This is a genomic window from Enterobacter cloacae complex sp. IR5459, from assembly GCF_049238005.1.
Lineage (GTDB): Bacteria > Pseudomonadota > Gammaproteobacteria > Enterobacterales > Enterobacteriaceae > Enterobacter > Enterobacter hormaechei_C.
Genome location: NZ_JBMKIG010000009.1, coordinates 1 through 56,575, shown reverse-complemented (window position 1 = coordinate 56,575; position 56,575 = coordinate 1). Strand labels below are relative to the sequence as shown.

Genomic DNA, 56,575 nt, shown 5'->3' with positions numbered 1-56,575 from the left:
CTACCGGCATGGTGGATATGGTAGAGATGTTCAACACCAGCCTGAGCGAAGAGGTCGAGAGCTATACCCGCCTGTTCACCACCTTTTTGCCACAGCCATTGAACAGCGACAGCAGCCAGAGCCGCACCATTAACGGCCTTACCGTTCCTCTGCTGAAGGGCGGTGAAACGGAGTTGCATGAAAACAATACGCTTTCTGATGACTTCCTGAGCCGAACGGGGGCCATCTCGACGCTGTTTGTCCGCAGTGGTAACGATTTTATCCGCGTGGCCACGTCGCTGCGCAAAGAGAATGGCGACCGCGCCATCGGAACCGTTCTTGATACCACCAGCCCGGCATTTGCGGCTGTCACCAAAGGGGAGGTCTATCGCGGCCTCGCGCTGCTGTTCGGCAAGCGCTATATCACGCAGTACCAGCCTGTTAAAAATGCGGAAGGCCAGGTTATCGGGATTATCTTTGTTGGCGTCGACATCACCCATTCCTGGAACGTCATGCGCGAGAAAATCCTTAACCGTCGTCTGGGCGAGAGCGGTCACTTCTTTGTACTGGATCGCAGCAGCGGTAAAACGCGCGGACAGTATCTGTTCCATGCCAGCGAAGAGGGCAAACTGCCCAACTGGGACACGGCGACACAGCAGCAGCTTCTGAGTGATAAAGCCGGCACGCTGGAACGCGTGAGCGCGGATGGCCGTACGCTCAAAGTCGCCTACACGCCGCTGCCGGGCTGGAACTGGACCATCGTGGGTGAAGTGGATAAAGCCGTACTGCTTTCAAGCGTCACCACGCTGCGCGATCGCTTCCTGATGGCGGGCGTGGTGCTATCCGCGCTCTTCGCGGGCCTGTTCGTTATCCTCATTCGCCGGATGCTAACCCGCCCACTGCGCGCAGTGATCGCGCTTGCCCGGCAGTATGCCGCAGGCGATCTTCGCGCCAGCCTGCCGGTAACCCGCCAGGATGAAGTCGGCCAGCTGATTGATGCCATCAACGGGATCGGGGGCGGCCTGCAAAAAATTGTGTTGCAGGTCCGCGAGGCCGCAAGCGAAATCCATCTGGGGACTAACGCGCTGGCTTCAGATACCGGCGAGATCTCTGAACAGATCAACAAACAGGCCAGCAGCGTTGAGGAGACCTCCGCCAGTATGGAGCAATTAGCCGCCACCGTGCAGCAAAATGCCGCCAACATGGAGCAAACTCAGCAGCTGGTGGGGGAAACCTCGCGCGCGGTGCATCAGGGTGGAGAGACGGTGACCCACGCAGTTTCCACCATGGATGATATTCGTGATGCATCGAAACGCATTGAAGACATCACCCGCGTGATTGAGTCCATCGCTTTCCAGACCAATATTCTGGCGCTCAATGCGGCGGTTGAAGCGGCGCGGGCGGGCGAGCACGGGAAAGGTTTCGCAGTGGTGGCGCAAGAGGTGCGCGCCCTGGCCGCACGCAGCGCCAACGCGGTAAAAGAGATTGAGCAGCTGATTGGCGACACGCTGAACAAGGTGAGCGAAGGCCATGCGCTTTCTGAGCAGACGCGTCTGGCGATGGATGCCATCATTGTTCATATCGATAACATCAGCCAGCTTGTTACCGAGATCAACCACGCCTCCCGCGAGCAGTCTGCGGGGATTGGTCAGGTGAATCTGGCGATGACGCACATCGGTGAGGCATCGCACATCAATGCCGATCGTATCTCACGCAGCGAGCAGACGGCGCAGACGCTGCGCGAGAAGGGTTCACATCTCACCCGGCTGGTGAGCCTGTTCCAGCTTAAAGCTTAACCGACCCGGCCCGTGGCGCGCAGCAGCAGGTCGTTTTGCACCTGTTCGCTCATCAGCGTGCCGCCCCGGGTATCCAGCATCATGCGGCACCACGCCTGCGCCAAGGGCGGCGTTGCGTGCCGCAGCATCTGGCTTCCGGCCCCGAGTAAAAAGAGCTGCCGCGCGATCTCCCTGCCCTGCGCTTCCTGCGGTTTACGCAGCTTCTGCTGTAGCTGCCGCCAGCTGCGATCGAAGTGCCTGTCCTGGCCTTTTACCTGCGCGAAATCATCGGCGAGCAGGTCGAGAATGCCCGACTGCTTCGCCAGTACGCGCAGTACATCCAGGCACATAATATTGCCAGAGCCTTCCCAGATGCTGTTGACGGGCATTTCACGGTACAACCGCGGAAGCTCACTCTCTTCGCAATAGCCTGCACCGCCCAGCACCTCCATTGCCTCTGCCACAAACGGTATGCCCGCTTTGCAGACGCTGTATTTTGCCGCCGGCGTGAAAAGCCGCGCCCATGCGGCTTCCTGCGGGTCGGTGCGGTTATCCCACGCCCGGGCGAGTCGGAACAGCAGTGCCGTGTGTCCCTCCAGCACCAGCGCCATACGGCTTAGCACGTCGCGCATTAACGGCTGGTCGATCAGATTTTTGCCGAAGGTCTGCCGCTGATGGGCATGATAAAGCACCACCGAGAGCGCACGGCGCATCAGTCCGTGGCTGCCAAGCGCGCAGTCAAAGCGCGTCAGCCCACCCATCTTAAGAATTTGCCGGACACCTTCACCCTCTTCGCCCAGCAGCCAGCCGTAAGCATCAAGGAACTCAGCCTCACTGCTGGCATTTGAACGGTTACCGAGCTTGTCCTTCAGACGCTCAAGGCGCACGGCATTGCGTTGCCCGTCGGGTAAGAAACGCGGGACAAAAAAGCAGGACAACCCGCCCTTCGCCTGCGCCAGCACCAGATGCGCATCGCTCTGCGGCACGGAGAAAAACCATTTGTGCCCCACCAGCCGGTAACTGCCATCACTGCATTTCTCTGCTTTGGTGGTATTACTGAGTACGTCCGAACCGCCCTGCTTTTCCGTCATCCCCATGCCGATCAGCAGGCCGCGCTTTTGCGCCCCCGGTGCGAGATGGGGATCGTAACGATCGCTCATCAGCGGCGTTAACCAGTCGTGAAACGGTTTGGGTAGCGACTGTAGCAACAGCGGCGTGGCCGCAAAGGTCATGGTCACCGGGCATAGCGTTCCCGCCTCCACCTGAGCATGCAGCACAAAACGCGCGGCCCTGGCGACGAACGATCCTTTCCGCGCCTCCTCCTCCCACGCCAGGTTGTGCACCCGGTTGGCGCAAAGCCCCTGCATCAGAAGATGCCATGCCGGATGAAAGCGGACGTCGTCCAGCCGCACTCCCGTGGCGTCATAACGCAGCAGCTCCGGCGGATTAACGTTCGCCAGCCTGCCCAGCTCCAGCGACTCCGCCGTACCCAACTGCTGTCCGATGCTGGCAAGAAGATCCACATCCCACTCAGCCCCTTCGCGCGCTACCGCATCGCGCAGGGCGCAATCAGAGAGAAAAAGGTTGCTGTTCGATAGCGGTGCAGGTTGATTAAAAACGGTATGTGTCTGCCAGTGCATGCTGTCTCCCTCCTTTCATTGGCAATAAAGGTAAGTATGGACAGAGGGCATGCACGCTGCATGGGAGGGGGGTCACACGATGACGATCGTGTTGATATCATTCGTGAAATAGCTCACAGAACATAAGAATAAACTATTTCATTACTTCACTAATGCTGAATAATTTATTCTTACCCCGTTTTTGTGAGGATCGTTATGCAACAGGATGCGCACAAGCGTGCATTAATTGCAGGCTCCATCGGTAATTTCATCGAGTGGTATGAATTTGCGGTCTACGGTTTTCTGGCAACGGTGATTGCCAGAAACTTCTTCCAGCTTGAGGGGGAAGCGGAGCTCACCAGCCTGATCCTTACCTGGGCCTCGTTCGCCATCGCTTTCTTCTTCCGTCCGCTGGGTGCGGTGGTCTTTGGCCGCATTGGCGACAGGATTGGCCGCAAACCGACGCTGATTATCGTGCTGGTATTGATGACGCTCGCCACCGCTGCCATCGGTATTGTGCCGGTCTACGCCAGTATCGGGATTGCCGCGCCGCTGATCGTTACACTCCTGCGTATTCTGCAAGGACTGTTCGCGGGCGGTGAGTATGGCGGTGCGGTCTCATTGATGACGGAGTTCGCCCCGCGCGGCAAGCGCGGTCTTTACGGGGCATGGCAGTCCTTCACCGTGGCGCTCGGGCTGTTAGCGGGCGCAGGCATTGTCGCGTTGCTCTCTGCCCTGCTCTCCCCTGAAGCCTTGCACGACTGGGGCTGGCGCATTCCGTTCTTCCTGGCGTTGCCGATGGGTGCGGTCGCGCTATGGCTGCGGGTGAGCATGGAAGAGACGCCGAGCTTTGTGCAGCAACGGGAAAAACCGGTTGTTACTCAGGCCACCACCGCCGCCACGTTCAAAACCATCCTGATGGGCATTGGCCGCGTGATGGTCTGGTCTGCGGCGGGCTATACCTATCTGGTGATTATGCCGACCTATCTGCAATCTGCGCTACACACCGGTTTTAACCAGGCGCTGCTGATTGCGGTGATTTCTAACATTGGGTTTGCGCTCACGATCATTCCGTCGGGCATGCTGAGCGACAGGATCGGGCGGCGGACGGTGATGATTATCGCCACCGTGCTCCTGCTGATCCTCGCCCTGCCGCTGCTGAAAATTTTGCAGGCGGAAACCAGTACGCTGGCGGTCAAAGCGATTGTGGTGCTGATTGCGGGAGGTCTGGTTGGGATGCTGGCAGGGCCGGGGCCGGCAATGCTGTCTGAGATGTTCCCGACGCGCGTGCGTTATACCGGGCTGGGGCTGGCCTATTCTCTGTCGAATGCGATCTTCTCGGGCTGCGCGGGGCTGATCATTACCGGGCTGATTAAAGAGACGGGCAATCTGGATATTCCGGCGTACTACGTGATGGCAACGGCGGTGGTGAGTATTTTCGCGCTGATGACGCTGAGGAAGGATGACCATTTACGGTCGTTAGAGGAGTGAGATTGTTGCCCGGTGGCGCTGCGCTTAGCGGGCCTACGTTACCATGCTTTTGTAGGCCGGGTGAGGCGAAGCCGCCACCCGGCACAACAGGCTACCCGCGCTGACGCACCGCTTCGAACAGGCAGATACCCGTCGCAACAGAAACGTTCAGGGACGACACGCTGCCTGCCATCGGGATGCTGATCAGCTCGTCGCAGTGCTCGCGCGTCAGACGACGCATGCCTTCACCTTCTGCCCCCATCACCAGCGCCATGCGGCCGGTCATTTTGCTCTGATACAGGGTGTGATCCGCTTCACCGGCTGTGCCGACGATCCAGATATTCTCTTCCTGCAACAGACGCATGGTGCGCGCCAGGTTAGTCACGCGGATCAGCGGAACGTTTTCCGCCGCGCCGCAGGCAACTTTTTTAGCGGTAGCGTTAAGCTGCGCGGAACGATCTCTTGGCACAATCACCGCATGCACGCCTGCTGCATCGGCGCTACGCAGGCACGCGCCCAGGTTATGCGGGTCGGTTACGCCATCAAGGATCAGGAAGAACGGGTTATCCAGCTCAGCGATCAGATCCGGCAGATCGTTCTCCTGATACTGACGGCCTGGCTTCACGCGCGCGATAATGCCCTGGTGTACAGCTCCTTCGCTTTTCTCATCCAGATACTGGCGGTTCGCCAGTTGGATCACTACGCCCTGCGCTTCCAGCGCGTGGATCAGCGGCATCAGACGTTTATCTTCTCGCCCTTTCAGAATAAAAACTTCCTGAAAACGCTCCGGCGCGCGCTCCAGCAGGGCCTGCACCGCGTGGATGCCGTAAATCATTTCACTCATTGATGGTTCTCGTAATAAATATTTTCCCTCTCCCGTTGGGGAGAGGGTCAGGGTGAGGGGAAATTACTCCGCCTGCTGTTTCTTCGCCGCGCGCTTCGCTTTGGTCGCGGCCGCTATTTTTTGGGTCTTGGTCGACGGTTTTTTCGCTTTACGAGCGTCTTTTTTTGCCGCCTTGGGCTTCTGTTTCTTCTCGCCACGGAAAGCGCTGTCTGGCTCAAAGTTTACTCTTTTACCTGCCTGACGTCGCTTGCCGCCCGCTTTACCGTTGCCACCTTTTTTCGCTTTCTCACGCTCGGTTTTCCCGACGTTACGCGGAGCACGCTCGCTGGAGATGAGGCTGAAGTCGATTTTACGGTCGTCCATATTCACGGCTTCAACCTTCACTTCCACCCGATCTCCCAGACGGTAGGTCTGGCCGCCGGATTCGCCGATCAGACGTTGTCCGACCTGGTCGAAGCGGTAGTAATCGTTATCGAGGCTGGAAACGTGCACCAGACCGTCGATAAACAGCTCATCCAGACGCACGAAGAAGCCAAAGCCGGTGACGCTGGCAATCACGCCTTTAAAGATATTACCCACCTGATCCAGCATAAAGTCACACTTCAGCCAGTCCGCCACGTCGCGCGTTGCTTCATCCGCACGACGCTCGGTCATGGAACAGTGCTGGCCCAGTTGCAGCATCTCCTCCATGGAGTAGTGATACCCTCCGGTTTCGGTCGTATTGCCTTTATGACCCTGCTCGTGCGCCAGCAGATACTTGATCGCACGGTGCAGGGACAGATCCGGATAACGGCGGATCGGCGAAGTGAAGTGCGCGTACGACTGTAAAGCCAGACCAAAGTGGCCCCGGTTTTCCGGATCGTAAATCGCCTGCTTCATGGAGCGCAGCAGCATGGTTTGCAGCATTTCCGCGTCAGGACGATCGCTGATGGATTCCAGCAGCTCGGCGTAATCGCGTGGCTCAGGCTTATTACCGCCAGGCAGCTCCAGGCCGAGTTCAGCCAGCACGGAGCGGAACGAGGTTACGGCTTCCGTGGTTGGCTTGTCGTGAATACGGAACAGCGCAGGCTCTTTGGCTTTCTCAACGAAACGTGCCGCCGAGATGTTTGCCAGGATCATACACTCTTCAATCAGCTTGTGCGCATCGTTACGCTGGGTCTGCTCGATACGCTCGATACGACGCTCAGCGTTAAAGATAAACTTCGCCTCTTCACTCTCAAACGAGATCCCGCCGCGCTCTTCGCGCGCCTGATCCAGCGTTTTGTAGAGGTTGTGCAGCTCTTCGATGTGTTTGACCAGCGGCGCGTACTGTTCGCGCAGATCCTGATCGCCCTGCAACATATGCCAGACCTTGGTATAGGTCAGGCGCGCATGGGAACTCATCACTGCTTCGTAGAACTTATAGCCCGTCAGACGTCCCTTGCTGGAGATGGTCATTTCGCAGACCATACACAGGCGGTCCACCTGCGGGTTGAGGGAACACAGGCCGTTGGAGAGCACTTCTGGCAGCATCGGTACAACCTGAGACGGGAAGTAGACCGACGTACCGCGGCTGCGCGCTTCGTTATCCAGCGGCGTGTGTGGACGCACGTAGTAGCTCACATCCGCGATAGCCACCCACAGACGCCAGCCACCACCACGTTTTTTCTCACAGTACACGGCATCATCGAAGTCACGGGCGTCTTCACCATCAATGGTGACCAGCGGCAGATCGCGCAGATCCACGCGGCCTGCTTTGGACTCTTCCGGCACTTCTTCACGCAGGTTTTCGATCTGGTCTTCAACCGCTTTCGGCCAGACGTACGGAATTTCATGGGTGCGCAGCGCCATATCAACGGCCATGCCGGTGCCCATGTTATCGCCCAGCACTTCAACGATTTTACCCACCGCTTTGGTACGGCGGGTCGGGCGCTGGGTGAGTTCAACCACCACCACAAAGCCCATGCGTGCGCCCATCACCTCTTCAGGCGGGATGAGAATGTCGAAGCTCAGACGGCTGTCGTCCGGCACCACAAAGCCTACGCCCGCATCGGTAAAGTAACGGCCAACGATCTGGCTGGTTTTCGGCACCAGCACGCGGACCACGCGCGCTTCGCGGCGGCCTTTACGGTCTGCACCCAGCGGCTGCGCCAGGATCTGGTCGCCGTGAATACACATCTTCATCTGTTCGGATGAGAGGTACAGATCGTCTTTACGGCCTTCCACGCGCAGGAAGCCGAAGCCATCGCGGTGACCAATAACGGTGCCTTTCAGCAGGTCGAGGCGTTCTGGCAGCGCGTAGCACTGGCGACGAGTAAAGACCAGCTGCCCGTCACGCTCCATGGCGCGCAGGCGGCGGCGAAGGGCTTCAATTTGCTCTTCACCTTCAATGTTTAATTCAACGGCAAGTTCTTCACGATTGGCGGGTTTTTCGCGTTTTGTTAAGTGTTCAATGATGAACTCGCGGCTGGGGATAGGATTCGCGTATTTTTCGGCTTCGCGTTCCTGGAAAGGATCTTGTGACATGTCGGTTCCTCCGTTGTCAGCTCCGGTGGAAATTTTCTTCATTCCACCAGCAATAATTTATAAAGCGGTTGATTCTCTTCAACCAAATCGGCCAGCGTGTAGTTATCCAGTTCCTTGAGAAAACTTTGCACGGCCTTTGAAAGCGCCTGTTTCAGGCGGCAAGCGGGCGTAATGTGGCAGAACGCGCTGCTACAGTTCACCAGAGAGAGCGGCTCCAGTTCACGTACCACATCGCCAATACGGATACTCTGTGCCGGTTTACCGAGACGGATCCCTCCATTCTTCCCGCGGACGGCAGCAACGTATCCGGCACGACTAAGTTGATTGATTATTTTGACCATATGATTACGGGACACACCGTACACCTCTGTGACTTCAGAGATGCTGGTCATCTTCCCATCGGGTAACGACGCCATGTAAATCAGCGCGCGTAAGCCGTAATCGGTGAAACTTGTTAACTGCACATCAACCTCAGGAAAAAGGGAAAACGCGGTTAAACCGCAGAGATATTCATTAATGATGATAAACCAGCCAGATAGTTAGCGGCTAATTTATTTGACAGACGGGGCGAAAAAGCGGAGATCCAGGAGCGGTCGCCGGATGGCGCTGCGCTTATCCGGCCTACGGGTTTCCCCGCAGGCCAGCAGTCACGAAGATTATGCGTCGAACGGGTCGCGCAGGATCATCGTTTCAGTACGATCCGGGCCGGTAGAAATAATATCGATCGGCACTTCGGTCAGTTCTTCAATGCGCTTGATGTAGTCCAGCGCGGCTTTTGGCAGGCCACTACGCTCTTTCACACCGAAGGTGGTCTCAGACCAGCCCGGCATGGTTTCGTAGATTGGCTCAATGCCTTCCCAGTCGTCAGCAGCCAGCGGAGTGGTGGTCACTTCGCGGCCATCTGGCATGCGGTAGCCAACGCAGATTTTCACTTCTTTCAGGCCGTCCAGTACGTCCAGCTTGGTCAGGCAGAAGCCAGACAGGGAGTTGATCTGCACTGCGCGACGTACGGCAACGGCGTCCAGCCAGCCGGTACGACGACGACGACCGGTGGTCGCGCCAAACTCGTTACCCTGCTTGCACAGGAACTCGCCGGTTTCATCAAACAGTTCGGTCGGGAATGGACCCGCACCCACGCGAGTGGAGTACGCTTTGATGATGCCCAGAACGTAATCCACATAACGTGGACCCAGGCCAGAGCCGGTCGCCACGCCACCCGCGGTGGTGTTAGAGGACGTAACGTACGGATAGGTACCGTGGTCGATGTCCAGCAGCGTACCCTGCGCACCTTCGAACATGACGAAATCGCCACGCTTGCGCGCCTGGTCCAGCAGATCGGACACATCAACAACCATACCGGTCAGAATGTCTGCAATCGCCATGACGTCATCCAGCACTTTCTGGTAGTCAACAGCGTCAGCTTTGTAGAAGTTCACCAGCTGGAAGTTGTGATATTCCATCACTTCTTTCAGTTTTTCAGCGAAGGTCGCTTTGTCGAAGAGGTCACCGACGCGCAGACCGCGACGAGCCACTTTATCTTCGTATGCCGGGCCGATGCCACGACCGGTAGTGCCGATCGCTTTCGCGCCACGCGCTTTTTCACGCGCCACGTCCAGCGCCACGTGATAGTCCAGGATCAGCGGGCAGGCTTCGGAGAGCAGCAGACGCTCACGAACAGGGATACCACGGTCTTCCAGACCTTTCATCTCTTTCATCAGCGCAGCAGGAGACAGCACAACGCCGTTACCGATGATGCTGGTGACGTTTTCGCGAAGAATGCCTGATGGAATAAGATGGAGGACGGTTTTTTCACCGTTGATTACGAGAGTATGGCCTGCGTTGTGACCGCCCTGGTAGCGTACAACATATTTAGCCCGTTCAGTCAGAAGATCAACAATCTTCCCTTTACCTTCGTCACCCCATTGGGTGCCCAGTACGACGACGTTGTTACCCATTTTTTTCAAAATCACCGTTTGCTTAAAAATGGATTCTACCATCGCTTTTTCAGATATACAGCACTTTTTGACCCTAAAATATGCCAATTGCGGTTAGTTTTTGATCAGCCAATCGTTTTCCTCAACATGTAGTAGATAACGATACCAGCAACCACAAGACCACCGCCAAAACGACGCAAAATATTATCCGGCAGTTGGCTCATGGTGGCGATCATCCGGCGCCATGCGCGCGGATAAAGCATCGGGCCGAGGCCTTCCAGCACCAAAACCAGGGCCAGCGCGAGCCAGATCGTTGAATTCATTTTTGTTCCTTATAAAAGAAAACCACCGCTCCGTGAAGAGCGGTGGTTTGAATACTCAAACGAGCCTGAGTTTATCGCGTTGCGTTGGTCGGCGTCTTCATATAACGGAAGAAATCGCTGTCCGGGCTGAGCACCATCACATCCTGGTTGCTCTTGAAGCTATTCTCGTAAGCGCGCAGGCTACGAATGAAGGCATAGAAGTCCGGATCCTGGCTGAATGCATCAGCAAACAGTTTCGCGGCTTCCGCATCACCTTCACCGCGCAGGATACGACCCTGGCGCTCAGATTCCGCCAGCGTCTTGGTGACTTCATAGTCCGCTGCCGCGCGCAGTTTTTCCGCTTCTTCCTGACCCTGTGAACGGTGACGACGGGCTACCGCTTCACGCTCGGCGCGCATACGGTTGTAGATCGCCTCGGACACTTCCGCTGGCAGGTTGATCTGCTTGATGCGCACATCAACCACTTCGATGCCCAGCGCCGCCATACTGTTCGGGTTGATCACCGGCACTTTACCGTTGGTTTCAGCCTGAACACGTTCAGCCGCTTTGGCAATCGCATCGTCTGCCGCCGGGGTTTCAACTTCATCCTCGGTGCCCGCAGAGCCGGAGTTCAGCGCATCACGCACTTCCAGCGTCAGACGACCACGGGAGTCGGTCACAATGTCTTTCACATCCAGACGACCAATTTCAGAACGCAGACGGTCAGAGAACTTACGTTTCAGCAGCACTTCTGCCTGAGAAACGTCGCCACCCCCGGTTGCCAGGAAGTAGCGGCTGAAATCGCTGATGCGCCATTTGATATAGGAATCAACGATCAGGTCTTTCTTCTCTTTGGTCACGAAACGATCGGCCTGGTTATCCATGGTCTGGATACGCGCATCGAGCGTTTTCACTGACTGAATGAACGGGATCTTAAAGTGCAGACCCGGCTCATAAATCACCGGACGCTTGTCGCCGTCACGCACGACGCTGCTGAACTGGAACTTGATCCCACGCTCGCCCTCTTTCACCACAAAGATGGAGGTGTAGAGCACGACCAGTACAATGATGATGATCGCAATAACTGACTTACGCATCCTTATTCCCCCTGACGCTGGTAGTCGTTACGCTGCGCGTTGGCACGGCGTTGGTCCATAATGTCACCATCGTTCGAAGAAGGCGTTGTGTTCGCGCTGGCGCTGCCAGACGAGGCCGGTGGCAGACGCAGCAGGTTGTTCGCACCGCTGTTGTCTTTTGCTGCCGGTGCAGAACCGCCTTTCAGCATCTGATCCAGCGGCAGGACCATCAGGTTTCCGCCTTTGTTGTCGTTAACCAGCACTTTACGCGTATGGCTCAGCACTTTTTCCATGGTCTCGATATAGAGACGCTCACGGGTAATTTCCGGCGCGGCTTTATATTCCGGCAGGATCTTCGCGAAGCGAGCCACTTCACCCTGTGCTTCCAGGATGGTCTGGGTCTTATACGCACGCGCTTCTTCCAGAATACGCTGCGCCTGACCGTTTGCACGCGGCTGAACTTCGTTGGTGTACGCTTCCGCTTCACGGATGTACTGCTGTTCGTTTTCACGCGCGGCAATCGCATCGTCAAAGGCGGCTTTCACCTCTTCCGGCGGACGTGCAGCCTGGAAGTTGACGTCCAGCAGGGTGATACCCATGTTGTACGGACGGATGGTCTCTTCCAGCTCACGCTGGGTATCGCTACGAATAACGGTACGACCTTCGGTCAGGATACGGTCCATGGTGTATTTACCGATCACGCCACGCAGGGCGCTGTCGGTCGCCTGACGCAGGCTGTCATCGGCGCTGGTCACACTAAACAGATAACGTTCCGGATCGGTCACGCGGTACTGTACGTTCATCTCAACGCGCACCACGTTCTCGTCAGAGGTCAACATCACGCCAGAGGCGGCCAGTTCACGGACGGACTCCACGTTAACCGCGGTCACGTCATCAATGAAGGTCGGCTTCCAGTTCAGGCCCGGTTCAACCAGATGGCTGAACTTACCGAAACGGGTAACCACGCCGCGTTCTGCTTCTTTAATGGTGTAGAACCCGCTGGCTGCCCAGATGATTACTACCGCAGCGGCGACAATGCCCACCACGCGGCCACCCATTGGCGGGCGCGGACTCTGAGTGGAATTGCCACCCGAGCCAGAACCTTTTCCTCCGCCAAGGCCACCAAGCTTTTTGCTCAGTTTGCGGAAGATATCATCCAGATCCGGCGGCCCCTGCTCGCGACCACCTTTGTTGCCATTTCCCCCAGAGTTGCCGCCTTGATTATTGCTGCTTCCCCACGGGTCGCGGTCTTGTCCGTTATTACCGGGCTGATTCCACGCCATGTATATGCTCCATATTTGTTATGCAAGGGCGAATTTTTCAGGCTTCCCCTTTCTGATCAGACGATATAGTCCGCCAGCGCAGGTTCTTGTTTACAGAGGCGACGCCAGTCAACGATCGGCATACGCACCTGCATCCCCACGCTGCCGTCATCCTCCATCCACTCTTTTTCTATCGCCTGAAGCTGATAAAACCGGCTGCGCAGCCTGCCTTCCTGTGGCGGCAGTCGCAGCGTGTGCTGAGCTACCTCACCGGAAAGACGTTCTGTCAAAGCCTGGAAAAGCAGTGGCACACCAATCCCGGCCTGAGCAGACAGCCAGACCCGAATCGGTTTGTTCTCTTCGTCTCGGTCAATACGCGGTTCAAAATCGTCCAGCATATCGATCTTGTTCATCACCAACAGGGTGGGAATTTCGTGGGCGTCGATCTCTTCGAGCACCACGTTCACCGCGTCGATGTTCTCCTGCACGCGTACGTCAGCCGCATCAATCACATGCAGTAGCAGGGTCGCCTGACGCGTCTCCTGCAACGTCGCTTTAAACGCCGCGACCAGATCGTGCGGCAGATGGCGAATAAACCCTACGGTATCCGCCAGCACAGTTTCACCCACGTCTGCGACGTCAATACGGCGCAGGGTTGGGTCCAGGGTCGCAAACAGCTGGTCTGCGGCATATACCTGGGCCTCGGTTATCTGGTTAAACAGAGTGGATTTACCGGCGTTGGTATAGCCCACCAGCGACACCGTTGGGATGTCAGCTTTCGTTCGCGCCCGACGCCCCTGTTCGCGCTGTTTCTCTACACGTTCCAGACGTGAAAGGATCTGGGTAATACGCCCACGCAGTAAACGGCGGTCGGTTTCGAGCTGGGTTTCACCCGGGCCGCGCAAACCAATCCCGCCTTTTTGTCTTTCAAGGTGTGTCCAGCCACGCACCAGACGCGTCGCCAGATGGCGCAACTGCGCCAGCTCAACCTGCAACTTACCCTCGTGGGTACGCGCACGCTGAGCAAAAATATCTAAGATCAACCCCGTGCGATCGATAACACGGCATTCGCAGAGAGCTTCCAGGTTACGTTCCTGAGCCGGAGACAGCGCATGATCAAACAGCACAACAGATGCGCCGGTTGCTTTTACGGCATCCGCAATTTCTACTGCTTTACCTTCACCTACAAAATACTTCGGGTGCGGCGCTTTACGGCTACCGGTAATCACCTGCATTGCTTCGACACCGGCGGAAGAGACCAGAGATTCAAACTCCTGGAGGTCTTCCATATCTTTGTCTTGCGAAAAATAGATGTGTACCAGCACCGCCTGCTCACCGGCGTCATAACGGTCAAACAAGCGTAAACCTCTCTAAAAAGATCAGCGGGGAACGCAGGATCCCTGGCTCCCCGTGTGGATAACAGCCCAAAACCTTATTCGGTTTCTTCGCTGTCCTGCGCTGGTGTTGAAGAACCCTGCGCGTTGCTGCCGTGATGGTAGTTACTGCCAGTGCCGCCGCCAGCGTTATTGCTGTGATGAGATACCGGACGGGACGGAACAACAGTAGAAATCGCGTGCTTATAGACCATCTGGCTGACCGTGTTTTTCAACAGGATCACGAACTGATCGAAAGACTCAATCTGACCTTGCAGCTTAATACCATTCACCAAATAAATAGAAACTGGAACACGCTCCCGACGCAATGCGTTCAGGAACGGATCTTGTAAAGATTGCCCCTTAGCCATTCTATCTTTTCCTTATATGCTTGTTTTGTACTTAGAACCTTGCGATTCTGAAAAATTGCGCACGATACGGCTTAATTGTACACATTCAGTCAGCGATATCACCAATAACCTCAATCACTTCGTTTAACGCCTGTTGTGGTTTTTCACTGTCTAACCAGTGAACCCCCTTCCAACCGCGTAACCAGGTGATCTGGCGCTTCGCTAACTGTCTCGTGGCGCAAACACCTCGATAAACCATTTCATCGTATGAAATCTCGCCTTCAAGATACGACCACATCTGGCGGTACCCCACACAACGAATGGAAGGCATGTCCGTATGCAAATCTCCACGGGCAAAAAGCGCCCGCACTTCTGCTTCAAAATCTGAAGCCAACATCTGATAAAAACGCTGCTCAATTCGTTGATGGAGCAGTTCACGGCTCGCCGGGGCGATGGCGAACTGATGCACCTGATACGGCAGAGCGTCTCCTGACGTTTGCGTCAGTTCCGTTAAAGTTTTACCCGAAATGAAAAAAACTTCCAGTGCCCGGGAAAGCCTTTGCGGATCGTTTCGGTGGATCCGCGCTGCGGCAACCGGGTCAATCTCTTCCAGTTGCCTGTGCAAAACGTCCCACCCCTGCTCTGCCGCCTGCCGCTCAATCTTCGCTCTCACTTCCGGATCGGCCGATGGCAGAGGCGATAACCCCTCCAGCAGCGCCTTAAAGTAGAGCATCGTGCCGCCAACTAACAGCGGTATGCGTCCCGCGGCGGTAATCTCGGCCATCTCGGCTAAGGCGTCGCGGCGAAAATCTGCCGCGGAGTAAGCCTGTGCCGGGTCGAGAATATCCAGTAAACGGTGCGGTGCCGCACGCAGTTCGTCTGCGTTGGGCTTCGCCGTGCCGATGTCCATCCCTCGGTAGATGAGGGCTGAATCAACGCTAATCAACTCTACTGGCAAAACTTTACGTAACTCAATGGCTAACGCCGTTTTGCCGGAGGCCGTTGGCCCCATTAGAAAAATCGCCTTTGGCAGGCTCGCCTTACTTACATCAGTCATGTTTCAGGGCGGTCATCGCCGTTTGTAAATCAACAGGTTGTAACAAACCACCTGGAGGCGCTTTCACCAGCTGTGGACAGAGGCGCTCCACCTCCGCCAGAACGGTAATCGCCTGCGCCATACTCCACGGTGCATGCTCGCTGGCCAGATGGCGGGCGATCCACTGCGCGGTATCGGCGGCATCAAACGTCGTTTGCTGCGCCAGGTAGCCTATCAGTTCAGGAATCAAGTTTTGTAAATTTTGTTGGCGTAAGGGTAAAGGCACTGCGCGAATTGTCACATGCTGCGCGTCCAGTACGATTTCAATCCCCATTTCGGCCAGTTGCGTCTGCACGCGCCGCAAAACCCCTGTTTCTTCAGGGGATATTTTCAGGCGAACGGGGATCAACAGCGGCTGCGCGCAGGCGGCATTCACCCCCGGGGTTAACTGCGCCTGTTTGAGCCAGCGCTCCGCCACGGAAAGCGCCAGCAACAGCAGTTTACCTTCGCGTTCAAGCAACGCCATGTCGGGAGCAATAATGGTCAATACCCGACCAAAACTCTGGCTATGCCCATCCAGAGAGGGGGTTGAAACCGTGATGTGCTCTTTATGCTCCACCGCCGGCGTATCCAGCAGTTTGCGGTACAGCGCCCCCTGCTGTTTGTGGTAGCCCGGCTGAGCGTTGGGATAGTTGGCACCGGTTGGTCGCGGCGCGTTGCCCGCCGGGGATAAACGTGGAGCAGCCGGCTCGCGCGCGACCGCCGGTTCGGCAAAATGGTTACGCCCGGCCGCCACGCGGTTTTCCGGCAGTGGGCGCGGCGCGGGCTCTTCTTTTGCCAGCGGCAACTCTGGCTCTGCCTGCTGCTGCAATACAGCGGCAACGCCCTGGTAGATGAAATCATGCACCAGGCGCGACTGGTGGAAACGCACCTCGTGCTTGGCGGGGTGCACGTTAACGTCAACCTGGTGCGGGTCGATCTCCAGATAAAGCACAAAGGCGGGCTGTTGATCGGCGCCGAGCTTATCTTCGCAGGCCTGTCGAATAGCGTGGTTAATCAGGCGGTCGCGCATCATGCGGCCGTTGACGTAGCAATACTGAATTTCTGCGAACGCGGCGCTGCTGGCGTTCGGATCGGCAACCCAGCCACGCAGGGCCAGATCGCCATGCTGCCACTCAATGGCCAGCGCCTTTTCCAGAAACGGTGTGCCGCAGATGGCGCCCAACCGACGCTCTTTTTGCCCGCCTTCCGCCACTGCGCGATACTGGCGCATCACTTTGCCGTTATGGCTAAGGTTGATCGTGACATCAAAGCGCGCCAGCGCGATGCGGCGGATGATCTCGTCGATATGTCCGAATTCGGTCTTCTCGGTTCGCATAAACTTGCGCCGGGCGGGCGTGTTATAGAAGAGATCCAGCACTTCAAGCGTGGTGCCTACCGGGTGCGCCGCAGGTTTAACCGTGACGTCCATATCACGCCCTTCGGCGTAGGCCTGCCAGGCTTCCTGCTGGTCGGCCGTGCGGGAGGTCAACGTTAAGCGGGAAACGGAGCTGATACTGGCCAGCGCTTCGCCGCGAAAACCCAGGCTTATAATCGCTTCCAGATCGTCAAGTGAGGCAATTTTACTGGTGGCATGACGCGCCAGCGCCAGCGCCAGTTCGTCCTTTTTGATGCCACAGCCGTTATCACGAATGCGGATAAGCTTTGCGCCCCCGCGTTCGATATCGATATCAATGCGGGTCGCCCCTGCATCGAGGCTGTTTTCCACCAGTTCCTTCACCACCGACGCAGGGCGTTCCACCACCTCACCGGCGGCGATTTGGTTCGCGAGCTGCGGCGGTAGAACCTGAATCGGCATGAACTCTCCTTAATTAGTCGCGGTCATTTCACCCGGCAGCGCGGCGCTTGCCGTCTGGGCTGCCCCGCCCTGCGGCGCAGACTGAAGCGGATGCGCGTCAAAGTATTTACGCAGACCGTTATAAATCGCTTCGGCAATTTGCTGCTGATAGCTGTCGCTTCCCAGTAAACGCTCTTCACCATGGTTACTGATAAAGCCCGTCTCTACCAGAATCGACGGGATATCCGGCGAACGCAGGACACCAAGGCTTGCATGCTCCGGGCGACGCTTATGCAGCGATCCAATGCTTTGCAGCTGGCTCAGTACGTTAGTGGCGACATCATACCCGACGCGCTGAGAATGACCGAACTGTAAATCCAGTACCGCCTGGCTGAGATACGGATCGGCCTGGCTGTTTGCCAGCACATCGCCTGCCCCGCCTAACAGTTCAGATTGCTTCTCGTGCTCTTCAAGCCAGTTCGCCATTTCACTGTTGGCTCGACGGTTCGACAGCACCCATACCGACGCGCCGGTGGCGTTACGGTTCGGCGCAGCATCCGCGTGAATCGACACCAGGAAGTTGGCGTTTTGCTTACGCGCCACATCCGAGCGTCCCATCACTGAAATAAAGTAATCTCCGTCGCGGGTCATGACCCCTTTAAACATCGGATCGTCATTCAGAAGCGCACGCAGCTTACGGGCAATGGCGATAGTGACGTTTTTCTCCCGCGTGCCGCCCGGGCCAATCGCGCCAGGATCTTGCCCGCCGTGTCCGGCGTCGATGGCGATAATCACTTTGTCGCCACTGACCGGTGTTCGCCGCGCGCTGACCGCCGGACGCGTCACCGTGTTGCTGCTGGTCACGGCGGTAAGTCGGTCATTTTGTGATTTAAACGGATTACGGGCTGGCTCAGACGGCCTTGGGGTATAAACCGGCGCTTCCACGCGTTTTGCTACAACAGGTGCAGGCGGTGGAGGCGGCGGAACATCAGCATTAATGGTAAAGACCACCGTATAATTGGCGCCGTTTTGCTGCTTAACCGCCTTCGTTTTGCCCTTTTCGGTGAGATCGACCACCAGACGCAGAGACTGCGTATCCTTCGGCGTTCCCGAACGGATGCTTTTCACCAGATTGTTGCCGCTGAACTGGAGCGGCAGCCCCTGGATCACCCCGGTCTGTTTAATATCGAGCGCCACGCTGCGGCTGTCGATTTGTGAGAAAGCATATTCAGGATCGCCCATAAAGCTGAACGTAATGCGGGCCTGGCTATCGCCATTCGACACCTGAATATCCGAGAGGCTGGCCGCCCCGACCTGCGCGCACAGCAGGACCGTGGCAGCCAGCACCCAACCTTTAACGCGATTAATCATCCCGTTATCCCTACGCTCAACCGGCTAAACGCGCCAGTAAGGAACAGCCTGATGAGGAAACCGCACTGATGCGTGCCTCACGCCCTTGTGCCTGGTAATCTAAGTGAATTTCGACATCCGGGTCAGGCAGCACACCCGCACCTTGTTGCGGCCACTCCACCAGGCAGATGGCGTCGTTGGCAAAGTAATCGCGGATCCCCATAAATTCCAGCTCCTCCGGGTCCGCAAGACGATATAAATCAAAGTGGTACACCATGATATTTTCAAGCGTGTACGGTTCCACCAGCGTGTAGGTCGGGCTTTTTACGTTCCCGTTATGGCCTAACGCCTGCAAAAAGCCACGGCTGAAGGTTGTTTTACCCGCGCCTAAATCACCATACAGATAAATGACGGTCGCCCCCTGACAGGCCTGCGCCACGCGCTTGCCGAGATCTAAAGTGGCTTGTTCATCAGGTAAAGGAATCGCTCGATTAGTCATTTTCTACGTCAATCACATCCGGGTTAACAACACGCCGCAGCGTGCAAAAAAGATCGGTGGCCAGCATACCGCGCGTTCCGTAACGAGCAGCCAGCCTGTCAGCCGCCGCACCGTGGGCCACGCAGCCCGCACAGGCTGCATCATAAAGGGGAAGTTTCTGTCCGAGCAATGCGCCAATGATGCCGGAGAGCACATCGCCCATGCCGCCGCTCGCCATGCCTGCATTACCGGCATCAACGATGCCCATCGCATCATCGCTGGCGATAACGGTTCCCGCCCCTTTCAAAACGGCAACACCTCCGTAACGTTTTACCAGACGTTGGGCTGAAAGTAAGCGATCGCTTTCAATTTCTGCCACGCTACAGTTAAGCAGCCGTGCGGCTTCGCCGGGGTGCGGCGTCAGAATGCGATTGTGACGCTTATCCGGGTTTATTGCCAGAAGGTTAAGCGCGTCGGCATCCCAGAGCATCGGTTTACGAAAATTCTCGGCCTTTTGCAGGGCCTGTTTACCCCACTCCTGCTGACCCAGGCCCGGACCAATGACCACCACGTCCGCCCACTCAAGACCCTCTTCAATCGCCTGCGGGGTAAGCTCGTGGACCATCAGCTCCGGCCGCGCGGTAATAATGGGCGGAATGTTTTCGCTGCGGGTCAGCACGCGTATTAATCCGCCGCCGCTGCGCAACGCGGCCTCTCCGGTCATTCGAATCGCACCTGCCGTGCCATGATCGCCACCAATAATCAGCAGTCGGCCATGGTCACCCTTATGGGAGGTGGGACGACGCGGCGGTAGCCACTGTGCAAGCTGGGAGGCATCAAAGCGGGTGATGTGGGTATCCTGTCCGATCAGCCAGTTTTCCAGCCCCAGGGCGTTGTGGTGTAACGTGCCCACGACATCCCGCGCTTTCCCGGTAAGCAGCCCCGGCTTCAGGGCGATAAAGGTCACGGTGTGCGCCGCCTCAATCGACACGCCCGGCGTCGCGCCGGTTTGTGCCATCAGGCCGGAGGGAATATCCAGCGCTACCACCGGGGCGGGGTGCGCATTAGCGCGCGTAATCAGCGCGGCGACGTCATCGCGAGGCGCGCGCATCAGTCCCGTCCCCAGCAGACCATCAACAATCACGTCGACATCCTCGGGCCAGATAATATCAGGCGCATGAATAATGCCCCCCGCATTCAGCCAGGCCTCTCTCGCCATGCCAGCCTCTTCCGGTAGCGGCTTGTCGCTCTCCAGCGCCATCAGGGTGACGCGCAGCCCCGCCGCCACCGCAAGACGAGCCACCACATAGCCATCGCCACCGTTATTGCCGTGCCCGCACAGGATCAGATAGTGCGAGGCATCAGGATAAGCCGTGCGCGCCACGTTAAACGCCGCCTCGCCCGCGCGCTGCATCAGTTCGTAAAGGGTAATGCCGAGGCTATCTGCGGCCTCTTTCTCGGCCCGAAGGAGGTCATCCGCATGCCAGATGGAATGTGGTATACTTGCGGGGTTTTTCTTCACAGTATGGTCCGTCATGTCACAGCCCCTCGATCTCAATGAATTAGCGCAAAAAATAAAACAGTGGGGTGCTGAACTGGGCTTCCAGAAGGTCGGTATTACTGACACCGACCTCTCTGCCAGTGAGCCTAAGCTCCAGGCATGGCTGGATAAACAATACCACGGCGAGATGGAGTGGATGGCGCGTCACGGTATGATGCGTGCCCGCCCCCACGAGCTGTTGCCGGGTACGCTGCGCGTTATTAGCGTACGCATGAACTATCTGCCCGCTAACGCGGCCTTTGCGCGCACGCTAAAAAATCCCTCTCTGGGTTACGTCAGCCGATACGCGCTGGGGCGTGATTACCACAAACTTCTGCGCAACCGTCTAAAAAAGCTCGGGGAAACCATTCAGCTGCACTGTGTTTCGCTGAATTTTAGACCCTTTGTCGATTCTGCGCCTATTCTTGAGCGCCCGATCGCCGAAAAAGCCGGGCTCGGCTGGACAGGTAAGCACTCACTTATCTTAAGCCGCGACGCGGGCTCATTCTTTTTCCTGGGTGAACTACTGATTGATTTACCTCTTCCGGTAGACAGTCCGGTGGAAGAAGGTTGTGGCCGCTGTGTGGCCTGTATGACCATCTGCCCGACGGGCGCGATTGTCGAACCGTATACCGTTGATGCGCGCCGCTGTATCTCTTATCTCACTATCGAGCTGGAAGGCGCTATTCCAGAGGAGTTTCGTCCGCTTATTGGCAACCGCATCTACGGCTGTGATGACTGTCAGCTGATTTGTCCGTGGAACCGTTATTCACAGTTGACGGACGAAGAAGACTTCAGTCCGCGCAAGGCGTTACATGCCCCGCAGTTGATCGAACTGTTCGCCTGGAGCGAAGCCTGGTTCCTGAAGGTGACGGAGGGTTCCGCCATACGTCGTATCGGCCACCTGCGCTGGCTGCGTAATGTGGCCGTTGCGCTGGGGAATGCCCCGTGGGATGAGGCAAATCTTCAGGCGCTCGAAAGCCGTAGAGGTGAGCACCCACTTCTTGATGAGCACATAGAATGGGCGATTGCGCAGCAAATTGAGAAGCGAAATGCCGGCGTGGTTGAAGTGCAGTTACCGAAGAAACAGCGCCTGGTCAGGGTGATTGAAAAAGGACTGCCGCGGGATGTGTGATATATTCACAGGCTGTGAATAAAAATAAGAATTCAGGCGCCATCAGCTCTGGCAAACAGGTCAAGTGATCTCAATAACATTTTGAAATCAAATTTTCTTCATAAATTACAGGTAATTACGAAGATATTATTCACCCTGCTAACATTTCGTAGAGACTGGTTTTATCACGGTTTCTGTGGATAACTCTGTTCACAAGAGTATTTCAGACATAATAGAAAACGTCCCCAACGAAGCACTTCGCTGTGGATAATCTGGAGATGAAGAAGAATTTGGAGCGGGAAACGAGACTCGAACTCGCGACCCCGACCTTGGCAAGGTCGTGCTCTACCAACTGAGCTATTCCCGCTTGGGTGTTCTGGTGCTATGCGTATCTTGCGATACTTTCAAATTTTGGAGCGGGAAACGAGACTCGAACTCGCGACCCCGACCTTGGCAAGGTCGTGCTCTACCAACTGAGCTATTCCCGCTTGGGTGTTCTGGTGCTGGCGTATCTTGCGATACTTTTCAAATTTTGGAGCGGGAAACGAGACTCGAACTCGCGACCCCGACCTTGGCAAGGTCGTGCTCTACCAACTGAGCTATTCCCGCAAATCTGTACTGCTTTTGTTGCTGTCGTAACGTGTAATTCTCTGTCGTTACGGGAGGCGCATTATACGAGAAATCCGTTTAGCTGCAACCCCCCTCAAAGCGATTTTTTTGAAATTCAGTTCAAGTGCTTATTTAATCGGCAAGCTGAACAATTTAGCGACAAAAACCCGGCCACGCAAGGCGCCGGATCGCAAAATCAGAGCTTAATAAAGTTTTCGCGATAGTACGCCAGCTCCGCAACAGACTCACGGATGTCATCCATCGCCTGGTGCGTCCCCTGCTTTGTGAAGCCGTCGAGAATTTCCGGTTTCCAGCGGCGGGCCAGCTCTTTCAGGGTGCTCACATCCAGATAGCGGTAGTGGAAGTAGGACTCCAGCTCCGGCATGTACTTAAACAGGAAACGACGATCCTGACCAATGCTGTTGCCACAGATAGGCGATTTTCCTGCCGGCACCCACTGCTTCAGAAATTCAAGCGTCGCCAGCTCCGCTTCGCGGTCGCCCAGGGTGCTGGCCTTCACGCGTTCCACCAGCCCGCTGCCGGTATGGGTACGCACGTTCCACTCATCCATCAGCGCAAGCTGGTCATCGGACTGGTGCACGGCAATCGTTGGGCCTTCCGCCAGAATATTGAGGTTGGCATCGGTGACCAGTGTGGCGATCTCAATAATGCGATCGCGCTCGGGATCAAGGCCGGTCATCTCCAGATCGATCCAAATCAGGTTGTTTTCGTCCGCGCTCATGTTATTTTCCACCCTTCTCGCATAACCGGCAGTAGCAGGTTAACTAGTATTAATTAGAGTGTATCATAGAGGTTTTGCCCGCTACGGGCGACCAGGAGCCAGCGCGATTGAGTAAAAATAAACTCTCCAAAGGGCAGCAGCGCCGCGTGAATGCAAATCACCAGCGCCGTCTTAAAACCACTACGGAGAAGCCCGATTACGACGACAACCTGTTTGGCGAAGCGACAGAAGGCGTTGTGATTAGCCGCTTCGGCATGCACGCCGATGTCGAATCTGCCGACGGGGATATCCACCGTTGCAATATCCGTCGCACCATCCGTTCCCTGGTGACCGGTGACCGCGTGGTCTGGCGTCCAGGCAAAGAGGCGGCAGAAGGGGTAACGGTTAAAGGTATCGTTGAAGCCGTGCATGAACGCACGTCGGTTCTGACCCGTCCGGATTTCTACGACGGCGTGAAGCCCATTGCCGCCAACATTAACCAGATCGTGATCGTTTCGGCGATTTTGCCTGAGCTTTCACTCAACATTATTGACCGTTATCTGGTGGCCTGCGAAACGCTACAGGTTGAGCCGCTTATCGTGCTGAATAAAATCGATCTGCTGGATGACGAGGCCATGGCCTTTGTCAATGAGCAGATGGATATTTACCGCAACATTGGCTATCGCGTGTTGATGGTTTCCAGCCGCACCAAAGACGGCCTGAAGCCGCTGGAAGATGCGCTAACCGACCGCATCAGCATCTTTGCAGGGCAGTCCGGCGTGGGTAAATCCAGCCTGCTTAACAATCTGCTCGGCCTTCAGCAGGAGATCCTGACCAACGATGTGTCGGACGTCTCCGGGCTGGGCCAGCACACCACCACCGCCTCACGTCTCTATCACTTCCCGCACGGCGGCGATGTGATTGACTCCCCGGGCGTGCGTGAATTTGGTCTCTGGCATCTCGAGCCGGAACAAATCTTTAACGGATTTGTCGAATTCCATGACTATTTAGGCGCTTGCAAATACCGCGACTGTAAACATGACAACGATCCGGGCTGCGCCATCCGCGAAGCGGTAGAGAACGGAGAAATTGCGGAAACCCGTTTCGAAAATTACCACCGTATTCTCGAAAGCATGGACCAGGTAAAAACGCGTAAAAACTTTTCTGATTCTGATAACTGACAACTAAGCTAAGCGTCGCTAAAATCGTCCCCTTTTTTCAGGTTCCGGCAGCGTAATGCCGGATCAGGAACGACAAAACAATGGCCTGGAGGCTACCTTGTTAAACTCATTTAAACTTTCGCTTCAATACATTCTGCCGAAACTGTGGCTCACTCGCCTGGCGGGCTGGGGCGCGAGCAAACGAGCGGGCTGGCTGACCAAACTGGTCATCGACCTGTTCGTGAAATACTACAAGGTCGACATGAAAGAAGCGCAGAAGCCGGATACGGCAAGCTATCGTACCTTCAACGAATTTTTTGTGCGTCCGCTGCGCGATGAAGTGCGCCCGCTGAATACCGACCCGAACGTGCTGGTGATGCCAGCGGACGGCGTGATCAGCCAGCTGGGTAAAATTGAAGACGACAAAATTTTGCAGGCGAAAGGCCATAACTACAGCCTGGAAGCGCTGCTGGCCGGTAACTACATAATGGCCGATCTGTTCCGTAACGGGACTTTCGCGACCACCTATCTCTCCCCGCGCGATTACCACCGCGTGCATATGCCGTGTAACGGTATTCTGCGCGAGATGATCTACGTGCCGGGGGATCTGTTCTCCGTCAATCACCTGACGGCGCAAAACGTTCCTAACCTGTTTGCCCGTAACGAGCGCGTCATCTGCCTGTTTGATACTGAATTTGGCCCAATGGCGCAGATTCTGGTGGGTGCTACCATTGTAGGCAGCATCGAAACCGTCTGGGCGGGCACCATTACTCCGCCACGCGAAGGCGTGATCAAGCGCTGGACCTGGCCTGCCGGCGAAGAAGAAGGTTCTGTGGCCCTGCTGAAAGGTCAGGAAATGGGCCGCTTCAAGCTGGGCTCAACGGTCATCAACCTGTTCGCTCCGGGCAAAGTTAACCTGGTCGACGAGCTGGAAAGCCTGTCCGTGACCAAACTCGGCCAGCCTCTGGCAGTATCGACGGAGGTCTTTGCAACACCAGACGTTGCGCCAGCCCCGTTGCCGGAAGATGAGATCAAAGCCGAGCACGACGCCAGCCCGCTGGTTGACGACAAAAAAGACGAAGGCTAACAACAGAAGGATCGCTGACGTGCGCCCGATTATCTTATTACTGATGGCCTGGTGCCTCAGCATGGGGGCGTACGCAGCGACGGCCCCCGACGCCAAACAGATAACCCAGGAGCTGGAGCAGGCAAAAGCGGCAAAACCCGCTCAGCCGGAGACCGTTGAGTCACTCCAGTCTGCACTGAACGCGCTTGAGGAACGAAAGGGTTCCCTTGAGCGCGCGCAGCAGTATCAACAGGTTATCGACAATTTCCCCAAACTCTCTCAGACCCTGCGCTCGCAGCTAAACAACCTGCGCGATGAACCACGCCAGGTCCCCGCGGGGATGACGTCCGAGGCGCTGAATCAGGAGATCCTGCAAGTCAGCAGCCAGCTGCTGGAAAAAAGCCGTCTGGCGCAGCAGGAGCAGGAACGGGCGCGTGAAATTGCCGATTCCCTCAGTCAGCTTCCACAGCAGCAAACCGATGCCCGCCGTCAGTTAAATGAGGTGGAACGCCGCATCGGGACGCAGACAGGCAGCACACCGCAGAATCAGGCGCAAAATCTTGGGTTGCAGGCGGAATCCGCCAGACTAAAAGCCCTGGTTGATGAACTGGAGCTGGCGCAGCTTTCCGCTAACAACCGCCAGGAGCTGTCGCGGATGCGTTCCGAGCTGGCGCAGAAGCAGAGCCAGCAGCTGGATGCGTATCTCCAGGCGCTGAGAAATCAACTCAACAGCCAGCGTCAGCGTGAAGCTGAACGTGCTCTGGAAAGCACAGAGTTACTGGCCGAAAACAGCGCTAACCTGCCCGACAGCATCGTCGCCCAGTTTAAGGTTAACCGCGAGCTTTCTGCTGCGCTGAATCAGCAGGCGCAGCGCATGGATTTGGTGGCCTCGCAGCAGCGTCAGGCTACCAATCAAACCCTTCAGGTTCGTCAGGCACTCAACACGCTGCGTGAACAGTCCCAGTGGCTTGGCTCGTCTAACCTGTTGGGCGAAGCGTTACGCGCGCAGGTGGCCCGTCTGCCAGAGATGCCAAAACCACAGCAGCTTGATACGGAGATGGCGCAGCTGCGTGTTCAGCGTCTTCATTATGAAGATCTCCTCAACAAGCAGCCGCAAATCCGCCAGATCCGTCAGGCTGACGGACAGCCGCTCACCGGCGAGCAAAGTCGTATTCTGGAAGCACAGCTGCGCACCCAACGCGAACTGCTCAATTCCCTGTTGCAGGGGGGCGATACGCTGATCCTTGAGCTGACCAAGCTGAAAGTCTCGAATAGCCAGCTGGAGGATGCGCTGAAAGAGGTCAACGAAGCCACGCACCGTTACCTTTTCTGGACGTCCGACGTGCGGCCGATGACCTTCGCCTGGCCGATTGAGATCGTGCAGGATCTGCGCCGCCTCATTTCGCTGGACACCTTTAGCCAGCTGGGCCTCGCCAGCGTAATGATGATAACCAGTAAGGAGACTATCTTCCCGTTGCTGGGGGCGCTGATTCTGGTGGGCTTCAGTATTTATTCCCGTCGTCACTTTACCCGTTTCCTTGAGCGCTCCAGCGCCCGAGTGGGAAAAGTAACCCAGGATCACTTCTGGCTGACGTTGCGTACGGTGTTCTGGTCAATTCTGGTCGCGTCTCCGCTGCCGGTGCTGTGGATGACGCTCGGATATGGACTGCGTGAAGCCTGGCCCTACCCGCTTGCCGTCGCGATTGGCGATGGCGTGACCGCCACCGTCCCGCTGCTGTGGGTGGTGATGATTTGCGCCACGTTTGCGCGGCCAAATGGTCTGTTCATCGCTCACTTTGGCTGGCCGCGTAATCGCGTTGCGCGGGCGATGCGTTACTACCTGATGAGTATCGGGCTGATTGTGCCGCTGATTATGGCGTTGATCATGTTCGATAATCTCAATGACCGGGAGTTCTCCGGCTCGCTGGGACGGCTGTGCTTTATGCTGATCTGCGGGGCGTTAGCGGTAGTGACGCTCAGCCTGAAACGCGCCGGGATCCCGCTCTATCTCGACAAGACCGGCAGCGGCGATAACATGTTAAACCGTCTGCTGTGGAACCTGCTGCTCAGCGCGCCGCTGGCGGCGATGCTGGCGGCAGCGGTCGGTTATCTCGCCACGTCGCAGGCGCTGCTCGCCCGACTGGAAACGTCGGTGGCCATCTGGTTCCTGCTGCTGGTGGTCTACCATGTTATCCGCCGCGGCATGCTGATCCAGCGTCGTCGTCTGGCGTTTGACCGTGCTAAACATCGTCGCGCAGAAATTCTGGCCCAGCGCGCGCGGGGTGAGGAAGAGCCAAACCACGTCAACAGCACCGAAGGGACTACAGACGCTGATGACGTCGAACTGGATCTGGATGCGATAAGTACTCAGTCCCTGCGGCTGGTACGCTCAATTCTGATGCTGGTTGCCCTGCTGTCGGTGATCTACCTGTGGTCAGAAATCCACTCCGCGTTTGGCTTCCTGGAGAACATCTCTTTATGGGATGTGACGTCCACGGTGCAGGGAGTCGAAAGCCTGGAGCCCATCACCTTAGGGGCCGTGCTGATTGCGATTCTGGTGCTGATCATCACCACCCAGCTGATCCGTAACTTCCCTGCCCTGCTGGAGCTGGCGCTGTTGCAGCATCTGGATTTAACCCCAGGCACGGGCTATGCGATCACCACCATCACCAAGTATTTAATCATGCTGTTTGGTGGGCTGGTCGGCTTCTCGATGATTGGTATCGAATGGTCAAAACTGCAATGGCTGGTTGCCGCCCTGACCGTAGGCCTGGGCTTTGGTTTACAGGAGATTTTTGCCAACTTCGTTTCTGGTCTGATCATTCTGTTTGAAAAGCCGATTCGAATTGGCGATACGGTGACCATCCGCGATCTCACCGGCAGCGTCACCAGGATCAACACCCGCGCCACCACCATCAGCGACTGGGACCGTAAAGAGATCATCGTCCCGAACAAGGCATTTATCACCGAGCAGTTTATCAACTGGTCGCTGTCCGACTCCGTCACGCGTGTGGTGCTGACCGTACCCGCTCCGTCGGATGCCAACAGCGAAGAGGTGACGCAGATCCTGTATACGGCTGCTGAACGCTGTTCGCTGGTAATCGACAACCCACCGCCGGAAGTCTTCCTGGTTGATTTGCAGCAGGGGATCCAGATTTTCGAGCTGCGTATCTACGCCGCCGAGATGGGACACCGTATGCCGCTGCGCCATGAGATCCACCAGCTGATTCTGGCTGGCTTCCGCGAGCACGGAATTGATATGCCGTTCCCACCGTTCCAGATGCGTCTGGAAACGCTGGACGGACGTAAGACGGGAAGAACGTTGACGTCAGCGGCGCGTACGCGCCCGGCGGGAAGTTTGTAATCCTTTCCCCCTCCCCATCGGGAGGGGGTCAATCCTTTATGCCACTTCTGCTACACAGGCCGTCGAGCGACGACGGTAATGCTCATAAATCCCCATTGCCAGCAGCGAGAAGAAGATCGGTCCGCCAACCATCCACAGCGTGCTGTTCCAGTCATTTGCCTCAACAACGGGCTGAATGACGGTAAAAATGTTGGCGAACGCGACGACCAGCACCACAACAGTGGTCGCCAGCAGCGTCGCCGCACGGGTTTTGAAGATCACAAACGGTCGTTCCAGATCCTGCTTCGCCTTAAAGAACGGGAACGCCAGGGTCAGGAACAGATACGGAAGCGTCATCGATACGTTTGCCATCAGGGTCAGCTTGTTATAGAACGCCGACGCGGTATCACCGCCGAAGGACACCAGCAGAATGAACACGCACACCAGCATGCACTGCATCCACATCGCGTTGGCAGGCATACCGGCAGCGTTCAGCTGAGTCATACGTGCAGGCCACAGCGCCTTTGGCGTCCCCTGAATAATCGCTTTCAGCGGCGAGTAGATCAGCGTGAAGAACGCGCCAGTATAGGCGAGGAACATCGACAAACCGGTAATCCGCGCAAACCAGATCCCCAGGGTGGCCGACGTTTCCGGCGCGAGATCCATGGCGTTGCCCAGCGTCACCCCCAGGCTTTTCATCAACACGTAGGTAATGTTGCCGAGGTTGGTAGTGTTATTGCTCAGTACCTGCTGCCAGTTGGTGCTGACGCCCCAGAGGAAAATCGCCAGTGAGTAGCCAATGGATATGACGATGGCGGCAAAGATAATGCCTTTGGCGAAGTTCTTTTCCGGATTTTCGGTTTTGTCGACCAGGCCGCCCACGGCTTCAATTCCACCGTAAGCAAAGATGGCAAACACCACGAAGGAGAGCATGGCCAGTCCGGACTGGTAACCCGGATTAGGCGATGAAACGAAGTTGACTTCCTGTGCGAAATGCCCGCCGTTCAGGCACAGAATGGCGATGCTGACCAGCAGCAGCACCAGGTTCAGGCACATCACGGAAATACCGCCAACGGCAGTGATACGGGCAATTTTGTTGATGCCTTTCGAGGCCACCAGCGTGACCACCACCATCCAGCACACCGCCAGAATACCGACCACCTGCGTGGAGCTCAGCCCCGCCAGAGACCAGACCTGCGTTTTATCCGCACCGAAGAGAAACGTTGAGAACGGCACCCAGACCTTGGCCGCCGTGCTGACCATCCAGACGACGTAGGATGAAAACCACATGAACGTACCGATAAACGCATAACGCGGACCGACGCTGTTGTTCATCCACGAATAGATGCCACCCTCTTCTTTCCGGTACGCCGAGCCCATCTCCGCCATCATCAGCGCAAACGGGATAAAGAAGAACAGAGCGGAAACGATATAAAACGGCGTCGCGCTGTAGCCCATCAGATAAAACGCGGACGGGCTATTGGCAAAGCCAAAGACTGACGTAAAAATCATCAGAATGAGCCCGGTAAGGGTCATTTTTTTGAGTGAGTGAGACATATAACCATCCGAAACGGAATTAAACTGCGCGGATGGTAGCAGATGACCAGACAAATATTGTGGCTATCCGAGGCAATTTAAGAAAAAGACCCGTCTATAGCGAAAAGAGCAGTTTTTAATGTGGCAGAGTTAAATGACCGAGTAGGCCGGGTAAGCGACAGCGCCACCCGGCATTTTTTCAGGCGCGATCGACCGTAAAGGCAATCACATCGCCCAGCTGCTCGGCACCCAGCGCCAGCATGACCAGACGATCCACACCCAGCGCCACGCCGGAGCAGTCCGGCAAACCGGCCTTAAGCGCTTCCAGCAGGTTGGTGTCAATCGGCTGCTGCGGCAGACCGCGCGCGTTGCGCTTGCGGTTATCCTGCTCGAAACGCTGCTGCTGTTCGCGCGCGTCGGTCAGCTCGTGGAAACCGTTCGCCAGCTCAATGCCTTTGAAGTACACCTCAAACCGTTCCGCCACGCGGTGATCTTCGGTGCTGATCTGCGCCAGCGAGGCCTGGCTGGCCGGGAAGTGATAGACAAACGTCGGGCGATCTTTACCAATTTGCGGTTCAACGCCAAAGGTGAACAGCAGTTGCAACAGCGTGTCGCGGTCCTCTTCGTTATCCGCCACATTGCTCAGATCCAGTTTTGCCGCCACTTCACGCAGCTGTGTTTTATCAGCCGACAGCGGATCGATTTCCAGATGGCGCTGGAAGGCCTGCTGATAGGAGAGCGTTTCAGCTTCCGCGCAATCCAGCACCTGTTGCAGCAGATCGTCGACTTCGTTCATCAGACGATACATGTCGTAGTGCGGGCGGTACCACTCCAGCATGGTGAATTCCGGATTATGGTGTCGGCCCATCTCTTCATTACGGAAGCTACGGCACAGCTGATAGACCGGACCACACCCGGCCGCCAGCAGACGCTTCATATGGTATTCCGGGCTGGTCATCAGATACAGATTCATGCCCTGAGAGTGGCCTGGGCCAACAAAACGGGTTTCAAACGGGACCAGATGAATATCCGTGACCGTCGCCTGACTCATGCACGGCGTTTCCACCTCCAGGACGCCGCGGTCGGCAAAGAAACGGCGGATCTCCGCCATAATTGCTGCGCGCTTTAGCAGGTTTGGAATGGATGCGCTCGGCTGCCAGGTGGCCGTTTCGCTCATGAGTTATTTCTCCGTTTTCAGACAAGGGCACGAAGTCTACTCGCAAGCCGGGGCAGAGACAAATTTTGCACAGTAAAAGTCCCTTTTCATTGCACAGAGAAATACTGTGACGCCATTCATTAATCACGATGATAAATCACCGCACAGAACAGCAAAAAAATCGAACACGTCAAATTTCCCTCCCTTCTACGCGGTTATACTGTTTTACCCATAAAGGAGCAGTGGAATCGCTTCCGCAATCGCCCGTTCGGGCAGGTGAACGTCCTTTAGCTCATCGCGTTGCCGGAAAACAAAAATCTGGAGGAATGTCGTGCAAACTTTTCAAGCCGATCTTGCCGTAATAGGCGCTGGCGGGGCTGGATTACGCGCTGCAATTGCTGCGGCACAAGCCAATCCGAACGCTAAAATCGCATTGATTTCAAAAGTCTATCCGATGCGCAGCCACACGGTAGCCGCAGAAGGAGGATCCGCTGCCGTCGCGCAGGATCATGACAGCTTCGAATACCATTTCCACGACACGGTTGCAGGGGGCGACTGGCTTTGCGAACAGGATGTCGTTGATTACTTCGTGCACCATTGCCCAACGGAGATGACCCAGCTGGAACAGTGGGGATGCCCGTGGAGCCGCCGTCCGGACGGGAGCGTCAACGTCCGCCGCTTCGGTGGCATGAAGATCGAACGCACCTGGTTTGCCGCCGATAAGACCGGCTTCCACATGCTGCACACCCTGTTCCAGACCTCCCTCCAGTTCCCACAAATCCAGCGCTTTGACGAACATTTCGTTCTCGACATTCTGGTCGACGACGGTCATGCGCGCGGACTGGTGGCGATGAACATGATGGAAGGCACGCTTGTCCAGATCCGCGCTAATGCGGTGGTGATGGCAACGGGCGGCGCGGGCCGCGTATACCGCTACAACACCAACGGCGGCATCGTCACCGGTGACGGTATGGGCATGGCGCTCAGCCACGGCGTCCCGCTGCGTGATATGGAGTTCGTCCAGTATCACCCAACCGGCCTACCGGGCTCCGGCATACTGATGACGGAAGGCTGCCGCGGCGAAGGCGGAATTCTGGTCAACAAAAACGGCTATCGCTATTTGCAGGATTACGGCATGGGTCCGGAAACCCCACTTGGCGAGCCGAAAAACAAATACATGGAACTCGGCCCTCGCGACAAAGTCTCTCAGGCTTTCTGGCACGAGTGGCGCAAAGGCAACACCATCTCAACGCCGCGCGGCGACGTGGTGCATCTCGACCTGCGTCATCTCGGCGAGAAGAAACTGCTGGAGCGTCTGCCGTTTATCTGCGAGCTGGCGAAAGCGTATGTGGGCGTCGATCCGGTGAAAGAACCGATCCCGGTGCGTCCAACCGCGCACTACACCATGGGCGGCATCGAAACCGATCAGCAGTGCGAAACCCGCATCAAAGGGCTGTTTGCGGTGGGCGAGTGTTCCTCCGTCGGTCTGCACGGCGCAAACCGTCTGGGCTCGAACTCGCTGGCTGAGCTGGTGGTCTTTGGTCGCATGGCGGGCGAACGTGCGGTGGAGCGTGCCGCAACGGCAGGTGAAGCTAACAGCGCGGCGCTGGATGCGCAGGTTGTAGACGTCGAAAAACGCCTGAAAGACCTGGTGAACCAGGAAGGTAACGAAAACTGGTCGAAGATCCGCGACGAAATGGGGCTGTCGATGGAAGAAGGCTGCGGGATCTACCGTACGCCAGAGCTGATGCAGAAAACCGTCGATAAGCTGGCGGAGTTGCAGGAGCGCTTCAAGCGCGTGCGTATCACCGACACTTCCAGCGTATTCAATACCGAACTGCTTTATACCATTGAACTGGGCCACGGCCTGAACGTCGCAGAATGTATGGCCCATTCCGCCCTGGCGCGTAAAGAGTCCCGCGGCGCGCACCAGCGTCTGGATGAGGGCTGCACTGAACGTGACGACGTCAATTTCCTTAAACACACTCTCGCCTGGCGCGATGCGGATGGCACCACCCGTCTGGACTACAGCGACGTGAAAATCACCACGCTGCCACCGGCGAAACGCGTGTACGGTGCAGAAGCAGAAGCCGCCGATAAGAAGGAGAAGGCGAATGGCTGAGATGCAAAAACTGAAAGTTGAAGTGGTGCGCTACAATCCGGAAGTGGACGCCGCGCCGCATAGCGCTTTCTATGAAGTCCCTTACGACGAGCAAACCTCCCTGCTGGATGCGCTCGGCTATATCAAAGATAACCTGGCCCCAGACCTGAGCTACCGCTGGTCCTGCCGCATGGCAATTTGCGGCTCCTGCGGCATGATGGTCAACAAGGTGCCAAAGCTGGCGTGTAAAACCTTCCTGCGTGATTACACCAAAGGCATCAAGGTTGAAGCGCTGGGCAATTTCCCGATTGAGCGCGATCTGGTGGTCGACATGACCCACTTTATCGAAAGCCTCGAAGCGATTAAGCCGTACATCATCGGCAACCCGCGCACACCGGATCAGGGGCCAAACACTCAGACGCCCGCGCAGATGGCGAAATACCATCAGTTCTCCGGCTGCATCAACTGCGGCCTGTGCTACGCCGCCTGTCCACAGTTTGGCCTGAACCCTGAGTTTATCGGCCCGGCCGCCATTACCCTGGCGCACCGCTATAACGAAGACAGCCGCGACCACGGCAAAAAAGAACGTATGGCCCAGTTGAACAGCCAGAACGGGGTCTGGACCTGCACGTTTGTCGGTTACTGCTCCGAAGTCTGTCCGAAGCATGTCGACCCGGCCGCCGCCATTCAGCAGGGTAAGGTGGAAAGCTCGAAAGACTTTCTTATCGCTACCCTGAAACCACGCTAAGGAGTGCATGATGACGACTAAACGCAAAGCCTACGTGCGACCAATGCCGTCCACCTGGTGGAAAAAACTGCCGTTTTATCGCTTCTATATGCTGCGTGAAGGCACGGCAGTTCCCGCGGTCTGGTTCAGCCTCGAACTGATGTACGGGGTGTATGCCCTCAAGCACGGCCCGGAAGCCTGGGCCAGTTTTGTGGGCTTCCTGCAAAACCCAATCATCGTAGTACTGAACCTGATTGTGCTCGCCGCCGCGCTGCTTCATACCAAAACCTGGTTTGAACTGGCGCCAAAAGCAGCGAACATCATTGTAAAAGGCGAAAAAATGGGGCCAGAGCCGGTCATTAAAGGGCTCTGGGCAGTGACAGCAGTTGTCTCTGTGGTCATTCTGTTTGTCGCACTGTTCTGGTAAGGAGACTACTGTGATCAATCCAAATCCAAAACGTTCAGACGAGCCGGTTTTCTGGGGGCTGTTTGGCGCAGGCGGCATGTGGAGCGCCATTATTGCCCCGGTCATTATCCTGCTGGTCGGGATCATGCTGCCGCTGGGGTTGTTCCCGGGCGATGCGCTGAGCTATGAGCGCGTACTGGCCTTTGCGAGCAGCTTTATTGGCCGCGTGTTCATCTTCCTGATGATCGTCCTGCCGCTGTGGTGTGGTCTGCACCGTATCCACCATGCGATGCACGATCTGAAAATCCATGTGCCAAGCGGTAAATGGGTCTTCTACGGTCTGGCGACCATTCTGACGGTCGTCACGTTGATTGCCGTGGTCACCATCTGACTGAACAGGCCCGCCATCCGGCGGGCTTTTTACTTTTTCATCTTCTCCACCAGCCACCGGGAAAATTCGCGCATGGCTGGCGTTTCTGCCCGGGACTGCAATCGGGTCAGCCAGTAGCTACCGAGCTCAATCTGCGTCGCAAAGGGCTGCACAATGCGCTCGCTGGCTAACAGATGGGTAAACATATCGACAGGCGCAATGGCAATGCCCACCCCTGCCTGAGCGGCCTCCAGCATGGTCACGGACGAATCAAATACCATCACGCGGTGCGTTGGCGAAGGGGGATGCTCGCCGGCCGCCTGCATCCACGCGGTCCATTCATCGCGTCGGTAAGAGCGCAGCAGCGTAAACCTGAGGATGTCGGCCGGACTGTGCAGACTGGCGGCGATATCGGGCGTACACAGCGGCGCGAGCGGCGCATGACAAAGGAATTCAGCCTCGGTGCCGTGCCACGCCCCGCCACCGTAGCGGATCGTATAGTCAAGCCCTTCGGCAGCCGGATCAACGCGGTTGTTATGGGTGGAAAGCTGAAGATCGATGTGCGGATAGCCACGGCGAAAATCCTCCAGCTGCGAGAATAAAACCCCGGTGGCAAATGTACCCACCACGCCGATTTTCAGCTTCTCCTGCGCACGATGGTTAGCGAAGCGATCCAGCATTCCGGCTATACGATCGAAAGAATCATTCAGCACCGGCAGTAAATTTTCACCCTCGGTAGTCAACATCAGCCCGCGCGACACGCGAACGAACAGCTGACAGTTCAGGTGCTGCTCCAGCGTTTTCACATGCTGGCTAATGGCTGAATGGGTCACGTTCAGCTCAATGGCCGCATGCGTAAAGCTGAGATGTCTCGCGGCGGCTTCAAAAGCCCGAAGCGAATTGAGGGGGAGATAGCTTCGCGTCATGGTCTCTTCCGTTAGAAAAATTAACAGCTAATGCTAAATTTAACCGTTTGTCAGGCACAGTCAAATCCAACAGACTACGCCTGTCTGACGGGCCCGGACATCCCCTTGACTCGCTATTACGGAAGATTACTGATGATGAAAAAATCCCTTTGCTGCGCCCTGCTGCTGGGCCTCTCTTGCTCTGCTCTCGCCGCGCCAGTATCAGAAAAACAGCTGGCGGAGGTGGTCGCGAATACGGTTACCCCGCTGATGAAAGCCCAGTCTGTTCCAGGCATGGCGGTGGCCGTTATTTATCAGGGAAAACCGCACTATTACACGTTTGGCAAGGCCGATATCGCGGCGAATAAACCCGTTACGCCTCAGACCCTGTTCGAGCTGGGTTCTATAAGTAAAACCTTCACCGGCGTTTTAGGTGGGGATGCCATTGCTCGCGGTGAAATTTCGCTGGACGATCCGGTGACCAGATACTGGCCACAGCTGACGGGCAAGCAGTGGCAGGGTATTCGTATGCTGGATCTCGCCACCTACACCGCTGGCGGCCTGCCGCTACAGGTACCGGATGAGGTCACGGATAACGCCTCCCTGCTGCGCTTTTATCAAAACTGGCAGCCGCAGTGGAAGCCTGGCACAACGCGTCTTTACGCCAACGCCAGCATCGGTCTTTTTGGTGCGCTGGCGGTCAAACCTTCCGGCATGCCCTATGAGCAGGCCATGACGACGCGGGTCCTTAAGCCGCTCAAGCTGGACCATACCTGGATTAACGTTCCGAAAGCGGAAGAGGCGCATTACGCCTGGGGCTATCGTGACGGTAAAGCGGTGCGCGTTTCGCCGGGAATGCTGGATGCACAAGCCTATGGCGTGAAAACCAACGTGCAGGATATGGCGAACTGGGTCATGGCAAACATGGCGCCGGAAAAGGTTGCCGATGCCTCACTTAAGCAGGGCATCGCGCTGGCGCAGTCGCGCTACTGGCGTATCGGGTCAATGTATCAGGGTCTGGGCTGGGAGATGCTCAACTGGCCCGTGGAGGCCAACACGGTGGTCGAAGGCAGCGACAGTAAGGTAGCACTGGCGCCGTTACCCGTGGCAGAAGTGAATCCACCGGCTCCCCCGGTCAAAGCGTCCTGGGTCCATAAAACGGGTTCTACTGGCGGATTTGGCAGCTACGTGGCCTTTATTCCTGAAAAGCAGATCGGTATTGTGATGCTCGCGAATAAAAGCTATCCGAACCCGGCACGCGTTGAGGCGGCATACCATATCCTCGAGGCGCTACAGTAAAACATTGCCGGGTGGCGGCTTCGCCTTACCCGGCAAAACCCCCTACACAATCTCCCGCATTTTCCCTGCTGTCATCTACACTTAACAAAAAACAGTAAGGAAACTCCTATGCGCATTCTGCCTGTTATTGCCGCAGTAACAGCCGCGTTTTTAGTGGTTGCTTGCAGTTCCCCTACTCCTCCGCCTGGCGTCACGGTAGTCAGTAATTTCGACGCACAGCGCTTCCTCGGCACCTGGTATGAAATCGCCCGAATGGACCATCAGTTCGAACGGGGCTTAGAAAAAGTCACGGTCAACTACAGCGCGATGGATGACGGCGGGATCCGGGTCATTAACCGCGGCTATAACCCGGATCGCCAGATGTGGCAGCAGTCAGTTGGTCAGGCCTATTTCACCGGCGCGTCTAACCGCGCGGCCATGAAAGTCTCTTTCATCGGCCCATTCTACGGCGGGTATAACGTCATTGCGCTGGACAGAGAGTACCGCCATGCGCTGGTGTGTGGGCCGGATCGCAACTATCTGTGGATCCTCTCCCGCACGCCAACGATCCCGGCGGAAATGAAACAGCAGATGCTGGACATAGCGACCCGGCAAGGGTTTGACGTGACGAAATTACTCTGGGTAAAACAGCCGCATTAGTGGGTACTGAGTTTTAACCCGATGATACCCGCGACGATTAACGCGAGGCTGGCGATGCGCGCCAGGCTCGCAGACTCCCCCAGCAGCAGAATACCGGTAATGGCAGCCCCTACCGCGCCAATTCCCGTCCAGACAGCGTAAGCCGTTCCGACTGGCAAGCTTCGCATCGCCCATGACAACATGACGATACTGACAATCATTGCGGCGATAGTGATGACGCTGGGCGTCAGGCGGGTAAAACCATGGGTATATTTCAGGCCAATTGCCCATACCACTTCGAGCAAACCGGCAATAACAAGAACGATCCAGGACATATCAGGCTCCTTAACTTAACGACAAGTTGGGGCCGTCCCCGATGAATGAAGCGCTTACGGGTCGTCCCGCAAGGCTGAGGTTGCGCCTTATATTTTGGTTAGCATGGAATTTTTTTTCAAACTTTTTCTGCTGAACATGTTAAGGCAAGAAATAGCCTCAGTAAGACACGGAGTTCAGGCATTTATGACTCATCCGACTTCTCTATGATGATAGGCTTTCTGATGGCAGGAAGCCAAACCACTAGCCGACTGCGAAAATTTTATGTTTAAAATTCTTTTGATTGACCGTTGTCACTTCACCCGCACGGGATTTGAAGCCTGGGTCAATCATTCAGACCTGTTTTCGGGTCATTTCGTCGTAACCGGGGTAAATAATCTTTTCCTCGCCAGAGAGCATATCCTGCAATGGAAACCTGCGCTGGTCATCGCTGATTTATCTGGCTTCCGGCAGGATTTACACCATTTTCAGCAGCTATCCTCCCTGCTGATTGCCAGCGAAACATTGCCTTTTATTATGCTGCAATCAGGCCAGGAGCAAGAGATGACAGATTATCTGGCGCAGTTCCCGATATGGTCTTCTCTTTCCAAAAATACCGATCTGGAAAAACTAGCGGCGGTGATAAATGACGCGCTAACGTCATGCGCAAGCGCGGAGCTTCCGGAGATGGCAGCACCGTTACTGACGCGTCAGGAAGAGAGAGTTCTTAGCCTGTGGATGGATGGCGCGAGCAACCAGAAAATTGCCAGCAATCTGCGCATTAACGGAAAAACGGTGTACACGTACAAACGCAATATCCGCATGAAGCTACATATGGATACGCGCTACTCCCCGTTTTTATCGCTACAGGAAGTGGAGAATTGACGGTACGGTGAAATGACCTGCCGTACCGTCGCTTTCATTAGTTCTGAGCTTTAGTTGCTGCGCCAGAAATCGCGTTACCACCGTCGGAGATATCTTCCCCTACGCCACGGGTGGTGTTACATGCAGTCAGTACCGAAGAAAGCACCAGAACAGAAAAGATCGCTGCAATTGTTTTCTTAACCATAATATCTTCCTTTTATAGCCAAAGTTATTTTGTGTATAGCAACTTAAGAATAGACAAGATCTTGTCGTTTGACGGAAAAGGAAGAATTTTTAGGAAAATTAGACGGAATTAGCTGGCCGCATGGGAAATGATATGGCCGAGATCCTGGATATCTTCACCCACGCCACGCGCGGTGTTGCAACCGGAGAGAATTGCGCTGGAGAGCGCTAACAGAAGCAGAATTTTAACGGTACGTTTCATCTTCCCTGCCTGCAAAATCAGGCGCAGCGGGCGCTGCGCCTTACATCATGACGTAAATTACTTCACGCGGGATACGTATTCGCCGGAGCGGGTATCCACTTTGATCACTTCACCGATCTGTACGAACAGTGGCACTTTCACCACAGCGCCGGTAGACAGGGTGGCAGGCTTGCCGCCAGTACCTGCGGTATCACCTTTCAGACCTGGATCGGTTTCAACGATTTCCAGCTCAACGAAGTTCGGAGGCGTAACCGCGATAGGCTGACCGTTCCACAGGGTCACGATGCACTCAGCCTGATCCAGCAGCCACTTGGCGTTGTCACCAATCGCTTTTGCGTCCGCAGACAGCTGCTCGAAGGTTTCGTTGTTCATGAAGTGCCAGAACTCACCGTCGTTGTACAGGTAAGTCAGGTTCATATCGACAACATCAGCGCCTTCAGCGGAGTCAGTAGATTTGAAGGTTTTCTCAACACGGGTACCGGTCAGCAGGCGGCGCAGCTTTACGCGTGCGAATGCCTGGCCTTTACCTGGTTTAACGAATTCGCTGGCTTCAACCGCGTACGGTTCGCCGTCCATCATGATTTTAAGACCAGCACGAAAATCGTTGCTATAGTACGTTGCCATAAGGCCCTCTAAATTTGTTAACTGGTAGCTAAGCCACAAAATGGCGCATATTGTAACCCTAAACACCCCGTCCAGAGAAGATTGGTTATCGCAACTTGCCGATGTAATCACCAGTCCTGATGAATTGCTGCGTCTTTTAGACCTCGAACAGCACGAAGCGTTGCGTGCAGGTCGTGAGGCGAAACGCCTTTTCGCCCTGCGCGTTCCCCGCGCGTTTGTTGCCCGAATGGAAAAGGGCAATCCTGATGATCCGTTATTAAAACAAACGCTTACCTCTCAGGATGAGTTTATTACCGCCCCCGGCTACAGCACCGATCCGCTGCAAGAGCAGAACAGTGTCGTACCGGGTTTGCTGCATAAATACCGCAATCGTGCCCTGCTGCTGGTTAAGGGCGGTTGCGCGGTAAATTGCCGCTATTGCTTCCGTCGCCACTTCCCGTACGCCGAAAACCAGGGCAATAAGCGCAACTGGCAGGTGGCGCTGGACTACATCACGGCGCACCCGGAACTGGATGAAATCATCTTTTCCGGCGGCGACCCGCTGATGGCAAAAGATCATGAGCTGGACTGGCTGCTGACTCAGCTTGAGACCATCCCGCACATTAAGCGTCTGCGCATTCACAGCCGTTTACCGATCGTCATCCCGGCGCGTATCACCGACGCCCTGGTCACGCGCCTGGAGCAGTCCCGTTTGCAGGTGCTGCTGGTAAACCATATCAACCACGCGAATGAAATTGACGCGGACTTTCGTGCGGCGATGGCGCGTATGCGAAAGGCAGGCGTGACGCTGCTCAACCAGAGCGTATTACTGCGCGGCGTGAACGACAGCGCCCGCGTGCTGGCCGATCTCAGCAATGCCTTATTTGATGCGGGCGTTATGCCCTATTACCTGCATGTTCTGGATCGCGTCCAGGGCGCGGCGCACTTCATGGTGACAGATGAAGAGGCCCGGAAGATTATGCGCGAGCTGTTAACGCTGGTTTCAGGTTATATGGTGCCGAAGCTGGCACGTGAGATTGGCGGAGAGCCGAGTAAGACGCCGCTGGATTTGCAGCTGCGTCAGCAGTAAAAAGGCAGGTGGCGCTACGCTTACCTGCCCTGGAGATAAAGCGGCAGCGCCATCAAACGGTTATATCAGTTCGGGCACTTATAGACCTGGCCGTTCATCTGGCTGGCGGTTGGCACAAAGCTGGACAGCATCCCCTGCGTCGGGCTGCTTACCCCGTAAATCACGTTGCCGCCCATTGCCGCAGCCTGATTACGCAGGGCATTGGCCGCACCGCGCATAGAGCCGCCCTCTTCGCCGTGCTGCCCCGACATCCAGTTGCTTTGCTCGCCAGTGGCGGTGCCTAACAGCTGGCATTCGCTGCCCGGCTTATCTTCCACAAAGCGAACGCTCTGGCCCGCTGCCGTCAGCTCATTGCTGGTGCTACAACCCGCCAGCAGCAATGCTGCACCTACAATCCCTGCACAGACTTTTATGCGCATGTTATTCCTCGTTTTCAATAAGCTGGACAGTAGTTGTCCGCGTGTAAACCTTATACTAAAAAGATGACCAAAAGAAAAATGCTGAGCATTTCTGCGAGCCAGATTCCGCTGGCACTCCTCCGACATCTTAAATGAATTCTGATAATAACCTTTGGGATATCGTGTTTTAGCCCCCGATCGTTTTTAGTGATGCGACGTACAACTTTTGTACGCGACTCAAAAAAGGGGGTTTCATGAGTGCATCATCCTCAGGAGAGGAAAAAGTAACCTGGGTGGGCTATCTGGCGTTCGTGCTCACCATCGTATTTTTCTCAGGTTTTTTCGCCAAAAGTACCGAATGGTGGCGCGTGCTGGATTTTACCGTCCTGAACGGCAGCTTTGGACCGGTGAACGGTGCGCTGACGTTTCGCGGCGAGGGCGGCACGGGAGCGAAAGATGGGTTTTTGTTTGCCCTTGAACTGGCGCCCTCGGTCATTTTATCGCTCGGGATCATTGCCGTTACCGAGGGGCTGGGCGGGCTGCGCGCCGCACAACAGCTTATGACGCCCATTCTGCGCCCGCTGCTCGGCGTGCCGGGCATTTGCTCTCTGGCGCTTATCGCCAACCTGCAAAATACTGATGCTGCCGCAGGGATGACCAAAGAGTTGACCAACGAAGGGGCGATTACTGACCATGAGCGCGCCATTTTCGCCACCTTCCAGACCAGCGGTAGCGCCATTATTACCAACTATTTTTCTTCCGGCGCTGCACTCTTTACCTTTATTACCGTCCCGGTAATCACGCCGCTTGCCGTCATTCTGATGTTCAAATTTGTTGGCGCGAACTTTCTGCGACTGTGGATCGCCCACATGGAAGTTCGCTGCGCTCAGGAGGAAAAATGATCGCCCAGTCGCGTAAAAATATCATGGACTTGTTTATCGATGGCGCCCGCCGCGGCTTTACCATCGCCACCACCAGCCTGCTGCCGAACGTGGTCATGGCGTTTGTTATCATTCAGGCGCTCAAGGTAACCGGCCTGCTGGATATTGTCGGCAGGGTATGCGAGCCCATCATGGCTCTGTGGGGACTTCCGGGTGCGGCGGCAACGGTTCTTCTGGCCTCGGTGATGAGCATGGGGGGCGGTGTGGGGGTCTGCGCCAGTCTGGTCGCTGCCGGCACGCTCAACGGTCACGATGCCACCATCCTGCTGCCCGCCATCTATCTGATGGGTAATCCGGTGCAAAACACGGGCCGTTGCCTTGGCACCGCAGGCGTCAACCCGAAGTATTATCCACACATCATCGCTGTCTGCGTCATTAACGCCCTGCTCTCAATGTGGGTGATGCAACTACTCTTCTGAGGAGATAAAAATGGATTTTTCAGTGCTGGAACCGTACCTTTTCCGCAATGCGCAGCTTTACGCTCCCGAGGATCTTGGGCATTGCGATCTGCTGATTGCCGGAGGAAAAATCGTCGCAGTCGAAAAAGCGGGCCACGCCACAATGAGGCCAGACTGTCCTGAAAGCGATCTCGCCGGAGCGGTGGTTTGCCCGGGGTTTATCGATCAGCATGTACACCTGATTGGCGGCGGCGGTGAAGCCGGTCCCCACACCCGGACGCCAGAGGTACGATTGTCTGCGCTGGTGGCGGCTGGCATCACCTCCGTTGTAGGCCTGCTGGGCACCGACGGCGTGACCCGCCATCCCGAGTCGCTGCTGGCGAAAACGCGGGCACTTGAGCATGAAGGGATCAGCGCATGGATGCTGACAGGCGCGTATGGCCTGCCTTCTCCGACGATCACTGGCAGTATCGAAAAGGATGTGGCGCTAATTGATAAAATCATTGGCGTGAAATGCGCGATTTCTGACCATCGCTCTTCCGCACCGGCAGATGACCAGCTCGCGAATATGGCCGCCCAGTCGCGCGTCGGCGGGCTGCTGGGCGCCAAAGCGGGGATATCCGTATTTCACCTCGGCAACAGCCCTAAACTGCTGGAGCCACTGCTTAACATCCTGAATAACGCCGACGTGCCTCGCACGAAGCTGCTGCCAACCCACGTCAACCGCGCCCAGGCACTGTTCCACGCCGCACTGGACTATGCCCGCGAAGGGGGGTACATCGACATCACCACCAGCATCAGTGAGCCCATTGATGCCGCTACCGCCATCGCGACGGCCCGTGACGCGCAGGTGCCGTTTAACCGGCTCACGCTCAGCTCGGATGGCAACGGCAGCCAGCCGAATTTTGACGCAAACGGTAATCTTGTTGGCATTGGCGTGGCGGGTTTTGAGTCCCTGCTTGATACGCTACAGCAGCTGGTCGGCCGGTATCACCTGCCTCTGGAGGAGGCACTTCTGCCATTTACGCGTAACGTGGCGGAGTTTCTCGGTCTGGAGCATAAAGGGCGGATCGCGCCCGGATGCGATGCCGATTTCCTGGTGCTGACGGATGACCTGAAGATCCGTGAGGTCTGGGCGAAAGGCCGCCAGATGGTGCGTGAAGGCGTGGTGTGCGTGAAAGGCACGTTTGAGTAGAAGATAATAAAAAACCCCGGGCATTGCTGCCCGGGGCTCGTTCTGAGAGGTTCAGAACAGCATGATTACATCATGCCGCCCATGCCACCCATGCCGCCCATACCACCAGCAGCACCTAAGTCAGGCGCGTCGCCTTTAGGCAGGTCGGTCACCATGCACTCGGTCGTGATCATCAGGCCAGCTACAGATGCCGCGTATTGCAGAGCAGAACGGGTCACTTTAGTTGGATCCAGGATACCGAAGTCGATCATGTTGCCGTATTCTTCAGTTGCCGCGTTGTAACCGTAGTTACCTTCACCCGCTTTCACCTTGTTCGCAACCACAGACGGCTCTTCACCGGCGTTGGACACGATCTGACGCAGCGGAGCTTCCATTGCGCGCAGCGCAACTTTGATACCCACGTTCTGGTCTTCGTTCTGAGCAGTCAGGCCAGCCAGTTTAGCGGCTACACGCACCAGCGCGACACCACCACCAGCAACCACGCCTTCTTCTACCGCAGCACGGGTCGCGTGCAGGGCGTCGTCAACGCGTGCTTTCTTCTCTTTCATTTCAACTTCGGTAGCCGCACCGACTTTGATTACCGCTACGCCACCTGCCAGTTTCGCTACGCGCTCCTGGAGTTTTTCACGGTCGTAATCGGAAGTTGCTTCTTCGATCTGCTTACGGATCTGACCAACACGGCCCTGAATAGCGGCTTCTTCACCCACACCGTCGATGATGGTGGTGGTGTCTTTGTTGATCACAACGCGTTTCGCCTGGCCCAGGTCTTCCAGAGTCGCTTTTTCCAGCTCCATACCGATCTCTTCGGAGATCACGGTACCGCCGGTCAGGGTAGCGATATCCTGGAGCATCGCCTTACGACGATCGCCGAAGCCAGGTGCTTTAACCGCTGCCACTTTCACGATGCCACGCATGGTGTTAACCACCAGGGTCGCCAGCGCTTCGCCTTCAACGTCTTCAGCAATGATTACCAGCGGCTTGCCTGCTTTCGCAACGGCTTCCAGCACTGGCAGCATTTCGCGGATGTTGGAGATTTTCTTGTCAGCCAGCAGGATGAACGGGCTTTCCAGCTCAACAGCGCCAGTTTCTGGCTTGTTGATGAAGTATGGGGACAGGTAACCGCGGTCGAACTGCATACCTTCAACCACGTCCAGTTCGTCTTCCAGACCAGTACCGTCTTCAACGGTGATCACGCCTTCTTTACCGACTTTATCCATCGCTTCAGCGATCAGTTTACCTACGGTTTCGTCGGAGTTAGCGGAGATAGTACCAACCTGAGCAATGGCTTTAGAGTCAGAGCACGGTACGGACAGCGCTTTCAGTTCTTCAACAGCGGAAGCGACGGCTTTGTCGATACCACGTTTCAGATCCATTGGGTTCATGCCCGCAGCAACGGCTTTCAGGCCTTCGGTGATGATCGCCTGCGCCAGTACGGTCGCGGTGGTGGTACCGTCACCGGCAGCGTCGTTCGCTTTAGAGGCAACTTCTTTCACCATCTGTGCGCCCATGTTTTCGAACTTGTCTTCCAGCTCGATTTCACGTGCAACAGAAACACCATCTTTGGTGATGGTTGGCGCGCCGAAGGATTTGTCCAGCACTACGTTACGGCCTTTCGGGCCCAGAGTGACTTTCACTGCGTCTGCCAGTACGTTTACGCCGCGGAGCATTTTTACACGAGCGTCGTTACCGAATTTTACGTCTTTAGCTGCCATGTTCTTATTTCCTCAAATTCGTACAGTTTTCGTGCGTTAATTACGCTTCAACAATTGCCAGAATGTCGCTCTCGGACATGATCAACACTTCTTCATTGTCGATCTTCTCGGATTTCACGCCGTAGCCATCGTTGAAAATGACGATGTCACCAACTTTAACGTCCAGTGGCTGCACAGTTCCGTTTTCCAGGATGCGGCCCTTACCGACAGCGATGATTTCGCCACGCGTTGATTTTGCTGCTGCTGAACCGGTCAGAACGATGCCGCCAGCAGACTTGGTTTCAACTTCTTTACGTTTGACGATCACACGATCATGTAACGGACGAATACTCATTGATAGCTCTCCTTTGAGAAAGTCATTATCAGTTATGGATGACGCCGGTCCGCATGCGGTTTTCCGGCTAGTGCCCTGAGAGATGGGGATAGCTTTTTACCCCTTCAAGGGGTAATCGAAAAAAAATTTGCGAAAGTGTTACCATCCACTCTCTTTTGATGGTGGCGGGACGAGGTAAATGAGTGGACTCAGGCAGGAGTTGGGGCTGGCGCAGGGCATTGGCTTACTCTCAACGTCTTTGTTAGGCACGGGGGTATTTGCGGTTCCCGCGCTGGCGGCGTTGGTTGCCGGCAATAACAGTCTTTGGGCATGGCCGGTGCTGATCGTGCTGGTGTTTCCGGTGGCGATTGTCTTTGCCATACTCGGGCGGCACTTCCCGAGCGCAGGCGGCGTAGCGCATTTTGTCGGCATGGCGTTTGGGCCGCGGATGGAGCGTGTCACCGGCTGGCTATTTTTGTCGGTGATACCCGTTGGCCTTCCGGCAGCCCTGCATATCGCAACCGGCTTCGGACAGGCGCTGTTTGGCTGGCACGATGAACAACTGCTGCTGGCTGAAATCGGTACGCTGGAGATTGTCTGGTGGGTTGGCTCGCGAGGGGCCAGTTCCAGCGCCAATCTGCAAACGCTGGTCGCCGTGTTAATTGTCGCGCTGATCGTCGCCATCTGGTTTGCGGGTGACATTACGGTGGCGGATATTCCTTTCCCCGCGATTAACGACATCGACCACGCACAGCTTTTCGCTGCACTATCCGTCATGTTCTGGTGTTTCGTCGGTCTGGAGGCGTTCGCTCATCTGGCATCCGAGTTTAAACAGCCCGAGCGTGACTTTCCCCGCGCTCTGATGATTGGCCTGCTGCTGGCAGGCACCGTGTACTGGGCCTGTACCGTACTGGTGCTGCACTTCAACGCGTTCAGTGAAGAGAAAGCCGCCGCCGCGTCGCTGCCGGGCATCGTGGTGCAGCTGTTTGGTGTTAAAGCCCTGTGGGTAGCCTGCGTGATTGGCTATCTCGCCTGCTTTGCCAGCCTCAACATTTATATTCAGAGCTTCGCCCGGCTGGTGTGGTCTCAGGCACTTTATAAACCGGATAGCCCCCTCTCACGCCTGTCAAAGCGTCAGCTTCCGGTGAATGCGCTGAATACCGTACTGGGCTGCTGCGTGGTGAGTTCCCTGGCCATTTATCTCCTCGACATCAACCTTGACGCGCTGATTGTCTACGCCAACGGTATTTTCATCATGATCTACCTGCTGTGCATGCTGGCGGGCTGTCGGCTACTGAAAGGACGCTTTAAGGCGCTGGCGGCTGTCGGGTGTGTCCTGTGCCTGATGCTGCTGGCGATGGTGGGATGGAAGAGTGTGTACGCCATCGTCATGCTGGCGGGGCTGTGGGTGTTTTTACCGAAGCGGCAAGCTCCGCAGGCCCGGTGAGCGAGCGCCACCGGGCCAGAAACTCACCGATCGTCTTTATGATCTAACCGGTCGCGCTGCTCATCCTTACGCTGGTATTCCCCTTCAAAGGTATCCCCCGGGCCGGTGCTGAAACCACCGCCTGGCATACGGCTGAAACGCAGATGCGGCAGCAGCTTCATGGTCAGGTGCTTCTGCACCGGCGGCAACAGCAACAGCAGGCCGAGGAAGTCTGTAAAGAAGCCCGGCAGGATCAGCAGCAAACCAGCAATAATCAGCGACACGCTTTTGATCATCTCGGCGGCCGGGCTTTCGCCTGCGGCCATCTTCTGCTGCATTAACAGGAAATTTTTGAAACCCTGATTGCGCACCAGCGACATGCCGATGACGGAGGTGAAGATCACCAGAATCAGCGTCAGCAGGACGCCCAGCACATGGGCAACCTGGATGAAAATCGAAATTTCAATGTAAACATAAAGAAAGAAAGCAATAAATGGTATCCAGCGCACTGGCATCTCCTGTATGGCAGGTGCCTTCTGGCCCCTGACTGAATGTGTTCGCGAAGCGCGTAGATAAGAGATGGCGACGGTTAGCCAAATTTCAATCGGTTTGCACGGATATTTTTTCTGGAAATATTAAAGCGGTGACATATTTCACAGATTAATAATTATCATGAAATCGGGTCGATAATAAGTGATCCAGCTTACGGCAATTCGCTATCATCAGCATATGATCTCGAACATCTGGCCGATTGAGGGAATAATCGTCGGTCATAAAATATTCAAAACCACATATATACTGTGTGTTTAGTACAATCCATCGGCAGCTTGAAAAGAAGGTTCACATGTTAAACAACATTCGTATCGAAGAAGATTTGTTGGGTACCAGGGAAGTTCCAGCGGATGCCTACTATGGTGTTCACACTCTGAGAGCGATTGAAAACTTCTACATCAGCAACAGCAAAATCAGCGACATCCCTGAATTTGTGCGTGGCATGGTGATGGTAAAAAAAGCCGCGGCTCTGGCGAACAAAGAGCTGCAAACCATTCCTAAAAGCGCTGCAAATGCGATTATCGCCGCGTGCGATGAAGTGCTGAACAACGGCAAATGCATGGATCAGTTCCCGGTCGACGTCTATCAGGGCGGCGCGGGCACCTCTGTCAACATGAACACCAACGAAGTGCTGGCAAACATCGGCCTGGAGCTGATGGGTCATCAGAAAGGTGAATACCAGTACCTGAATCCGAACGACCACGTTAACAAATGTCAGTCCACCAACGACGCCTACCCAACCGGCTTCCGCATCGCGGTGTATGCCTCTGTCGTTAAACTGGTCGACGCGATTAATCAGTTGGGCGATGGCTTCCAGCGTAAAGCCGTTGAGTTCCAGGACATCCTGAAAATGGGCCGTACCCAGTTGCAGGACGCGGTGCCAATGACCCTCGGACAGGAATTCCACGCGTTTAACGTGCTGCTGAACGAAGAGACGAAAAACCTGCTGCGTACGTCCGAACTGCTGCTGGAAGTGAACCTGGGCGCAACCGCCATCGGTACACGCCTGAACACGCCAGATGGCTATCAGCAACTGGCGGTACAGAAGCTGGCTGAAGTGTCCAACCTGCCGGTTGTGCCTGCGGAAGACCTGATTGAAGCTACCTCAGACTGCGGCGCCTACGTGATGGTGCACAGCGCCCTGAAACGTCTGGCGGTGAAACTGTCCAAAATCTGTAACGACCTGCGCCTGCTCTCCTCCGGTCCGCGCGCTGGCCTGAATGAAATCAACCTGCCAGAGTTGCAGGCGGGTTCATCCATCATGCCAGCTAAAGTGAACCCGGTGGTGCCAGAAGTGGTGAACCAGGTTTGCTTCAAGGTTATTGGTAACGATACGACCGTCACCATGGCCTCCGAAGCCGGTCAGCTCCAGCTGAACGTGATGGAGCCGGTGATTGGCCAGGCGATGTTTGAATCTATCCATATTCTGACCAACGCCTGCTACAACCTGCTGGAAAAATGCATTAACGGCATCACCGCGAATAAAGAAGTGTGTGAAGGCTACGTCTATAACTCCATCGGCATCGTTACCTACCTCAACCCGTTCATCGGCCACCACAACGGCGATATCGTCGGGAAGATTTGTGCCGAAACCGGTAAGAGCGTACGTGAGGTAGTTCTCGAGCGAGGATTGTTGACCGAAGCCGAACTGGACGATATCTTCTCCGCCCAGAACCTGATGCACCCGGCATATAAAGCGAAACGATATACCGATGAAAGCGAACAGTAACCGTTCAGGCTAAGCTTCCGAAAGGCACGTCACTTGTGACGTGCCTTTTTTCTTTATGGGCGTTACCAAAACACAACAATTCAATATCAACTTGTTAATGAGCAAGGCAGGTCTTTATGTTTGGAGCAGAACTCGTCATCGTCCTGTTGGCGATTTATTTGGGCGCACGACTCGGGGGAATCGGCATCGGTTTTGCTGGCGGTCTCGGAGTGCTTGTACTTACCCTGATCTTTCAGATTAAACCCGGCGCAATCCCTTTTGACGTTATCGAAATCATCATGGCGGTTATTGCTGCTATCGCGGCCATGCAGGTCGCTGGCGGTATGGACTACCTGGTGAGCCTGGCGGAGCGTATGCTGCGTCGCCATCCGAAATACATCACCTTCCTTGCCCCGCTGGTGACCTGGTTTATGACCATTCTCGCCGGTACTGGCCATACTGCCTTCTCCACGCTGCCGGTCATCACCGAAGTGGCGAAAGAGCAGGGTATTCGCCCGTCTCGCCCTCTTTCTATTGCCGTGGTCGCCTCCCAGATTGCGATTACCGCCTCGCCTATTTCCGCGGCGGTGGTCTTCTTCGCGGGCATCCTTGAGCCAATGGGCGTAAGTTACCTGACGCTGCTGGCAATCTGTATTCCGGTCACGTTGATTGCGGTAATGATCACTGCCGTGCTGTGTAACTTCCTCGGTGCCGAGCTGAAAGACGATCCGGTTTACCAGGAGCGTCTGGCAAAAGGTGAAGTGAGCCTGCGCGGTAGCCAGGTCTTCGAGCTGAAGCCGCATGCAAAACGCTCCGTGCTGCTGTTTCTGATTGGTATCGTCGCCGTGATGTTCTACGCGACCGCCATCAGCGACACGGTAGGTCTGATCCAGAACCCGGTTCTGCCGCGTAACGAAGCCATTGTGGTGTTTATGCTGACCATCGCGACGCTGATCAGCATCACCTGTAAAATCGACACCAGTGAAGTGCTGAACGCCAGCACCTTCAAATCCGGTATGAGCGCCTGCGTGTGCGTGCTGGGCGTGGCGTGGCTCGGTGATACCTTTGTGAAAGCGCACATCAGCGATATCCAGACCGTTGCAGGCGACCTGCTGCACAACTATCCGTGGCTGCTGGCAGTAGTGCTGTTCTTTGCCGCGACGCTGCTGTACTCCCAGGCTGCGACCACCAAAGCGCTGATGCCTGCGGCACTGATGCTGGGCGTTACGCCGCTGACGGCGATTGCCTCTTTTGCAGCGGTTTCCGCCCTGTTCGTGCTGCCCACCTACCCAACCCTGCTGGCCGCAGTTGAGATGGATGACACCGGCTCAACCCGTATTGGTAAGTACGTGTTTAACCACGCGTTCCTCATCCCGGGCGTGGTGGCGATTACGCTCTGCGTGATCCTCGGCTTTATCATCGGCGGCATTGTGCTGTAAACGATTAGCCGTTGTAAAAATAGTTAAAAACGGGCCGCTCTGCGGCCCGTTTCATTAATGACCAACCGCCTTGCGTGATATAGTGAAGACTTTCGTGATGAGGAGGTCGACTTGTGAACACGCCTGATGCTGTTGTTGTACTGTGCACCGCCCCTGATGAAGCTTCTGCCCAGGATCTGGCCGCCAAAGTGCTGGCCGAAAAACTGGCTGCCTGTGTCACGCTTCTTCCCGGCGCCACCTCCCTTTATTACTGGGAAGGCAAGCTGGAGCAAGAGTACGAAGTCCAGATGTTGCTCAAAACCAACCTGACAAACCAGCAGGCGCTCCTCGACTGCCTCAAGTCTCATCATCCATACCAAACCCCGGAGCTGCTGGTGCTGCCAGTGGTCCACGGCGATAACGATTATCTCTCATGGCTCAACGCTTCATTACGCTGATCCTGCTGCTGTGCAGCACGTCAGTTTTTGCCGGGTTGTTTGACGCACCCGGCCGTTCGAACTTTATTCCTGCCGACCAGGCATTCGTTTTCGACTTTCAGCAAAACCAGCACGATCTCAGTCTCACCTGGCAGGTGAAAGAGGGTTACTACCTCTATCGCAAGCAGGTCAGCATCACGCCGACAAAGGCGAACGTCGGCGCATTGCAGATGCCCGCTGGCGTGTGGCACGAGGACGAGTTCTACGGTAAGAGTGAAATTTATCGCCAGCGCTTAAGCGTGCCCGTCACGGTGAACCATGCCGATAAAGGTGCCACATTAACTGTCACCTATCAGGGCTGCGCAGACGCCGGATTCTGTTACCCACCTGAAACAAAGGTCGTTCCGCTTAGCGAAGTGAAAGCCGCTGCCTCCCCTTTCCCCTCAGGGGAGAGGGCCAGGATGAAGGGTGAAGGCGCAGGCGAAGCCACTTCAGACCTTCCGTTCTCAGCACTTTGGGCGTTATTGATTGGTATCGGCATCGCCTTTACGCCCTGCGTACTGCCTATGTACCCGCTTATCTCTGGCATCGTGCTGGGCGGTAAACAACGCCTTTCCACCGCCCGTGCACTGTTGCTGGCCTTTATCTATGTACAGGGCATGGCGTTAACCTATACGGCGCTCGGCCTCGTGGTCGCCGCTGCCGGGTTGCAGTTCCAGGCCGCCCTTCAGCATCCTTATGTGCTTATCGGACTGTCAGCGGTGTTTATTCTGCTGGCGCTGTCGATGTTTGGCCTGTTCACCCTGCAACTGCCCTCTTCCCTGCAAACCCGTCTGACGCTGATGAGCAACCGTCAGCAGGGTGGCTCTGCGGGCGGCGTGTTCGCCATGGGTGTCATCGCCGGGCTGATTTGCTCCCCCTGCACCACTGCGCCGTTGAGCGCCATCCTGTTATACATTGCTCAGAGCGGCAACCTGTGGCTCGGCGGCGGCACGCTGTACCTCTACGCGCTCGGCATGGGCCTGCCGCTGATCATGGTGACGGTGTTTGGCAATCGTCTGCTGCCGAAAAGCGGCCCGTGGATGGAGACGGTGAAAACCGCGTTTGGTTTTGTCATTCTGGCGCTGCCGGTATTTCTGCTGGAGCGCATCATCGGTGATGTGTGGGGTACACGTCTTTGGGCGATGCTCGGCGTGGCCTTCTTCAGCTGGGCGTTTATCGTGAGTCTGGGGGCGAAGAAACCGTGGATGCGCCTGCTACAGACCCTTCTGCTGGCGGCCGCGCTGGTGAGCGTGCGTCCGCTACAGGACTGGGCGTTTGGCACCCCGGCAGGTCAAACGCAGGCTCATCTGAATTTTATACAGATTAAAAACGTGGATGACCTTAACCACGCCCTGGCGCAGGCGAAAGGCAAACCGGTCATGCTCGATCTCTATGCCGACTGGTGCGTGGCCTGCAAAGAGTTTGAAAAATACACCTTCAGCGATCCGCAGGTACAACATGCGCTGAGCGATACCGTTCTGCTCCAGGCGAACGTTACCGCCAACAGCACGCAGGATAAGGCTCTGCTGAAGCAACTTAAAGTGCTCGGGTTGCCTACCATCCTGTTCTTCAATGAACAGGGGGAAGAACAGCCGACGCAGCGTGTAACCGGGTTTATGGACGCGACGGCATTCAACGCGCATTTGCGCAATCGCCAACCGTAAACAACACTTTAGACGGGACAAACCGTTGGGAATAGCGGAGGAGATAACCGTGCAACGCGAAGACGTACTGGGACAAGCCCTGCAATTGCTTGAGATTCAAGGGATCGCCAGCACCACGCTTGAGATGGTCGCCGACCGTATCGATTACCCTCTGGATGAACTTAGGCGCTTCTGGCCGGATAAAGAGGCGCTGCTGTACGATGCCCTGCGCTATCTCAGCCAGCAGGTGGATATCTGGCGCAGGCAGCTGATGCTGAATGAAGAACTGACCACCGAGCAAAAGCTGCTGGCGCGCTATACCGCACTGACGGAGTGTGTTACCAACAACCGTTACCCAGGTTGTCTGTTTATCGCCGCCTGCACCTACTATCCGGATCCTGGGCACCCCATCCATCAACTGGCAGATCAGCAAAAACGAGCCGCGCACGAGTTCACACATGAGCTGCTGACCACACTTGAAGTGGATGATCCGGCAATGGTCGCGAAGCAGATGGAGCTGGTGCTGGAAGGTTGCCTGAGCCGCATGCTGGTGAACCGTAGCCAGGCGGATGTGGATACGGCGCACCGTCTGGCGGAAGATATTTTGCGGTTCGCGCAGTGTCGTATGGGTGGTGCACTGACCTAAGCCAGCATTCCCATCCAGGCGGAAATAAACAAACACAGCGCCATCGCGCGCTGAAATCGCACCATCGCCACGGTGGTGCGGAAAATCCGGTTCACCGCCTTCCCCAGCCACGCCCAGCACAACAAACAGACCACGGAGATCGCCAGAAACCATAGCGCTATCAGCGTAATATCCCGTAATGCATGGTCGCTTGCCGGAGCAAACAGGCTGACAACTGCCAGCGCCATCATCCATGTTTTTGGATTTACAACCTGTAGTAACGCCGCCGCCCGCGCGGTAAATCGGACGTGACTTCTGGAGGAGAGATTCGCGGCCGGGGCGCTAAACAGCTGCCAGCTCATCCAGGAAAGCCACAGCACACCCGCCCAGCTCATTACCTGACGTATCAGTGGATACTGGCGTAACACTTCTCCTGCCCCAGCGCCTGAAACCAGAACAATAGCGCTGGCGGCAATACACCCGCCCAGGATCGCAGGAACCGTATTTTTTACGCCAAAGTGCTGACTGTTAGCCAGTACCAGAATGTTGGTTGGCCCCGGTGTAATCGAGGCGACAAATGCAAACAGCAGGAAGGGTAATAAATTCACAGGTGACTCCTTTTTTATTAGAGCCACGAATGTGCCGTTATTTTCTGGAAACGTCTGGAAGGTTTGTGCATAACCGGCGGTAGTGTGCCGGAGAAATACGGTATGCACGCTGGAACCAGCGACCAAGATGGCTTTGATCGGCAAAACCCACTGCCGTCGCAACATCAACAGGCAGTTCCCCACACGCCAGCATCTGTCGGGCCTTTGCCAGTCGCAGCTGGATAAGCCAGGCGTGAGGTGCCAGGTGAAATTCGCGTTTAAAACAGCGGGTGAGGGTAAAGCGATCCGTACCCGTCTCGCGGGCAAGGTCTGATAGCCCCACGTTCTCGCCGATATGCGCATAGAGATAGTCGCGGGCACGATGCGCCACAGCGGAGCTTTGTAATTGCGACGGGAGTTTCTTACGCCAGTGGCAGTGGGTAGTTATCTGAGAGAGCAGGTTATCCATTGTGCTCTGTTGGACGATCTTCATCTCATCGTTATGCAACGAGGCAAATGTATCACCGATAGCGCGCACCAACTGAGGCTCTCGCGTCAGCGTTTGGGCAAAGTGGAGAGTGTAACTCCCGGGAGTAGAGTCATACAGGCCTTGAAGCGTATGGGTGAGCCAGTGTTCATCCAGATAAAAGGTCAGATAAGTAAAGCCGCCCTCTACCGGCGCATCACCGTCATGGATCTCCCCGGGCTCAAGTAAAAAAGCATCGCCCGGCTGGCTACGGTGGCGTTCACGGCGACAGTGGAACTGCTGCGTGCCGGAAAGGGTTATTCCGACCAGATAGCTATCATGCCAGTGGGGATCAAAGGCATGTCCTTCGAAATGCGCCTTAATTGTCTCAATACCTGTTTCTGCATGCTGACGCAGCTCAAGCCAGTCGTTTGCCATACTGCCCTCCTCTTACCGTCAGCATTGTCACATCTTGCCTGAACTGTCTGGAAGATTTGTGCAATTCCAGGGCACAAACGGACAGATTGCCGCAAACTTAAGCAGTTGAACAGCTTTTCCCGAAATAATGTTGACGATCGCGCGCGATTGCGGTTTAATGCGCTCCGTTGCCCGGATAGCTCAGTCGGTAGAGCAGGGGATTGAAAATCCCCGTGTCCTTGGTTCGATTCCGAGTCCGGGCACCACTATTTAAAGAACCCAGCCTATGGCTGGGTTTTTGCTTTTCTGTCCCCGCTACGCATTGAATTTTCCCTTCTGTCAGGTAATAGTGATTTTTTTTTCCTGACAATGAAAATGATATGACCTTATCTGCTTTAAAAGCCGGGTCACTGCTCCTGCTGATGATCCTGTTTTATACCGGCCTGTTCACGAGCGATCGCGTCACCTGGTTGATGGAGGTGACGCCCGTCATTATCATCATCCCACTTCTGCTTGCCACACACCGGCGATACCCTTTGACTCCCCTTCTCTATACTCTGGTTTTCTTCCACGCCATCATTCTGATGGTTGGTGGAATGTACACCTACGCAAAGGTTCCGGTTGGTTTTGAGGTTCAGGAGATGCTCGGGCTTAGCCGAAATCCGTATGACAAGCTCGGTCACTTCTTCCAGGGGCTGGTTCCCGCACTGGCAGCGCGAGAAATTCTGCTGCGCGGTGGGTATGTTCGTGGACATAAGATGACGGGGTTTCTGGTGTGCTGTGTTGCTCTGGCCATTAGCGCCACCTATGAACTCATTGAGTGGTGGGCTGCTTTGGCGATGGGACAGGGTGCGGATGATTTTCTGGGGACGCAGGGCGATCCATGGGATACCCAGTCTGATATGTTTTGCGCGCTGCTTGGTGCGTTAACGACGGTGCTGATCCTTGGGCGTTTCCATCAGCGGCAATTGCGTCGTTTGAATGTGGATAGTGCGCTCTGAGTTGCCGGATGGCGGCTTCGCCTTACGGCCTGCCGTTTTTCAGCAAACAAACGCAAAAAGGCCATCCTTGCGGATGGCCTCTTCACTTGTTTGATGCCTGGCAGTTCCCTACTCTCACATG

At 55.9% G+C, this 56,575-nt stretch carries 53 protein-coding genes and 4 tRNA genes (1 of these 57 cut by a window edge); 25 read left to right on the top strand and 32 right to left on the bottom strand.

Annotated elements, in window-relative coordinates; all coding sequences use genetic code 11:
• Window positions 1-1,775: the 3' portion of a methyl-accepting chemotaxis protein gene (locus ACOTX4_RS18270; RefSeq protein ID WP_045330834.1), read on the top strand. It extends 157 nt beyond the left edge of the window; only the last 1,775 of its 1,932 coding nucleotides appear in the window; the start codon falls outside the window, past its left edge; it ends in the stop codon at window positions 1,773-1,775.
• Here the strand turns inward: ACOTX4_RS18270 and ACOTX4_RS18265 are convergent.
• Window positions 1,772-3,394, bottom strand: coding sequence for an isovaleryl-CoA dehydrogenase (locus ACOTX4_RS18265; RefSeq protein ID WP_045330837.1), 1,623 nt, complete (start codon window positions 3,392-3,394; stop codon window positions 1,772-1,774). The genes ACOTX4_RS18270 and ACOTX4_RS18265 overlap by 4 nt on opposite strands.
• Before the next feature lie 195 nt (window positions 3,395-3,589).
• On the opposite strand from ACOTX4_RS18265, the gene ACOTX4_RS18260 reads away from it, so the two are divergent.
• On the top strand, window positions 3,590-4,864 hold the full coding sequence (locus ACOTX4_RS18260) for an MFS transporter (RefSeq protein ID WP_045330839.1): 1,275 nt from the start codon (window positions 3,590-3,592) through the stop codon (window positions 4,862-4,864).
• A gap of 91 nt (window positions 4,865-4,955) precedes the next feature.
• Here the strand turns inward: ACOTX4_RS18260 and rlmB are convergent, their stop codons facing one another.
• The 14 genes from rlmB to nnr all read right to left on the bottom strand — a co-directional run bounded on the left by rlmB (window position 4,956) and on the right by nnr (window position 20,727).
• On the bottom strand, window positions 4,956-5,687 hold the full coding sequence (rlmB, locus tag ACOTX4_RS18255; protein WP_003856001.1) for a 23S rRNA (guanosine(2251)-2'-O)-methyltransferase RlmB: 732 nt from the start codon (window positions 5,685-5,687) through the stop codon (window positions 4,956-4,958).
• A gap of 63 nt (window positions 5,688-5,750) precedes the next feature.
• The gene (gene rnr / locus ACOTX4_RS18250) at window positions 5,751-8,192 is read right to left on the bottom strand and encodes a ribonuclease R (protein ID WP_023315260.1); all 2,442 of its coding nucleotides are present in this window, start codon (window positions 8,190-8,192) and stop codon (window positions 5,751-5,753) included.
• Between the two features lie 38 nt (window positions 8,193-8,230).
• Window positions 8,231-8,656, bottom strand: coding sequence for a nitric oxide-sensing transcriptional repressor NsrR (nsrR, locus tag ACOTX4_RS18245; protein ID WP_003855998.1), 426 nt, complete (start codon window positions 8,654-8,656; stop codon window positions 8,231-8,233).
• 192 nt (window positions 8,657-8,848) lie between these two features.
• Window positions 8,849-10,147 carry an adenylosuccinate synthase gene (locus tag ACOTX4_RS18240; protein ID WP_032628076.1) on the bottom strand — a complete coding sequence of 433 codons (1,299 nt, stop codon included), beginning with the start codon at window positions 10,145-10,147 and terminating at the stop codon, window positions 8,849-8,851.
• A 104-nt stretch (window positions 10,148-10,251) separates the two neighbouring features.
• Window positions 10,252-10,449 (bottom strand): DUF2065 domain-containing protein, encoded by a 198-nt coding sequence (locus ACOTX4_RS18235; protein WP_003855996.1) that lies wholly within the window; start codon window positions 10,447-10,449, stop codon window positions 10,252-10,254.
• Window positions 10,450-10,520: 71 nt separating this feature from the next.
• Window positions 10,521-11,525 carry a protease modulator HflC gene (gene hflC, locus ACOTX4_RS18230; protein WP_003855994.1) on the bottom strand — a complete coding sequence of 335 codons (1,005 nt, stop codon included), beginning with the start codon at window positions 11,523-11,525 and terminating at the stop codon, window positions 10,521-10,523.
• Window positions 11,526-11,527: 2 nt separating this feature from the next.
• Window positions 11,528-12,787 (bottom strand): FtsH protease activity modulator HflK, encoded by a 1,260-nt coding sequence (hflK, locus tag ACOTX4_RS18225; RefSeq protein WP_003855992.1) that lies wholly within the window; start codon window positions 12,785-12,787, stop codon window positions 11,528-11,530.
• 56 nt (window positions 12,788-12,843) lie between these two features.
• Complete coding sequence (gene hflX / locus ACOTX4_RS18220) at window positions 12,844-14,124, bottom strand: ribosome rescue GTPase HflX (RefSeq protein WP_003855991.1); 1,281 nt, start codon at window positions 14,122-14,124, stop codon at window positions 12,844-12,846.
• A 74-nt stretch (window positions 14,125-14,198) separates the two neighbouring features.
• Window positions 14,199-14,510 (bottom strand): RNA chaperone Hfq, encoded by a 312-nt coding sequence (hfq, locus tag ACOTX4_RS18215; RefSeq protein ID WP_003855990.1) that lies wholly within the window; start codon window positions 14,508-14,510, stop codon window positions 14,199-14,201.
• 85 nt (window positions 14,511-14,595) lie between these two features.
• The gene (gene miaA, locus ACOTX4_RS18210; RefSeq protein WP_045330846.1) at window positions 14,596-15,546 is read right to left on the bottom strand and encodes a tRNA (adenosine(37)-N6)-dimethylallyltransferase MiaA; all 951 of its coding nucleotides are present in this window, start codon (window positions 15,544-15,546) and stop codon (window positions 14,596-14,598) included.
• Window positions 15,539-17,383, bottom strand: a complete 1,845-nt coding sequence (gene mutL, locus ACOTX4_RS18205; protein WP_045330849.1) for a DNA mismatch repair endonuclease MutL — start codon at window positions 17,381-17,383, stop codon at window positions 15,539-15,541. The genes miaA and mutL overlap by 8 nt, the downstream gene beginning before the upstream one ends.
• A 9-nt stretch (window positions 17,384-17,392) precedes the next feature.
• Window positions 17,393-18,733 carry an N-acetylmuramoyl-L-alanine amidase AmiB gene (gene amiB / locus ACOTX4_RS18200; protein WP_003855985.1) on the bottom strand — a complete coding sequence of 447 codons (1,341 nt, stop codon included), beginning with the start codon at window positions 18,731-18,733 and terminating at the stop codon, window positions 17,393-17,395.
• A 16-nt stretch (window positions 18,734-18,749) separates the two neighbouring features.
• On the bottom strand, window positions 18,750-19,211 hold the full coding sequence (gene tsaE / locus ACOTX4_RS18195) for a tRNA (adenosine(37)-N6)-threonylcarbamoyltransferase complex ATPase subunit type 1 TsaE (RefSeq protein ID WP_003855970.1): 462 nt from the start codon (window positions 19,209-19,211) through the stop codon (window positions 18,750-18,752).
• On the bottom strand, window positions 19,204-20,727 hold the full coding sequence (nnr, locus tag ACOTX4_RS18190; RefSeq protein ID WP_045330854.1) for a bifunctional ADP-dependent NAD(P)H-hydrate dehydratase/NAD(P)H-hydrate epimerase: 1,524 nt from the start codon (window positions 20,725-20,727) through the stop codon (window positions 19,204-19,206). Before nnr ends, tsaE begins: the two co-directional genes overlap by 8 nt.
• On the opposite strand from nnr, the gene queG reads away from it, so the two are divergent.
• The gene (queG, locus tag ACOTX4_RS18185; RefSeq protein WP_045330857.1) at window positions 20,726-21,865 is read left to right on the top strand and encodes a tRNA epoxyqueuosine(34) reductase QueG; all 1,140 of its coding nucleotides are present in this window, start codon (window positions 20,726-20,728) and stop codon (window positions 21,863-21,865) included. The genes nnr and queG overlap by 2 nt on opposite strands.
• Before the next feature lie 270 nt (window positions 21,866-22,135).
• Here queG and ACOTX4_RS18180 read toward each other — a convergent pair.
• The 4 genes from ACOTX4_RS18180 to orn form a co-directional block, all read right to left on the bottom strand.
• Window positions 22,136-22,211: transfer RNA gene (locus ACOTX4_RS18180), tRNA-Gly, on the bottom strand.
• A gap of 45 nt (window positions 22,212-22,256) precedes the next feature.
• A tRNA-Gly gene (locus ACOTX4_RS18175) sits at window positions 22,257-22,332 on the bottom strand.
• A gap of 45 nt (window positions 22,333-22,377) precedes the next feature.
• Window positions 22,378-22,453, bottom strand: a tRNA-Gly gene (locus ACOTX4_RS18170).
• A gap of 196 nt (window positions 22,454-22,649) precedes the next feature.
• Window positions 22,650-23,195: an oligoribonuclease gene (gene orn / locus ACOTX4_RS18165; protein ID WP_003855965.1), complete on the bottom strand. Its 546-nt coding sequence runs from the start codon at window positions 23,193-23,195 to the stop codon at window positions 22,650-22,652.
• A gap of 107 nt (window positions 23,196-23,302) precedes the next feature.
• Between orn and rsgA the strand changes: the two genes are divergently transcribed.
• The 3 genes from rsgA to mscM all read left to right on the top strand — a co-directional run bounded on the left by rsgA (window position 23,303) and on the right by mscM (window position 28,764).
• A complete protein-coding gene (gene rsgA / locus ACOTX4_RS18160) occupies window positions 23,303-24,355 on the top strand; it encodes a small ribosomal subunit biogenesis GTPase RsgA (protein WP_003855964.1) in 1,053 nt (350 codons plus the stop codon).
• Window positions 24,356-24,452: 97 nt separating this feature from the next.
• Complete coding sequence (gene asd / locus ACOTX4_RS18155) at window positions 24,453-25,421, top strand: archaetidylserine decarboxylase (protein ID WP_032645928.1); 969 nt, start codon at window positions 24,453-24,455, stop codon at window positions 25,419-25,421.
• Window positions 25,422-25,440: 19 nt separating this feature from the next.
• On the top strand, window positions 25,441-28,764 hold the full coding sequence (mscM, locus tag ACOTX4_RS18150) for a miniconductance mechanosensitive channel MscM (protein ID WP_045331826.1): 3,324 nt from the start codon (window positions 25,441-25,443) through the stop codon (window positions 28,762-28,764).
• 36 nt (window positions 28,765-28,800) lie between these two features.
• Here the strand turns inward: mscM and yjeM are convergent, their stop codons facing one another.
• Window positions 28,801-30,300 carry a glutamate/gamma-aminobutyrate family transporter YjeM gene (gene yjeM, locus ACOTX4_RS18145; RefSeq protein ID WP_003855961.1) on the bottom strand — a complete coding sequence of 500 codons (1,500 nt, stop codon included), beginning with the start codon at window positions 30,298-30,300 and terminating at the stop codon, window positions 28,801-28,803.
• Window positions 30,301-30,478: 178 nt separating this feature from the next.
• Window positions 30,479-31,456, bottom strand: coding sequence for an elongation factor P--(R)-beta-lysine ligase (gene epmA, locus ACOTX4_RS18140; protein WP_003855960.1), 978 nt, complete (start codon window positions 31,454-31,456; stop codon window positions 30,479-30,481).
• A 310-nt stretch (window positions 31,457-31,766) separates the two neighbouring features.
• Here epmA and frdA point away from each other — a divergent pair, with 310 nt between their 5' ends.
• The 4 genes from frdA to frdD are packed head-to-tail and all read left to right on the top strand — an operon-like array spanning window position 31,767 to window position 35,060.
• The gene (frdA, locus tag ACOTX4_RS18135) at window positions 31,767-33,557 is read left to right on the top strand and encodes a fumarate reductase (quinol) flavoprotein subunit (protein WP_023324036.1); all 1,791 of its coding nucleotides are present in this window, start codon (window positions 31,767-31,769) and stop codon (window positions 33,555-33,557) included.
• Entirely contained in the window at window positions 33,550-34,284 is a 735-nt protein-coding gene (locus tag ACOTX4_RS18130) for a succinate dehydrogenase/fumarate reductase iron-sulfur subunit (RefSeq protein WP_003855955.1), read from the top strand. The genes frdA and ACOTX4_RS18130 overlap by 8 nt, the downstream gene beginning before the upstream one ends.
• 10 nt (window positions 34,285-34,294) lie before the next feature.
• Window positions 34,295-34,690 (top strand): fumarate reductase subunit FrdC, encoded by a 396-nt coding sequence (gene frdC, locus ACOTX4_RS18125; RefSeq protein WP_003855953.1) that lies wholly within the window; start codon window positions 34,295-34,297, stop codon window positions 34,688-34,690.
• Between the two features lie 10 nt (window positions 34,691-34,700).
• The gene (gene frdD, locus ACOTX4_RS18120) at window positions 34,701-35,060 is read left to right on the top strand and encodes a fumarate reductase subunit FrdD (protein WP_000609653.1); all 360 of its coding nucleotides are present in this window, start codon (window positions 34,701-34,703) and stop codon (window positions 35,058-35,060) included.
• A 29-nt stretch (window positions 35,061-35,089) separates the two neighbouring features.
• Here frdD and ampR read toward each other — a convergent pair whose 3' ends face one another.
• Complete coding sequence (gene ampR, locus ACOTX4_RS18115; RefSeq protein WP_003855952.1) at window positions 35,090-35,965, bottom strand: LysR family transcriptional regulator AmpR; 876 nt, start codon at window positions 35,963-35,965, stop codon at window positions 35,090-35,092.
• Between the two features lie 132 nt (window positions 35,966-36,097).
• On the opposite strand from ampR, the gene ACOTX4_RS18110 reads away from it, so the two are divergent.
• On the top strand, window positions 36,098-37,243 hold the full coding sequence (locus tag ACOTX4_RS18110; protein ID WP_045331818.1) for a cephalosporin-hydrolyzing class C beta-lactamase ACT-41: 1,146 nt from the start codon (window positions 36,098-36,100) through the stop codon (window positions 37,241-37,243).
• Between the two features lie 108 nt (window positions 37,244-37,351).
• Window positions 37,352-37,882, top strand: coding sequence for a lipocalin family protein (locus ACOTX4_RS18105; protein ID WP_003855945.1), 531 nt, complete (start codon window positions 37,352-37,354; stop codon window positions 37,880-37,882).
• On the opposite strand, the gene sugE is transcribed toward ACOTX4_RS18105, so the two are convergent.
• Window positions 37,879-38,196 (bottom strand): quaternary ammonium compound efflux SMR transporter SugE, encoded by a 318-nt coding sequence (sugE, locus tag ACOTX4_RS18100; protein ID WP_003855944.1) that lies wholly within the window; start codon window positions 38,194-38,196, stop codon window positions 37,879-37,881. The genes ACOTX4_RS18105 and sugE overlap by 4 nt on opposite strands.
• Window positions 38,197-38,458: 262 nt before the next feature.
• Between sugE and ACOTX4_RS18095 the strand changes: the two genes are divergently transcribed.
• Window positions 38,459-39,058: a helix-turn-helix transcriptional regulator gene (locus ACOTX4_RS18095; RefSeq protein WP_022650247.1), complete on the top strand. Its 600-nt coding sequence runs from the start codon at window positions 38,459-38,461 to the stop codon at window positions 39,056-39,058.
• Window positions 39,059-39,095: 37 nt separating this feature from the next.
• Here the strand turns inward: ACOTX4_RS18095 and ecnB are convergent, their stop codons facing one another.
• The 3 genes from ecnB to efp form a co-directional block, all read right to left on the bottom strand.
• Window positions 39,096-39,242 (bottom strand): lipoprotein toxin entericidin B, encoded by a 147-nt coding sequence (gene ecnB / locus ACOTX4_RS18090; RefSeq protein WP_003855942.1) that lies wholly within the window; start codon window positions 39,240-39,242, stop codon window positions 39,096-39,098.
• Window positions 39,243-39,350: 108 nt separating this feature from the next.
• Complete coding sequence (locus tag ACOTX4_RS18085; RefSeq protein ID WP_006810410.1) at window positions 39,351-39,482, bottom strand: entericidin A/B family lipoprotein; 132 nt, start codon at window positions 39,480-39,482, stop codon at window positions 39,351-39,353.
• A 57-nt stretch (window positions 39,483-39,539) separates the two neighbouring features.
• On the bottom strand, window positions 39,540-40,106 hold the full coding sequence (gene efp / locus ACOTX4_RS18080) for an elongation factor P (protein WP_003855940.1): 567 nt from the start codon (window positions 40,104-40,106) through the stop codon (window positions 39,540-39,542).
• A 40-nt stretch (window positions 40,107-40,146) separates the two neighbouring features.
• Between efp and epmB the strand changes: the two genes are divergently transcribed.
• A complete protein-coding gene (gene epmB / locus ACOTX4_RS18075; protein WP_003855939.1) occupies window positions 40,147-41,175 on the top strand; it encodes an EF-P beta-lysylation protein EpmB in 1,029 nt (342 codons plus the stop codon).
• A gap of 65 nt (window positions 41,176-41,240) precedes the next feature.
• Here epmB and ACOTX4_RS18070 read toward each other — a convergent pair whose 3' ends face one another.
• Entirely contained in the window at window positions 41,241-41,594 is a 354-nt protein-coding gene (locus ACOTX4_RS18070) for a DUF4156 domain-containing protein (protein WP_003855938.1), read from the bottom strand.
• A 233-nt stretch (window positions 41,595-41,827) separates the two neighbouring features.
• On the opposite strand from ACOTX4_RS18070, the gene ACOTX4_RS18065 reads away from it, so the two are divergent.
• The 3 genes from ACOTX4_RS18065 to iadA are packed head-to-tail and all read left to right on the top strand — an operon-like array spanning window position 41,828 to window position 44,107.
• Entirely contained in the window at window positions 41,828-42,475 is a 648-nt protein-coding gene (locus tag ACOTX4_RS18065) for a nucleoside recognition domain-containing protein (RefSeq protein ID WP_063938068.1), read from the top strand.
• A complete protein-coding gene (locus ACOTX4_RS18060; protein ID WP_032661233.1) occupies window positions 42,472-42,933 on the top strand; it encodes a YjiG family protein in 462 nt (153 codons plus the stop codon). The genes ACOTX4_RS18065 and ACOTX4_RS18060 overlap by 4 nt, the downstream gene beginning before the upstream one ends.
• 10 nt (window positions 42,934-42,943) lie before the next feature.
• Window positions 42,944-44,107: a beta-aspartyl-peptidase gene (gene iadA / locus ACOTX4_RS18055; RefSeq protein ID WP_063938066.1), complete on the top strand. Its 1,164-nt coding sequence runs from the start codon at window positions 42,944-42,946 to the stop codon at window positions 44,105-44,107.
• Window positions 44,108-44,172: 65 nt separating this feature from the next.
• Here iadA and groL read toward each other — a convergent pair whose 3' ends face one another.
• On the bottom strand, window positions 44,173-45,819 hold the full coding sequence (gene groL / locus ACOTX4_RS18050) for a chaperonin GroEL (RefSeq protein ID WP_003855930.1): 1,647 nt from the start codon (window positions 45,817-45,819) through the stop codon (window positions 44,173-44,175).
• 40 nt (window positions 45,820-45,859) lie between these two features.
• On the bottom strand, window positions 45,860-46,153 hold the full coding sequence (locus ACOTX4_RS18045) for a co-chaperone GroES (RefSeq protein ID WP_003855929.1): 294 nt from the start codon (window positions 46,151-46,153) through the stop codon (window positions 45,860-45,862).
• A gap of 178 nt (window positions 46,154-46,331) precedes the next feature.
• Between ACOTX4_RS18045 and yjeH the strand changes: the two genes are divergently transcribed.
• Entirely contained in the window at window positions 46,332-47,579 is a 1,248-nt protein-coding gene (gene yjeH, locus ACOTX4_RS18040) for an L-methionine/branched-chain amino acid transporter (protein ID WP_063938064.1), read from the top strand.
• 23 nt (window positions 47,580-47,602) lie between these two features.
• Here yjeH and ACOTX4_RS18035 read toward each other — a convergent pair whose 3' ends face one another.
• Window positions 47,603-48,067, bottom strand: a complete 465-nt coding sequence (locus tag ACOTX4_RS18035; RefSeq protein ID WP_003855925.1) for an FxsA family protein — start codon at window positions 48,065-48,067, stop codon at window positions 47,603-47,605.
• 335 nt (window positions 48,068-48,402) lie between these two features.
• On the opposite strand from ACOTX4_RS18035, the gene aspA reads away from it, so the two are divergent.
• From aspA to ACOTX4_RS18010, 5 genes are all read left to right on the top strand, one after another.
• Window positions 48,403-49,839, top strand: coding sequence for an aspartate ammonia-lyase (aspA, locus tag ACOTX4_RS18030; protein WP_003855923.1), 1,437 nt, complete (start codon window positions 48,403-48,405; stop codon window positions 49,837-49,839).
• Between the two features lie 116 nt (window positions 49,840-49,955).
• Window positions 49,956-51,257, top strand: coding sequence for an anaerobic C4-dicarboxylate transporter (locus ACOTX4_RS18025; protein WP_003855921.1), 1,302 nt, complete (start codon window positions 49,956-49,958; stop codon window positions 51,255-51,257).
• A 113-nt stretch (window positions 51,258-51,370) separates the two neighbouring features.
• Window positions 51,371-51,694 carry a divalent cation tolerance protein CutA gene (gene cutA, locus ACOTX4_RS18020; RefSeq protein ID WP_003855908.1) on the top strand — a complete coding sequence of 108 codons (324 nt, stop codon included), beginning with the start codon at window positions 51,371-51,373 and terminating at the stop codon, window positions 51,692-51,694.
• Complete coding sequence (locus ACOTX4_RS18015) at window positions 51,670-53,379, top strand: protein-disulfide reductase DsbD (RefSeq protein ID WP_047054063.1); 1,710 nt, start codon at window positions 51,670-51,672, stop codon at window positions 53,377-53,379. The genes cutA and ACOTX4_RS18015 overlap by 25 nt, the downstream gene beginning before the upstream one ends.
• A 49-nt stretch (window positions 53,380-53,428) precedes the next feature.
• A complete protein-coding gene (locus tag ACOTX4_RS18010; protein ID WP_003855905.1) occupies window positions 53,429-54,004 on the top strand; it encodes a transcriptional regulator in 576 nt (191 codons plus the stop codon).
• On the opposite strand, the gene ACOTX4_RS18005 is transcribed toward ACOTX4_RS18010, so the two are convergent.
• Together ACOTX4_RS18005 and ACOTX4_RS18000 are read right to left on the bottom strand one after the other, a co-directional pair.
• Window positions 54,001-54,591 carry a LysE family translocator gene (locus tag ACOTX4_RS18005; protein WP_421635409.1) on the bottom strand — a complete coding sequence of 197 codons (591 nt, stop codon included), beginning with the start codon at window positions 54,589-54,591 and terminating at the stop codon, window positions 54,001-54,003. The genes ACOTX4_RS18010 and ACOTX4_RS18005 overlap by 4 nt on opposite strands.
• A gap of 37 nt (window positions 54,592-54,628) precedes the next feature.
• Window positions 54,629-55,474 (bottom strand): AraC family transcriptional regulator, encoded by an 846-nt coding sequence (locus tag ACOTX4_RS18000; RefSeq protein ID WP_003855901.1) that lies wholly within the window; start codon window positions 55,472-55,474, stop codon window positions 54,629-54,631.
• A gap of 169 nt (window positions 55,475-55,643) precedes the next feature.
• Between ACOTX4_RS18000 and ACOTX4_RS17995 the strand changes: the two genes are divergently transcribed.
• Together ACOTX4_RS17995 and ACOTX4_RS17990 are read left to right on the top strand one after the other, a co-directional pair.
• Window positions 55,644-55,719 (top strand) — tRNA-Phe (locus tag ACOTX4_RS17995).
• A gap of 114 nt (window positions 55,720-55,833) precedes the next feature.
• Window positions 55,834-56,454 (top strand): DUF2238 domain-containing protein, encoded by a 621-nt coding sequence (locus ACOTX4_RS17990; protein WP_032608268.1) that lies wholly within the window; start codon window positions 55,834-55,836, stop codon window positions 56,452-56,454.
• Window positions 56,455-56,575 lie beyond the last annotated feature (121 nt).

Bases quoted from the DNA above. Each gene is read 5' to 3' on its own strand.
- ACOTX4_RS18130 (WP_003855955.1), top strand. From the start codon at position 33,550: ATGGCTGAGATGCAAAAACTGAAAGTTGAAGTGGTGCGCTACAATCCG.
- ACOTX4_RS18240 (WP_032628076.1), bottom strand. From the start codon at position 10,147: ATGGGTAACAACGTCGTCGTACTGGGCACCCAATGGGGTGACGAAGGT.
- groL (WP_003855930.1), bottom strand. From the start codon at position 45,819: ATGGCAGCTAAAGACGTAAAATTCGGTAACGACGCTCGTGTAAAAATG.
- ACOTX4_RS18025 (WP_003855921.1), top strand. From the start codon at position 49,956: ATGTTTGGAGCAGAACTCGTCATCGTCCTGTTGGCGATTTATTTGGGC.
- ACOTX4_RS18085 (WP_006810410.1), bottom strand. From the start codon at position 39,482: ATGAAACGTACCGTTAAAATTCTGCTTCTGTTAGCGCTCTCCAGCGCA.
- nnr (WP_045330854.1), bottom strand. From the start codon at position 20,727: ATGACGGACCATACTGTGAAGAAAAACCCCGCAAGTATACCACATTCC.
- sugE (WP_003855944.1), bottom strand. From the start codon at position 38,196: ATGTCCTGGATCGTTCTTGTTATTGCCGGTTTGCTCGAAGTGGTATGG.
- ACOTX4_RS18110 (WP_045331818.1), top strand. From the start codon at position 36,098: ATGATGAAAAAATCCCTTTGCTGCGCCCTGCTGCTGGGCCTCTCTTGC.
- rlmB (WP_003856001.1), bottom strand. From the start codon at position 5,687: ATGAGTGAAATGATTTACGGCATCCACGCGGTGCAGGCCCTGCTGGAG.
- ACOTX4_RS18265 (WP_045330837.1), bottom strand. From the start codon at position 3,394: ATGCACTGGCAGACACATACCGTTTTTAATCAACCTGCACCGCTATCG.
- epmB (WP_003855939.1), top strand. From the start codon at position 40,147: ATGGCGCATATTGTAACCCTAAACACCCCGTCCAGAGAAGATTGGTTA.
- ACOTX4_RS17990 (WP_032608268.1), top strand. From the start codon at position 55,834: ATGACCTTATCTGCTTTAAAAGCCGGGTCACTGCTCCTGCTGATGATC.
- iadA (WP_063938066.1), top strand. From the start codon at position 42,944: ATGGATTTTTCAGTGCTGGAACCGTACCTTTTCCGCAATGCGCAGCTT.
- ACOTX4_RS18235 (WP_003855996.1), bottom strand. From the start codon at position 10,449: ATGAATTCAACGATCTGGCTCGCGCTGGCCCTGGTTTTGGTGCTGGAA.
- rnr (WP_023315260.1), bottom strand. From the start codon at position 8,192: ATGTCACAAGATCCTTTCCAGGAACGCGAAGCCGAAAAATACGCGAAT.
- queG (WP_045330857.1), top strand. From the start codon at position 20,726: ATGTCACAGCCCCTCGATCTCAATGAATTAGCGCAAAAAATAAAACAG.
- frdC (WP_003855953.1), top strand. From the start codon at position 34,295: ATGACGACTAAACGCAAAGCCTACGTGCGACCAATGCCGTCCACCTGG.
- miaA (WP_045330846.1), bottom strand. From the start codon at position 15,546: ATGACTGATGTAAGTAAGGCGAGCCTGCCAAAGGCGATTTTTCTAATG.
- ACOTX4_RS18105 (WP_003855945.1), top strand. From the start codon at position 37,352: ATGCGCATTCTGCCTGTTATTGCCGCAGTAACAGCCGCGTTTTTAGTG.
- ecnB (WP_003855942.1), bottom strand. From the start codon at position 39,242: ATGGTTAAGAAAACAATTGCAGCGATCTTTTCTGTTCTGGTGCTTTCT.
- hflC (WP_003855994.1), bottom strand. From the start codon at position 11,525: ATGCGTAAGTCAGTTATTGCGATCATCATCATTGTACTGGTCGTGCTC.
- hfq (WP_003855990.1), bottom strand. From the start codon at position 14,510: ATGGCTAAGGGGCAATCTTTACAAGATCCGTTCCTGAACGCATTGCGT.
- orn (WP_003855965.1), bottom strand. From the start codon at position 23,195: ATGAGCGCGGACGAAAACAACCTGATTTGGATCGATCTGGAGATGACC.
- mutL (WP_045330849.1), bottom strand. From the start codon at position 17,383: ATGCCGATTCAGGTTCTACCGCCGCAGCTCGCGAACCAAATCGCCGCC.
- ACOTX4_RS18260 (WP_045330839.1), top strand. From the start codon at position 3,590: ATGCAACAGGATGCGCACAAGCGTGCATTAATTGCAGGCTCCATCGGT.
- tsaE (WP_003855970.1), bottom strand. From the start codon at position 19,211: ATGACTAATCGAGCGATTCCTTTACCTGATGAACAAGCCACTTTAGAT.
- ampR (WP_003855952.1), bottom strand. From the start codon at position 35,965: ATGACGCGAAGCTATCTCCCCCTCAATTCGCTTCGGGCTTTTGAAGCC.
- ACOTX4_RS18060 (WP_032661233.1), top strand. From the start codon at position 42,472: ATGATCGCCCAGTCGCGTAAAAATATCATGGACTTGTTTATCGATGGC.
- efp (WP_003855940.1), bottom strand. From the start codon at position 40,106: ATGGCAACGTACTATAGCAACGATTTTCGTGCTGGTCTTAAAATCATG.
- ACOTX4_RS18015 (WP_047054063.1), top strand. From the start codon at position 51,670: ATGGCTCAACGCTTCATTACGCTGATCCTGCTGCTGTGCAGCACGTCA.
- ACOTX4_RS18000 (WP_003855901.1), bottom strand. From the start codon at position 55,474: ATGGCAAACGACTGGCTTGAGCTGCGTCAGCATGCAGAAACAGGTATT.
- ACOTX4_RS18095 (WP_022650247.1), top strand. From the start codon at position 38,459: ATGTTTAAAATTCTTTTGATTGACCGTTGTCACTTCACCCGCACGGGA.
- yjeH (WP_063938064.1), top strand. From the start codon at position 46,332: ATGAGTGGACTCAGGCAGGAGTTGGGGCTGGCGCAGGGCATTGGCTTA.
- aspA (WP_003855923.1), top strand. From the start codon at position 48,403: ATGTTAAACAACATTCGTATCGAAGAAGATTTGTTGGGTACCAGGGAA.
- ACOTX4_RS18070 (WP_003855938.1), bottom strand. From the start codon at position 41,594: ATGCGCATAAAAGTCTGTGCAGGGATTGTAGGTGCAGCATTGCTGCTG.
- ACOTX4_RS18065 (WP_063938068.1), top strand. From the start codon at position 41,828: ATGAGTGCATCATCCTCAGGAGAGGAAAAAGTAACCTGGGTGGGCTAT.
- hflK (WP_003855992.1), bottom strand. From the start codon at position 12,787: ATGGCGTGGAATCAGCCCGGTAATAACGGACAAGACCGCGACCCGTGG.
- amiB (WP_003855985.1), bottom strand. From the start codon at position 18,733: ATGATTAATCGCGTTAAAGGTTGGGTGCTGGCTGCCACGGTCCTGCTG.
- yjeM (WP_003855961.1), bottom strand. From the start codon at position 30,300: ATGTCTCACTCACTCAAAAAAATGACCCTTACCGGGCTCATTCTGATG.
- ACOTX4_RS18045 (WP_003855929.1), bottom strand. From the start codon at position 46,153: ATGAGTATTCGTCCGTTACATGATCGTGTGATCGTCAAACGTAAAGAA.
- epmA (WP_003855960.1), bottom strand. From the start codon at position 31,456: ATGAGCGAAACGGCCACCTGGCAGCCGAGCGCATCCATTCCAAACCTG.